Consider the following 45,101-nt stretch of genomic DNA (forward strand, 5'->3'; position numbering starts at 1 on the left):
AGATGAAATTAACTTAAATATTTTTAATAACTTATTATCTTTCGACCACCGGGAAAATTTCTTGAATATGGAGTTTGGCTTTCCGAAGGCAGCAGGTAAATCCCGCCACGGGCAGCCTGTACGGATTTTATAAAGAATAGCTTCAATAAAATTTCGAAGATTTTGTTTGAGATAAATACGAAAATTACGGAAAATGTTTTCTAACTTAGACCAGTGTTGATCAGTCAATATTGTACGAGGCATAGCGAGGAGTAGATTTGGTTTGGCGATTAAATTCTACTTTTTCGCTATTTTTTTTGCACAGTAAATGTCAACAGACCCTAAAATATCAGCACTAATGATTGATTTTAATTTGTAAAAAATTGCTAAAAAGCCGATCAAGCATTGATCGAAGGTCGAATTTAAAGCTATTATCAAATAATACAAAATATAGTTTCACTATACAAAATAAAAGAACGCAAGCGATAGGAGAGAGCTTCAATGAGCACACAGCCATGGATTGCTGAATATCAAAAATGGAATGTAAATCCTGAATTTACTCAGCCAGATCCCACCCAGACCTTGAGTCAGACCATCGCTGAAAATCTAGAGAAATTTCAGGATAAAACAGCCTTTATCTATTTAGATAAAAAGTTCAGTTATCATGATATTGATGTGTATAGCCAGAAAATGGCGACCTTTTTACAGAATTTGGGGCTAGAGGCGGGTAGCCGTATTGCGGTGATGCTGCCAAATATTATTCAGTATCCAATTGCAACCTTTGCCATTATTCGTGCCGGTTATATTCTGGTGAATGTCAATCCGATGTATACCCAGCGTGAGCTGTATCATCAGTTGCAGGATTCTGGTGCAGAAGCTTTATTTATCCTGAATCAGACTTTAGATCAGCTCAAGGATCTGGATGAATGCCAGACGCTTAAATATGTGATTTCGACCCATCCACTGGATCTGGTGAAAGCGCAAGATACCGTAGTGCATCCACAGGCAGCGCAATATCCGGCCAAGACATTCTTTGATTTTAAGCAGGCACTTGATCAGGTCGACACGATTGATTTTAAAACACCACCCCAACAGCAAAATGACACAGTCATTCTGCAATATACCGGTGGCACAACAGGTTTATCTAAAGGCGCTGAACTGAGTCACCGCAATATTTTATTTAATATTGCCCAGAACAGTACCGTGTTTATTAGCCATTTTGGCGACCGGATGGCAGAAGAACATGAATATGTATTTTGTGCCTTGCCGCTCTACCATATTTATGGGTTTACCATCTGTTTGTTCAGTTATGGCCTGAGCCGTGGTTTTGCCAATGTGCTGATTCCGAATCCGAGAGATTTAGACGCTTTAATTGACCAGTATGCCAAGCATCCTCCGACGGTTTTTCCGGGGGTAAACACCATGTTTAATGCCTTGGCACATCATCCACGTTTTAGAAGTCTGGATCATCGTCAGCTGAAGACCACCACCGGTGGGGGTGCGCCGGTACTGAAAGCCACAGCTGACCTGTGGTATGAAGTCACAGGCCGTTATATTTATGAAGGCTATGGTTTATCCGAAACTTCACCGACTGCAACTTTTAACCCGCCTTTAAGCCAGCGTTTTAGTGGCACCATCGGTTTACCTTTGGCAGGTACCGATATTCTGATTCTGGATGATGCAGGCCAACCGGTAGCGATTAACCAAGCTGGAGAAATTGCCATTCGCGGTCCACAGGTGATGAAAGGCTATTGGCAGCAACCGGAAGCCACGGCGCAGGTATTTACCAAAGATGGCTTTTTCCTGACTGGCGATATTGGCTGTATGAATGAACAGGGCTATATCAGTATCCTTGACCGTAAAAAAGACATGATTCTGGTGTCTGGCTTTAATGTGTATCCGAATGAACTGGAATATGTGCTGTCTCAACATGTCAAAGTGTTAGAAAGTGCTGTGATTGGAATTGATGATGAAAAGTCTGGTCAGGTCCCGAAAGCATTTATTGTTAAACAGGATGCTAGCCTGAGCGAAGATGAAGTCATGGCTTATTTAAGACAGCATTTAACCAGTTATAAACTGCCTAAATATATTGAGTTTGTGGCGGAGCTGCCAAAATCTGCAGTCGGAAAAATCTTGCGTCGGGAATTGCCGAAAACCCATCAGGCGGATGCTACAGCCTGCTAGTTCAGATTTAAGAGAGACGTAGGAGAGGAAACTCTCCAATAAAAAAGGAATCCGAGGATTCCTTTTTTATTGTCGGTGGGATGCCGCCTTAGCGCTGCTGGATAATCTTTTTGGCTTTATATGCCTGCATTTCTTCTGCGCTTAAAAACTGGCTTAAGATATTGTCGGTATCTTCACCTAAGCACGGTGGGGCTTTTTTATATTCAACCGGGGTTTTGGACAGTTTAATTGGCGAGCCAATTGAGGTGTAATCTTCGCGCAGGGTATGCGGCATCTGAATTACCATTTCACGTGCCAGCACCTGTTCTTCTTCCAGAGTCTGTTGCAGGTTATTGATCATGCCCACAGGGACCTTGACGGCGTGAATTAAATCGACCCAGGTTTTGGCCGGTTGGGTATAAAAATGTTGCTGTAAAATTTGGGTGACTTCTTCACGATGCATCACTCGGCCAGAGTTGCGACTAAAACGCGGATCTTTCGGTACTTCAGGTAGGCCTATGGCATCACACAGCGCCAAGAACTGCTGATCATTGCCGCAGGCAATAATAAATTCGCCTTCCTGCGCCTTAAATACCTGATAAGGCACAATATTGGCATGTGCATTACCAAAACGGCCCGGCACTTTGCCTGAGGTCAAATAATTCATGGCCAGCACCGATAAAGAGGCCACCTGAGTATCTAACAAGGCCATATCAATATGTTGGCCTTCACCGGTTTTTTCACGCGACAGTAAGGCGGCCTGAATGGCAATTGCAGAATATAAACCGGTGGTCAGATCGGCAAAAGCCAATCCAGCTTTTTGCGGGCCGCCACCGGGTAAATCATCGCGTTCACCGGTAACGCTCATCATGCCGCCCATGCCTTGAATAATAAAGTCATAACCCGGTTCATGAGCACGTGGACCATGCTGGCCAAAACCGGTAATCGAACAATACACCAGACGCGGGTTTATATGGCTCAGGCTTTCATAGTCCAGACCATATTTTTTCAAAGAACCGGCTTTATAGTTTTCAATGACCACATCACTGGTTTCAGCAATTTTTTTAATAATCTGCTGGCCTTCCGGGGTTGATAGATCAACAGCTACGGAATGTTTGCCACGATTGGCCGAAAGATAATAGGCAGATTCATGGGTATCTTGTTGCTGGTTGTTTTTAAGCCAGGGCGGTCCCCAGATGCGCGTATCATCGCCATGATCAGGCTTTTCAATTTTAATTACTTCTGCACCCAGATCGGCCAGAATTTGACTACACCAAGGTCCAGCCAAAATACGGCTGAGATCCAATACCCGAAAGCCTGTTAAAGCACCCATCTATTCTCACACTCCTTGTTCCGTTTTTATTTCATGTCTACATATTTTAATAATCACAGTAAACCTATATTAAAACGATCCAACACTCAACTATGCGACCGTTAATTTCGTATAACAAAATAATATATCAAAATTTGTTTAAAATTACTTTTATCTTGTCTACCCTGAGTGAGCTAAAAAGAACGACCAAAAAACAAACAGAGGCTGAGAAGTCTTCATGACAGCAACAAAAAGATCAGGAGTAGCACAGCTATGGATTGAAAAACGCAGCACAACAATAGGCTCACATCAGGAACTTCGTGAGCGATAAGCAACTGAAAAATAAACAAGGAATAGAAAGAACAAGGATATTTAATTCATGACGGATTTGGTAACTGAGCTAAAAAAGATTCAACCCACCACCAAAAGAACCCAGCAAATTGCATTTGTATTTGCCTTTCTGGCGCTGCTGGTCGATGGGGCAGACATGCTCTTGCTCTCCTTTAGCTTAAACAGTCTGAAAGCAGAATTTGGCTTAAGCAATTTACAGACTGGTGCCCTGGGAAGTGCGACGCTGGCCGGCATGGCCGTAGGTGGTTTTCTTGGTGGCTGGGCCTGCGACCGGTTGGGTCGGGTTCGGACGGTAGTGATTTCAATCTTAATCTTTTCAATTTTAACAGCCGCACTGGGCTTTACCCAAAATTTTAAACAGTTCGCCATTCTGCGCTTTTTGTCTGCCTTTGGTATTGGTTCACTGTATATTGCAGCGAATACACTCATGGCAGAGTATGTACCGACCGAATATCGCACCACAGTATTGGGAACCCTACAAGCCGGCTGGATTATTCCGGAATATGGCTGGCGTATGCTGTTCTTTATTGCCATTATTCCATCGGTGCTGGCGATTTTTATTCAGAAACTGGTGCCAGAACCAGAATCTTGGCAACGTGCAAGATTACAGCGCTTGTATGGGCCTGCTGAAACTCAAGTCAAACAGCCTGAGAAAAAGAGTACAGTTAAAGAGATTTTTGCAGACCCGCGTAACCGTAGAATGTTTATTTTATGGATTCTCACTGCCGGCTTTTTACAGTTTGGCTATTACGGAGTAAACAACTGGATGCCAGCTTATTTAGAATCCGAGTTACATATGGATTTTAAATCAATGGCGGGCTATATGATTGGGACCTATGTCGCCATGATTTTCGGTAAAGTTCTGGCCGGTTTTGCTGCAGACCGTTTAGGCCGTCGTTTTGTATTTTCCTTTGGTGCAATTGGGACCGCGATCTTCCTGCCAGTGATTGTGCTGTTTAATAGCCCGGACAATATTGCCTATCTGCTCATTTTCTTTGGTTTCCTGTACGGTATTCCGTATGCCATTAATGCGACGTATATGACTGAAAGTTTTGCAACTTCCATTCGTGGTACCGCGGTTGGCGGTGCCTATAATGCCGGGCGTATTGGTGCCATGTTTGCACCTGCAATTATTGGTGCAGCGGCGAGTGGAGGATCAATTGGTTTAGGCTTCCTGATTATGGGCGGCGCCTATTTCTTATGTGGTGCAGTATCGGGAATCTTTATTAAAGATCGTCAATACGACCCGCAAAAGGCTTAGAGTTTTTAAATCAGCTGATCAAGTAATAAAAAAATGAGCCTTGAAAGGCTCATTTTTTTGATTCCAGAAGTCTTATCTTCAATGTTTAATCAAACGTCCGAAGCAGTATTCTTCTGGGCAATTTGAATGCTCTTTAGCCCATCATTCACTTTGTTTAACAGGTGAATCAGAGTCACCACATCATCAAAGGCCAATGTATTTAAAGCCTGGCCATAAAAATTAAAGAAGTCATCTTGCAGGCTGTCCCAGGTTTTAAGACCTGCATCGGTCAGCGCAACATTTTTTGCACGGCGGTCCTGTTCATTAATCACGCGCTGTACCAGACCTTCGCGTTCCAGCCGTTTTAATACGGCATCCAGGTTTTGACGGCTCACACCCAGATAGTCGGTTAAATCGGAAAATGACATTCCGGATAGAACCCGTGGGCGAGACAAAGCCCCTAAAACTGCCCAGTGCACCGGAGAAATCCCCAATTCGTTGGAGCATTTGCGGTCCAGTGTATTTCCCACCTGAAACAGTCTAAAAAAAAGTCTATTGTGGGCGGAATATAAGGATTGATCATATTTTTTTGTTAGAGCATCAGTCATTCTAAAAGACCACCCTGATCAAATTCATTCAATAAGCTGCATTATACTCAAAAGGTATCTTGTATAAATCAGACTCTGTTTTCTATCTGGCTGTAATTCAAAGGGGATCAGCAATTTTTCTTTGCTGGTCGTGCCCACATTTTTGCGCCTCCGTTCAGTACTGTATAGATGAACCATCCTCTTTCTTGGTTCTGTCACATCTGCTTGCTTTACGCATAAAACTTAAGGTTAAAGCCAATTTATGTCAATGTGTTTATTTTTAATAAATTATAAATAATTGATATATTTAATTTAAATTAATTTTAAATTTTATTTTATGTAAATGTATTGACATAAAATTATTCTACTCCTATTGTAAAGAACATGGGTATTGAATAAAAAACGGCCAGGCAAATTGGCATAAGAACAGCGCAGGGAGACATAAATGAAAGGCTTAAAGGATAAAGTGGTTATTGTGACAGGCGGTGCAGGTGGAATTGGTTCAGCAACCTGTCGCCGGCTGGCAGAAGAGGGCGCTAAAGTCGCAATCTTTGATATGAATATGACCGCAGCAGAGCAGTTGGCGCAGGAGATTAACCAGCAGAACGGTCAGGCATTGGCAGTACAGTGTGATATTACCAATCACAATACAGTTGAGCAGGCTGTACAGCAGGTCGAAAGCCAGCTGGGGCCGGTAGATGGCCTAGTCAATAATGCCGGTTGGGATATTTTTAAGCCTTTTGTTAAAACCAATCCACAGGAATGGGACAAGCTGATCCAGATTAATCTGGTTGGTATGCTGAATATGCATTTTGCTGTCCTGAAGGGCATGGTTGAGCGTAATACGGGCAGTATCGTCAATATTGCATCAGATGCTGCGCGCGTCGGTTCTTCAGGTGAAGCGGTTTATGCGGCCTGTAAAGGTGGACTGCTGTCATTTTCGAAAACGCTGGCACGTGAGCATTCGCGTCATAACATCAAGATTAATGTGATTTGCCCGGGTCCAACCGATACAGCACTCTTGGCTGGCGTGACCGAAGGTGCATCGAATCCGGAAAAATTACGGGAAGCCTTTATCCGCTCAATTCCACTGGGCCGTTTGGGGCAACCTGAAGATTTGGCCTCTGCAATTGCCTTCTTTTTAAGTGAAGATGCCAGCTTTATTACCGGACAGGTGCTGAGTGTTTCAGGTGGTTTAACCATGAGTGGCTAAGTCGAAACCCGCATTAAAGGTCAAAAATAAAATCAGATGAGTACAGATAGGATTAATACAGGAAGTATAACCATGAATTTTGAAGATATTTTATATGAAGTGAAAAACGGCGTGGCCTGGATCACCATTAACCGCCCCGAAAAAATGAATGCCTTTCGCGGGACCACGTGTGATGAGCTAATCAAGGCTTTAAATAAGGCAGGCTATGACCGGGATGTGGGTGCCATTGTCCTGGCAGGAGCAGGTGAAAAAGCTTTCTGTACTGGCGGTGACCAGTCTGCACATGATGGTAATTATGATGGACGCGGCACCATTGGCCTACCGATGGAAGAATTACATACCGCCATCCGTGATGTGCCCAAACCGGTGATTGCCCGTGTACAAGGTTATGCAATTGGTGGCGGGAATGTGCTGGCGACCATTTGTGACCTGACCATCTGTTCTGAAAAAGCGATTTTTGGCCAGGTCGGTCCCAAAATGGGCTCTGTCGATCCGGGCTATGGCACAGCATATCTGGCGCGTGTCGTCGGCGAGAAAAAAGCCCGTGAAATCTGGTACTTGTGCCGCCGTTATAGCGGTCAGGAAGCGGTTGAAATCGGGCTGGCCAATAAGTGCGTACCGGCTGATCAGCTGGATGCCGAAGTACAGGCATGGGCAGAAGAAATCTGTCAGCGTAGTCCGACAGCAATTGCCATTGCCAAACGCAGTTTCAATATGGATACCGCACATCAGGCCGGAATTGCCGGGATGGGCATGTATGCCCTGAAACTGTATTACGACACAGAAGAATCGCGCGAAGGCGTTAATGCACTTAAAGAAAAACGCCAGCCTGAATTTCGTAAATTTTATAAATAATAAGGAAAATACGTATGACTCAAAATCCTTATATCACGGAAGAACTGGCATTTTTAGCAGAAACGGTTGAAAAATTTGCACAAAAATATATTGCACCCGGTTTTTTAGCGCGCGATCAAAGTCGTGTCTTTGATCGTGACCTGGTGAAAAAAATGGGCGAGATGGGTTTTATTGCACCAGAACTTCCAGAACAATACGGCGGCCAGGGCATGGGCCGGCTGGCTGCGGGTATTATTCATGAAGCGGTGGCCAAGGCCGATTTAAGTTTCTCCTATATTAACTTGCTGGCTTCCTTAAATGGACAGATTCTGGCGGAACATGGTCAACCTGAGGTGGTGGAACCGTGGCTGAGAAAGCTGACCGCAGGTGAAGCCATTTTCTCAATTGCACTCACCGAGCCACGTGGGGGTTCAGATGCCGCCAACTTGCGTTTAAAAATTGAACGTGAGGGAGATGAATATGTCATTAACGGTGAAAAAACCTCGATTTCTGCAGCTGATCAGGCTGATGCATCGGTGGTGTTTGGACGTACCGGTTCGGTTGAAGATGGTGCACATGGCGTAACGGCATTGCTGGTGCCGATGGACTTGCCGGGTATTAGCACCACACGTTTTGATTGTCATGGCCAGCGTGCCATTGGTCGCGGTTCCATTTTCTTTGATAACGTTCGGGTTCCGGTCAATCATCGCCTGGGAGATGAAAACAAAGGGTTTGTCCAGGTTATGCAAGGATTTGACTTTTCCCGTGCCTTGATTGGTTTACAGGTGCTGGCTGTAGCACGGGTGAGCCTGGATGAAGCCTGGGAATATGCAGCGCAGCGCGAAGCTTTTGGCCAGCCACTCACGGCATTTCAGGGCATTTCACATCCTCTGGCTGAATATGAAACCCAGGTCGAAGCCGCACGGTTATTGTGTTTGCAAACGTTATGGCTAAAAGACAACCATTTACCGCACACCTCTGAAGCCGGGATGTGTAAATGGTGGGGGCCGAAACTGGCCTATGATGTGATTCATCAATGCTTACTGACCTTTGGTCATGCAGGCTATGACCGCGGAGTGATGGAGCAGCGTATGCGCGATGTACTGGGCTTCCAGATTGGTGATGGCACTGCGCAAATTATGAAAACTATTATTGCGCGTAAAAAAGCCGGACGCAAAGCTGTCCCGGCCTGATGGAAACAGGTCAGCATCATCGTTTATCAAAAGTACTGATCACAATCGCATACCACGTGTTGCTGTGCGATTGGTCAAGCAGATCTATCTACAAATAGTGCCTCACGCTTAAGCACTTTAACAAAGTGAACAGGCGGATCATGATAAAAATGGAGTTATGGAATGGATTTCGATGCGGTTCTTCTACCCCCACGCCGGGAAAAAATGGTGCAACAAGGCTACTGGCTAAATAAAACCATCCTGCAATCATTAGATGAAGCAGTACAGCAAGATCCAGATAAAATAGCCTTGGTCAGCTATAAAACTGAAAGTCAGTCAGAGCAAAGTTTTACTTACCGGCAAATGCTGGAGACAGCCAATAAAATTTCGTTGGGATTAAAACAGTTAGGTGTACAGAAACAGGATATTGTGTCTTGCCAACTTCCCAACTGGTGGGAGTTCACTTTATTGTATATCGCCTGTCGTCGGATTGGGGCCGTACTCAATCCGCTGATGCCGATTTTTAGAGAGCGTGAACTGTCATTTATGCTGAAACATACGGAAAGTAAGGTTTTTATTGTACCGAAAGTCTTCCGTAAATTTGACCATGAAAAACTGGCCTATCAGTTACAACGTCATATTGAAAGTTTGCAACAGGTGATTGTGGTCGGTGGAGAGGGTGAGAATAGTTTTGAAAAATTATTACTTAACCACGGTCTGGAGAATGATCCGCAAATCCTGAATAGCCTGAATGAAGTCACCATCACCGCTGATGATATTGCACAGCTGGTCTTTACCTCCGGCACTACCGGTGAACCCAAAGGGGTGATGCATAGTGCAAATACCTTATTTGCCAATATTGTTCCCTATGCTGAACGTTTACATTTGAACCACAACGATGTGATTTTTATGGGATCACCAATGGCGCATCAAACCGGTTTTATGTATGGGCTGATCATGCCGGTTTTATTAAAAGCCAAAGCCGTCTTGCAGGATGTCTGGGATGTCAATCTCGCCATTGAGCTGATGCATCAGCATCAGGTGACTTTTACCATGGCGTCGACCCCATTTTTAAATGATTTATCTGAAGCCGTCTTACACAACCATCAGACTTTAGACAGTTTAAAAATATTCCTGTGTGCGGGCGCACCGATTCCAAGCACCTTGGTACAAAAAGCACGTCAGAATATAGGCGTTAAAGTCATTTCAGCTTGGGGTATGACCGAATGCGGCGCAGTAACCACCACCCGCCCTGAAGATGAGGATGAGCGTTCCTTTAATACCGACGGCTTGCCACTTCCTGGCGTTGAAGTGAAAGTGGTTGGCGATGATGGTGAAGAATTAGCACCACATCAATCGGGCACCCTGATGATTCGCAGTTGTTCCAATTTTGGTGGCTATATGAAGCGCCCACATTTAAACGAAACCAGTGCAGATGACTGGTTCGATACTGGTGATATTGCCTATCTGGACGAGCAAGGTTATATCCGGATTGCTGGACGTAAAAAAGATGTGATTATTCGCGGTGGCGAAAATATTCCTGTGGCCGAAGTTGAATCTTTAATTTATTTACATCCAGATGTGGCAACGGTGGCGTTAATTCCGTATGCAGATGAGCGACTGGGCGAGAAAGCCTGCGCCATCGTGAAGCTCAAAGAAGGCACGCAAACCATGCAGTTAAAGGATTTGGTCGAGTTCCTGAAAGCACACAATCTGGCAATTCAGTATATTCCAGAGCGTTTAGAAATCTGGGATGAAATTCCAATGACCCCATCAGGGAAAATCCAGAAATTTAAACTTCGGGAAATGCTGGCCCAGCATATTGCATCTGCCAGTTAATTCCTTTCATTAAAAGCAAAACTCCTGATAATTAATTCAGGAGTTTTCTATTAAGCACAAAAAGCGATGACGTCGATGTCTATGCTTATTTCGAGAATTTCAATAACGCTTCTGCGGTCGCCTCTGAGGAGGCCGGATTCTGTCCGGTAATCAGCAAACCATCTTGCTGTACATGCACCTGCCAGTCCTCGGCTTTTGAATATTGCCCGCCGTATTCTTTCAGCATATCTTCAACTAAAAAGGGCACAATATTGGTTAGCCCAACTGCATCTTCTTCTGTATTGCTAAAACCGGTTACAGTCTTGCCTTTGACCAGCGGTTGGCCATCCTGTGCTTTGACATGACGTAATACTCCCAGCGCATGACAGACCAACGCCACCGGTTTATTGGCTTGCAATGTTTGTTCAATCAAAGAGATGGAGTCCGGGTCTTCGGCCAAATCCCATAAGGGTCCATGACCGCCCGGATAAAACACGGCATCAAAATCGGCAATCGACACCTCACTGAGTTTGCGTGTCTGCGCCAGATCTTGCATGGCGGCGGTATCCGCCTTAAAACGCTCGGTGGCTTTGGTCTGAGCATCGGGTTCATTACTTTTCGGATCAAGAGGCGGTTGACCACCTTTAGGAGAGGCCAAGGTCACCTCGGCGCCAGCATCAACAAAAGCATAATAAGGGGCGGCCAGTTCTTCCAGCCAGAAACCGGTCTGTTTGCCTGTATCACCCAGACGGTCATGAGAGGTCAGCACGATGAGAATCTTCATATCATTTTCCTGAATGGTTCATATTATTCGGTTCATCGACTGTTAATTTAGCAAGCGTAATGGGCGCTAAGTGTTGTGATACGTTCAGTTGCTGTATCGGCATGTGTCAATCTCCAGATACTGCAAAGGATTTTAAGTGCCCATTAACAGGGCCTGCTGCACATCGGCCTGTTTGCGCAGGAAATCCCAGACCAGTTTGATTTTCGGCTCATGCTGTAAATCAACTAGGGTCAACATCCAGAAGGTATGGGTAAAACTGACCTGATCGCCCAGAACTTCTTGCAGATCGGGTTTATCATGCACCAGAAATCGCGGCAAAATTGCCAGTCCGGCGCCGGTACTGACCGCAATCTGCTGGGCCAGAATACTGTTACTGCGAAAACAAGCTGTCACTTGCAGCGGCAAACGTTCCAGCGAATACAGCGCCGAGCTATACACCAGATCATCAATATAATCGACAAATCGGTGCTGTTTCAGATCTTCCAGCTGTCTAATTGGTGGATTTTGCTGTAAATAGCTTTGACTGCCGTACAGTTTTAAACAGTAATTTGAGAGTCGGGTAATGATATAAGGCCCGGATTTGGGCCGGTCAATTGAAATGACAATATCGGCCTCACGATGTGAAAGTTTGATGGTTTTTGGCACCGGAATCAGGTCAATAGTCAGCGAAGGATAATGCTGTGAAAACTCCGCCAGCAGCCGGGCCAGAAACGCCGTCCCGAAACCTTCCGGCGCACCAATGCGTACCCGGCCTTGTAAAGGGTCATGGCGTTTATCAATCTGGATAAAAGACTGTTCCATCTGTTCGACGCGGGGCACCAGTGCCAGACCTTCCGCAGTCAGCTCATAGCCTTTGGCTTCACGTTTAAACAGCTGGGTACCCAAGGTATTTTCCAGCGCCTGAATGCGCCGTGCCACGGTGCTGTGTTCCACTTCCATCAGGCGCGCAGCATTGGTGAGGGTTTTGGCCCGGGCCAAGACCAGAAAAAAGCGTAAGTGATCCCAATCAACTTTCATTTTATGTTTAACATCCTGTTAAATCTCTGTGCAAATTTGCACAATCGTCGTGCGCCAATCTCTATTGGTGCCAAAAGTGTTCTTTGTTAGTCTGCTGAAACAGCGTAAAAATAATACGTTAAAAACAGCCAGTAAAGGCAGATAAAACGACAATAACAAACCAGCACGGAGCGACCATGAACGCGATTCATCATCCCCATTCGAATACCGGCCTCACCACGGCAAAACTGCTGATTAATGGTGAATTTATCGACTCCAGAACCAGTCATTGGCAAGATATTGTCAATCCTGCTACCCAGGAGGTTCTGGGTCAGGTGCCGTTTGCCACTGCAGAAGAAGTCAATGCCGCCATTGCCGCAGCCCAACAGGCTTTTGCCAGCTGGCGTGAAACACCTATTCAGGCCCGTATGCGGATTATGCTGAAACTGCAGGAGCTGATCCGTCAAAACTTAAAAAGTATTGCACAAGTCCTGACCGCTGAACAGGGCAAAACATTAGCAGATGCCGAAGGTGATATTCAGCGTGGCCTGGAAGTGGTGGAACATGCCTGCTCGGTCGGTTCGCTGCAAATGGGTGAGTATATTGAAGGCGTGGCGCGCGGGGTGGATACCTATACCATGCAGCAACCCTTAGGTGTCTGTGCCGGAATTACCCCGTTTAATTTCCCTGCGATGATTCCGTTGTGGATGTTCCCAATGGCCATTGTCTGCGGCAATACTTTTGTCTTAAAGCCGTCGGAGCAGGATCCGCTATCAACCATGATGCTGGTCGAACTGGCGATGCAGGCTGGTGTTCCTGCCGGGGTACTGAATGTGGTGCATGGTGGTAAAGAAGTGGTCGATCTGCTGTGTACGCATTCTGATATCAAGGCCATTTCCTTTGTCGGTTCTACGGCGGTGGGTACCCATGTCTATAACCTGGCAGGCCAGCATGGCAAACGGGTACAGTCAATGATGGGCGCCAAAAACCATGTGGTGGTAATGCCGGATGCCGATAAAGAACAGACCTTAAATGCCTTGGTTGGTGCAGCCTTTGGCGCCGCCGGTCAGCGCTGTATGGCCCTGTCTGTGGCGGTGATGGTCGGTGAAAGCAAGCATTGGGTCGATGAGCTGGTCAATAAAGCCAAAACCTTAAAGGTCAATGCTGGCCATGAACCGAATACCGATGTCGGACCGGTCATCTCAACCCGTGCCAAAGCCCGTGTGATTGACCTGATTAACAGTGGTGTCGAGCAGGGTGCAGAACTGCTGCTAGATGGCCGCGAGGTGCAGGTTGCCGGCTATGAGCAAGGCAATTTTGTTGGTCCGACCATTTTTAATCAGGTCACGACCGAGATGCGCATTTATAAGGAAGAAATCTTTGGTCCGGTCTTGGCCATCATTCATGTCGATACGTTAGAACAGGCTATTCAGCTGATTAATACCAATCCGTTTGGTAATGGCGTGGGCTTATTTACCCAAAGCGGCAGTACCGCACGTACTTTCCAGAACCAGATTGATATTGGTCAGGTCGGTATTAATATTCCAATTCCGGTGCCGGTACCATTTTTCAGTTTTACCGGTTCCCGTGGCTCCAAACTCGGTGATTTAGGCCCGTATGGCAAACAGGCCGTGCAGTTCTATACCCAGACCAAAACTATCACCAGCCGCTGGTTTGAAGATGATCAGGAAAGTGCTGGTGTGAATACCACCATCAGTCTGCGTTAAGGAGAATGACCATGAAAATTGCATTTATTGGTTTAGGCAACATGGGCGGCTCCATGGCACAGAACTTACTCAAAGCCGGCCATCAAGTGTTTGGCTATGACTTGAGCGAGATCGCTTTAGAACATTTTGCCCAGGCCGGTGGCGTGGTTTGCCAGAGTCCGCGAGATGCAGCCCAACAGGCCAATGTGGTGGTGACCATGCTACCTGCGGCCCAGCATGTACGCACGGTGTATCTGGGTGAACAGGGTATTTTAAACGTGCTGCCGGCTGGCAGTTTATGTATCGACAGCAGCACCATTGACCCGAAAACCATTCAGGTCGTGGACGCAGCCGCACAGGCTCGACAGATTCAGGTCTGTGATGCACCGGTGTCTGGTGGAACCTTAGGCGCCAAAGAGGGCACCTTGACCTTTATGGTTGGGGGCGATGCCGCCACATTTGAAGCAGTGAAGCCGGTACTGAGTGCGATGGGGAAAAATCTGGTGCATTGTGGTGCTATTGGCACCGGGCAGGTGGCAAAAATCTGTAATAACCTGATTCTGGGTATTTCCATGACGGCGGTCGCCGAAGGCATGGCACTGGGAGTAAAACTCGGGATTGATCCGCAAGCGCTGGCCGGAGTCATTAACAGCTCATCTGGGCGCTGCTGGAGTTCTGAAGTCTATAATCCGTGGCCAGATATCTGTGCCAATGCGCCAGCATCTCGTGGTTATACCGATGGTTTTGCCGCACAACTGATGCTGAAAGATTTAGGGCTGGCGGTTGATGCTGCACATCAGGCCGAGCATCCGATTGTTCTGGGCAGTCTGGTGCAACAGCTGTATCAGCAGTTGTGTCAGGAAGGTCATGCACATCTGGATTTCTCCAGCATCATGCATCATTATACCGCGCCAACAGCGTAAAAAAATAGCAACATGATGGAGCAGGGACAGGCTACATCCATACACCTTGTCAGTAATAACGATAAATTCAGGCTGAGGTACATATGTTAAATTATCAAAAAACGGTTCAGGAATTTGATCTCAATACGGTTGCACGCCAGTATCTGTCTGGCACCATGCAGGCACTTAATGCCTGTTTTGAATGCTGCGACCGCCACGCCGGTTCAGATGCGATTGCCTTGTACTGGCATGGTAAAGATGGCCGCAAAGAGCAGTACAGCTTTGCCGAGCTAAAAAAATATGCCAGCCAGTTTGCCAGCTTTTTAAAAGCGCAGGGTGTGCAAAAAGGTGACCGCGTTTCTGGCTTATTGCCACGCACTCCGGAACTGATCATTACTATTTTGGCCACCTGGCGAATTGGCGCGGTGTATCAGCCGCTGTTTACCGCCTTTGGACCCAAAGCCATTGAACACCGTATTCAGCTGGCTCAAAGCAAGCTGGTGGTCACCGATTTGGCCAACCGCGATAAATTGGTGGATATTGCGAACTGTCCAGACATTGTGACCGTGCATGCAGAGCGCCAGGCCGATGCCTATCCGCAAGATTTCAGTTTCTGGAGCGTATTGAAGGGTCAGGCCGAGCACTGTGAACTGGAAATGCTGACGATTGATGATCCATTTTTATTGATGTTTACTTCGGGCACCACCGGGCCGGCCAAACCGCTGAAAGTGCCACTAAAAGCCCTGATTGCATTTGGCGGCTATATGCAAAATGCCATTGGCCTGCAACCGGAAGATGCGTTCTGGAATATTGCAGATCCGGGCTGGGCGTATGGTCTGTACTATGCCATTACCGGGCCATTGCTACTGGGGCATTCGACCCTGTTTTATGAAGGTGGTTTTAATGCCGAAAGTGTCTGCGAAATTGTTCAGCAATATGGCATCACCAATCTGGCCGGTGCCCCGACGGCGTACCGGATGATGATGGCTGCCGATCAGGCACAGATGGCACAGCTACGTGGCAAATTACGCGTGGTCAGCAGTGCCGGCGAACCATTAAATCCAGAAGTAATCCGCTGGTTTGAACAGGTACTGGATGTGCCCATTTACGACCATTATGGCCAGACCGAAGTGGGGATGGTGGTGTGTAATCATCATGCCTTGGAACATCCGGTACGTTCAGGTTCAGCCGGCTTTGCCAGCCCGGGCTATACCATTGCCGTGGTTGATGAGCAGGGTCAGGCCTTAGCAGCAGATACTGCGGGCATTCTGGCGATTGATATCCGTCAATCACCAATGATGTGGTTTGGCGGTTATGAAGAAAGCCGTAAGTCACCATTTGTTGGAGATTATTACTTAACTGGCGATACCGCCGAAATTCACGCCGATGGCAGCATGAGCTTTGTCGGACGTAGTGATGATGTCATTACAACGTCAGGCTATCGGGTTGGCCCATTTGATGTGGAAAGCGCCTTGCTGGAACATGATGCGGTGATTGAAGCCGCCGTGATTGGTGTACCGGATCCGGAGCGTACCGAAGTAATTAAAGCCTTTGTGGTGCTGGCCCAGCAGGTACAAGCCACGCAACAACTTGAAGAAGAACTGGGACAGTTTGTCAAAAAACGTCTGTCTGCACATGCCTATCCACGCCTGATTGAATTTGTGACTGAACTGCCAAAAACCCCAAGTGGCAAAATCCAGCGCTTTTTACTGCGTAATCAGGAAATCAGCAAATTACAGCAGGCCAAAACTGCATAAAACGCTAAAAAACGAAAACGCCAACAGATCAAGAAAGACATCTCAATAAGAAGATTAAGGGAAGCAGGTATGCAATTTACGGAAGAACAACAGCTGATTCAGGACATGGCCAAAAGTTTTGCCCAGGAGCAGATTAAACCGAATGCTGGCGAATGGGATGAAAAAGGCATTTTCCCGAAAGAGGCTTTGGCCCAAATGGGTGAACTGGGCTTTATGGGAATGCTGATTCCGGAAGAATGGGGCGGTTCAGGCACGGGAACGCTGGCCTATGTGCTAGCCCTAGAAGAAGTTGCCGCAGCCGATGGTGCGACATCGGCCATTATGAGCGTGCATAACTCAGTTGGCTGTGTGCCCATTCTCAAATTCGGCACCGAGCAGCAAAAGCAGCAATATTTAAAGCCACTGGCTCAAGGTCAAATGATTGGCGCTTTTGCCTTAACCGAACCACATACCGGCTCGGATGCTGCCGCCATTAAAACCCGCGCAGTTAAAGATGGCGATCATTATATTATTAATGGTGCCAAACAGTTTATTACCTCGGGCAACAACGCCGGCATGATTATCGTGTTTGCCGTAACCGACCCGAATGCCGGCAAAAAAGGCATGAGCGCCTTTTTAGTGCCACGCGATACACCCGGTTATGAGGTCATCCGGGTGGAAAATAAACTGGGCTTACATGCTTCCGATACCTGTCAGATTGCCTTAACCGATGTGCGCATTCATGAAAGTTTAAGGCTGGGCGCCGAAGGTGAAGGCCTAAAAATTGCCCTGGCCAATCTGGAAGGCGGGCGCATCGGGATTGCCGCGCAGGCGGTAGGTCTGGCGCGCGCCGCTTTAGAAGAAGCCAGCCGCTATGCGCATGAGCGTGTGGCCTTTGGCAAACCGATTTTTGAACAGCAGGCCATTTCTTTCCGGCTGGCCAGCATGGCCACCGAAATTGAAGCAGCACGGCAGCTGGTGCATTTCGCGGCCCGTAAAAAAGAAGCTGGTGAAAGCTGTTTAACTGAAGCCTCCATGGCCAAACTGTTTGCCTCAGAAATGGCAGAACGGGTTTGTTCCAAAGCCTTACAGATTTTTGGCGGCTATGGCTATTTAAAAGATTTTCCAATCGAGCGTATTTATCGGGATGCGCGTATTTGCCAGATTTATGAAGGCACCAGCGACATTCAGCGTCTGGTGATTGCACGTAGTTTATAATTGAACAGGGAGATTGATCATGCAATGGGAAACAATTTTACTTGAACAGCGTAACGGGGTTGGACTGATAACCTTAAACCGCCCGAAAGCCTTAAATGCCCTGAACCATCAGCTGATTGCCGAAGTCAATCAGGCGCTGGACCGGCTGGAAAAAGACCCGGATATTGGCTGTATCGTGATTACCGGTTCAGAAAAAGCCTTTGCTGCCGGCGCCGATATTAAAGAAATGGCAGATCTCACATTTCCACAAATTTATCTGGATGATTTTTTCAGTCTGGCCGACCGCATCGCCCAGCGCCGTAAACCGTTAATTGCCGCAGTCAGTGGCTATGCCTTGGGCGGTGGCTGCGAACTGGCGCTCATGTGTGACTTTATTTACTGTGCTGATAATGCCAAATTTGGCCTGCCTGAAGTGACTTTGGGTGTATTGCCGGGCATTGGCGGTACCCAGCGTTTAACCCTGGCAATTGGTAAGGCCAAAGCCATGGAAATGTGTCTGACGGCCCGCCAGATGGGCGCGCAGGAAGCTGAACAAAGTGGACTGGTGGCACGGGTGTTTGCCAAAGAGGAATTGTTAGAGCAAACTCTGCAAGCCGCAGAAAAAATTGCCGAAAAATCCCTGCCAGCAGTGATGATGATTAAAGAATCCATCAACCGTGCTTTTGAAGTCAGTCTGGCCGAAGGCTTGCGTTTTGAGCGACGTATTTTCCATTCCATTTTTGCCGGTCAGGACCAGAAAGAAGGTATGCAGGCCTTTGTCGAAAAACGCCCGGCCCAATTTAGCCATCAATAAAAATCATAATAGGAAAAATAAATGAGTACGGACAATAATTTAGCCATTCATGTGCAGGGTGGTCTAGGCATGATTAGCCTGGACCGGACCAGCCACTTAAATGCCTTAACCTTGCCGATGATTCAGGGTATTCAGGCACAACTGGAGCAATGGCGTGAGGATGCTGCGGTACAGGCCATCCTGATCAATTCCAACAGCCCGAAGGCCTTTTGCGCGGGCGGTGACATCCGTTATCTGTATGACAGTTATCAGGCCGGCAATACCCAATATCAGGATTTTTTTGCCACTGAATATCGTATGTTGAGCAACATCCGGAATTTTCCAAAAACCGTTATGGTGATGCTGGATGGCTATGTGCTGGGCGGCGGTTTTGGTCTGGCGCAAGCCTGTCATATCAAGATCAGCAGTGAAAAATCCCGTTTTGCCATGCCGGAAACTGCAATCGGCTTTTTCCCCGATGTCGGTGCCACCCATTTCCTGTCACGGCTAGATGATGTTGGTGTATATATGGCGCTGACCGGTGAACAGATCAGCAGCAGCGATGCCTTGTATTTAGATTTAATTGACTATCATGTGCCGAGTGCGCGCTTTGCTGAATTAGAAGCAGCGTTAATTGCAGCGCCGCTACTCAACCCGATTGAAATCCGCAAAATCATCAGCAGCTTTATTACCCATCCGGCAGAAAGTGAATTGCAAAAGCGTATCGAGCAGATCAATAGCCATTTCTCTTATGCAACGCTGGATGATATTGAACACAGTCTGGCTCAGGCAGGTACCGGTCCAGATCAGGAATGGGCGCAGAAAATGCTGGCTATTTTGCAGCAGCGTCCAGTAATGGCCAAACAGGTCAGCTTAAAGCTGCAACAGGTCGGGCAAAACTTGTCGCTGGAAAAGTCAATGCAGCTGGAACGCAATTTACAGGATGTCTGGATGCAGCAAGGTGATTTTATTGAAGGTGTACGCGCTTTAATTGTCGATAAAGATAAAAATCCGCAATGGCAAACTGACAATAGTGCTTTTGAAAAAGTACTGGAAACTTTGTGGCCGGTCTGGAATACCCAGCCGCTGGAACAGATTTCTTAAACAGTTAAATATCCAAACCTTAATAAAAACCCTCTTTCAGATTGAAAGAGGGTTTTTGTTTAGAGCATCTAAACTGGACGTTTAGCTCTGCATAATTCCGCTGACACCGGTCACAATCATATCAATGGCGATGGTCCCAATCAGCAAGGCGGCCAGACGCCCGACAATATCGACATACAAATCAATATAATTGGAATGTTTATGCTGCAAATGATCATGTGCATATTTCATTAAAATAAGCAGGCTACAGGTCAGAAATAGCGTCACAAAAATCACCAGCACCAGTTGCCACAGGCTTAGCTGAATTCCGGTAATGACCGCGGCGCTGATGGTTCCCGGGCCAATCATAAACGGCATGGCAATGGTGCCGGCCAAATGATGTGGCGCACCGCGCATCACCCCAATGGTATCGGCGCCTTCAAACACATAGCGATAACCAATCACCAGAAAAATAATCCCGCCAAAAATCTGGAAAGATTCAAAACGGACATGCAGGACATCATGAAAAAAGGCTTCACCGGTTTTGGCGAAAATAATAAACACCACAAAGCTGATTAAACTGCCCTGAATCAGGGCGCGATTAAACACTCGGGCCTCGGAATTACGGATAATGCCGAGCATATAAATACTCATTAAAAACGGGTTTAATAATGAGAAAAACAGTGCAAAGGCGTGAAGCGATTCAGACATCCTACAGATTCCTTATTGATCCGGGTCTGGAAAGAGCGGGCGCTTGCCTGGACTAATCCGGTTGATGTGCAAGAACATCAAATGGCGCTCGTATTTATCCAGAATGTCGTTAATGACCTGTTCCTTGCTATAACCCACCAGATCATTGCCTTGCGAGCCTTCAAACAGATAGGTTTCCAGACGGTAATAGTATTTCTTGGTGCGTTTGCCGCGTGAACTGAAGTTGGGTGTGTCATAACGGATTGGCCAGATCTGGTAAACGAAGTTTTCTTCTTCATCCAGCTGAATGGTTAAATCCAGATGTGACAGTTCCGGTTCATCATCCAGGGCTTTTTCCGCCAGATCGACCTGAATGCCTTTGTTGATGAATTCTGTGGCCACCGCCTGCATTGCCGGTTTACAGACCTCTTCCAGCATTTGCTGGGTCTGCGATAAATTGGCATGCAGCATTACCCGGCTGAGGCGTTTTTTCCAGTTAAAGATGTCGACATTGCCGACCACGGGCGCCGCATTCATGCTGGTACTGGCCTGACGGAAATCTTCCAGACGCAAGGACTTATACAGTCCGGCCATCACAAAGAAAATCACAAAGCTAAAAGGCAGACCCATAATAATCGTGGTGTTCTGTAATGCTGTCACGCCATTCGCCATGAGCATTGCCAAAGTTAGCAAACCGATAGCAATGGCCCAGAACACACTGAGCCAGCGCGGTGAATCATGCTCAATATTAGTGAATTTAGTGGTGAAGTTCCCCAATACCAATGCCCCTGAATCCGCTGAAGTCACATAGAACAGCAAACCTGTAATGGTGGCGACACCTGCGAGAAATGTGAAACCTGGATACTGTGCTAGCAGATCATAAAAACCATGTGCCGGATTTTCTAAAACTGTCGTAGCAAGTTGAGTATTACCATCAAAAATCACGCTGTATAAAGCACTGTTACCGAAAATAGACAACCAGGTCAGGGTAAATAACAGAGGAATAACCAAAGTCCCGGTGACAAATTCGCGAATGGTACGACCACGGGAAATACGGGCCAGGAACAGACCAACAAAAGGTGACCAGGCGATCCACCATGCCCAGAAGAACAGCGTCCAGCTATTCATCCATTCTTTAGGCTGCTCAAAAGGAAAACTGCTTAAAGAGAGTTTCGGGAACTGGCTGAGATAATCACCAAAATTCTGAATTAGAGCCGCTAATAAAAACTCTGTATTTCCCATAAAGAGAATAAAGAGCAGCAACCCGATTGATACATAGATATTAATTTCAGACAGAACCCGAATACCTTTATTGACACCCGCAGTCACGGAAATAATAGTAATAATGACTGCAACACCAATTAATGCAGTTTGAATCCAGATATTTTCCGGCAAGCCAAACAGGACATGCAGACCGTAATTTAGCTGAACCACACCGATACCGCAGGTGGTGGCAATACCAAAAATCGTACCAAGTACTGCAGCTGTATCTACCGTATGGCCAATCGGGCCATTAATTCTTTTTCCAAAAATAGGATAAAGCGCAGAGCGAATTGTCAGTGGTAAATTATAGCGATAACTGAAATATCCCAACGCAACCCCAATCAGCGCATACATGCTCCAGCCGGTCAGACCATAGTGAAACAGGGTCCAGACCATAGACTGGCGTGCAGCTTCAAAGGTTTCAGCTTCACCGACTGGAGGACTCATATAATGAGACAGGGGTTCAGCGACCGAGAAGAACATCAAGTCAATCCCGATCCCGGCTGAGAACAACATGGCCGACCAGCTCAGCAGGCTGAATTCGGGTTTAGAATGTTTGGGACCAAGCTTGATTTCGCCATAACGCGACAGGGCAATAAACAGTACAAAGACCAGATATAAGGTGGCCGCCAGCAGGTAATACCAGCTAAAGGTCCGACTGACCCAGTTCAAGATTTGGGTAATGAGCTGATTCGCCTGGTCATTAAATAAAATCGTAACCAGCGAAAACAGCAGGATGAGTGTTGCCGAAAGAAAAAAGACAACTTTGTTCAGACTATCGGTCGTCTGTTCAGTTTTCTTTTGCATAAATCTGTGACCATATTTTTTTAATTCGGATCTACAGCGCAGTGTGTTTTGGCTTAACCAGACTATAGGCATGGCTCTCATTACAAACATTTGCAAATGAAAAACAAACTGAGCTGTACATCAGGAAGCAGACGGGACTATAATTTATTTTAATTGAACGTTCAATTAAAATAACGTTTTTATATGTTACCTTGCCTTGTGTATGATTTTTATTAGTCAGGTCGATCTTATGCCTAAAGTTGGTATGCAACCGATTCGTCGTCAACAGCTGATTGATGCCACCTTATCTGCCATTAATGAACTGGGTTTTGCTGAAGCGTCTATCAGCCAGATTGCCCAGCGGGCAGGTGTGTCTACAGGCATCATCAGTCATTATTTTCAGGGCAAGCATGGCCTGATTGAAGCGACCATGCGTTATTTGCTGCAACAGCTGGGCGATGCCATTTCGGCCAGTTTAAACGCCGCAGAAAATACCCCGGAGCAGCGCCTGATTGCGATTGTGCGTGCCAATTTCTCGGCCGAACAGACTGACAAAGCGGCCATGAAAACCTGGCTGGCATTCTGGGCCAACAGTATGCATCAACCTGACTTGCATCGTTTGCAGCAGGTTAACCATTACCGCCTGCATTCCAATATCAAGCATGAGTTTGCCAAACAGCTGGACCGCGATCAGGCCGAACGCGCCGCACAGGGTCTGGCCGCACTGATTGACGGTTTCTGGTTACGCGGTTCCTTAATGACCACTGAACTGGATGCCGATTTACCTATTCAGATTTGTGCCGACTATATCCGTCAGCAACTCAATATTCACTAAATTACGAGGAGAACCAATTGATGCAATTCAATACACAACGACCTTATATTCACGGTCAGTTTGTCGATGCTTCATCCTCTGAAACATTCCAAAGTATTAATCCGGCCAATGCTGAGGTGTTGGCCACCATTCAGGCATGTAACCAGGCCGATGTTGATCGGGCAGTACAGTCTGCCAAACAGGGACAAAAAGTCTGGGCAGCCATGACCACCATGCAGCGTTCACGCATTTTAAATCAGGCCGTAGCCATTTTACGGGCACGCAATGATGAGCTGGCAGAAATTGAAAGCCTGGACAGTGGCAAGCCTTTAAGTGAAACCCGGAGCGTCGATATTGTGACCGGGGCAGATGTGCTGGAATATTATGCCAGCATTTTACCAGCGCTCGAAGGCCAGCAAATTCCATTAAGAGAAAGTTCTTTTATTTATACCCGCCGTGAACCGCTGGGTGTGGTGGCCGGTATTGGCGCTTGGAATTATCCAATCCAGATTGCGTTATGGAAATCTGCACCGGCCTTGGCCGCAGGCAACGCCATGGTATTTAAAGCCAGTGAAATTACCCCACTGACCGCGTTAAAACTGGCCGAAATTTATAGTGAAGCCGGAGTACCGGACGGCGTCTTTAATGTGGTGACCGGTGGTGGCGATGTGGGTAGCTATTTAACTGAGCATCCAGAGATTGCCAAAGTATCCTTTACCGGCGGTGTGAGTACCGGTAAAAAAGTAATGGCACAGGCAGCGGCGTCCAGCTTAAAAGAAATCACCATGGAACTCGGTGGAAAATCACCGTTAATTATCTGTGAAGATGCCAATCTGGATCTGGCTGCCGATATCGCCATGATGGCCAATTTCTACAGCTCTGGACAGGTGTGTACCAATGGAACCCGGGTGTTTATTCCTGCTGCTTTAAAAACTGCTTTTGAAGAAAAGATTCTGCAGCGCATTCCCTATGTGCGCATGGGTCAGCCTTTAGACCCGAACACTAATTTCGGGCCACTATCCAGCTTTGCCCATATGGAAAAAGTATTGCATTACATTGAGCTGGGCAAACAGCAGGGCGCTCGTCTGTTAACAGGCGGGCAGCGCGCAGCGGCAGCTGAATTTGCGCACGGGGCTTTTGTCGAACCCACGGTATTTACCGACTGTCATGATGAAATGCGCATTGTCCAGGAAGAAATTTTTGGCCCGGTTATGAGCATCTTAAGCTATGACAGTGAAGATGAAGTAATCCGCAGAGCCAATGCCACCACCTATGGTCTGGCTGCTGGTGTGGTCAGTCCGGATTTAAGCCGTGCCCATCGCATTATTCATCAGATTGAAGCTGGGATTTGCTGGCTGAATACCTGGGGTGAATCACCTGCAGAAATGCCGGTCGGTGGTTATAAACATTCCGGTGTTGGACGTGAAAATGGGCTTGTGACCTTGCAGCATTACACCCAGACCAAATCGGTTCAGGTCGAACTCAGTCCTTTCCAATCTGTATTTAGCGCATAAGGGGGATTTGATGAATTACGACTATATTATTATCGGTGCGGGCTCTGCGGGTAATGTTCTGGCAGCGCGTTTAACTGAAGATCCAGATACTAAGGTGCTATTACTTGAGGCAGGTGGCCCGGACTATCGTCTGGATTTTAGAACCCAGATGCCGGCTGCTTTAGCTTATCCATTACAAGGCCGCCGTTATAACTGGGCCTACCTGACTGATCCTGAACCCCACATGAACAATCGCCGTATGGAATGCGGCCGTGGTAAAGGTCTGGGCGGTTCTTCACTGATTAATGGCATGTGCTATATCCGTGGTAATGCTATGGATCTGGAACAGTGGGCCAGCTTTAAAGGTCTGGAACACTGGAACTATGCGCAGTGTCTACCATATTATAAAAAAGCTGAAACTCGCGATATTGGCGGCAATGACTATCACGGTGATTCAGGCCCGGTTTCAGTCGCAACGCCTAAGAATGGTAATAATGAGCTGTTTCATGCCATGGTCGAAGCTGGGGTTCAAGCCGGTTATCCACGTACCGATGACCTGAATGGCTATCAGCAGGAAGGATTTGGCCCGATGGACCGTACCGTAACCCCACAGGGACGCCGTTCCAGCACGGCGCGTGGTTATCTGGATATGGCCAGACAGCGCCCGAATTTAACCATTCGCACCCATGCCATGACCAATAAAATTCTATTTCATGGCAAGCAGGCGGTGGGAGTTGAATATTTTCAGGGACAAAGTACCGCGCAGCCACTCCAAGTCTTTGCTGAAAAAGAAGTGTTGCTCTGTGGGGGTGCCATTGCTTCCCCGCAAATTCTGCAGCGTTCCGGTGTCGGTAATGCCCAGCATCTAAAAAGCCTGGAGATTCCGGTGGTTCATGATTTACCGGGCGTGGGCGAAAACCTGCAAGATCATCTGGAAATGTATTTACAGTATCAGTGCAAAAAACCGGTCAGCTTATATCCAGCCTTAAAATGGTATAACCAGCCAAAAATTGGCGCAGAATGGCTGTTTTTAGGTCAGGGTGTGGGTGCCAGTAACCAGTTTGAAGCCGGTGGCTTTATCCGCACCTCCGATGAGTTTGCCTGGCCGAATATCCAGTATCACTTTTTACCGGTCGCCATTAACTACAATGGCAGTAATGCCATTCAGCAGCATGGTTTTCAGGCGCATGTCGGTTCTATGCGCTCTCCATCTCGTGGGCGGGTCAAACTGCGCTCCAAAGATCCGTTTCAGCATCCAAGTATCCTGTTCAATTATATGAGTACCGAACAGGACTGGCGCGAGTTCCGTGATGCCATCCGCATTACCCGGGACATCATGCATCAACCGGCTTTAGATGCCTATCGCGGCGAAGAAATCAGCCCGGGCAAACAGGTACAAAGCGATGCCGAGCTGGACGAATTTATCCGTAACCACGCTGAAACTGCGTTCCATCCATCTTGCAGCTGCAAAATGGGTGAAGATGATATGGCGGTGGTCGATGGCTACGGGCGAGTACATGGGCTGCAAAACCTGCGAGTGATTGATGCTTCCATCATGCCGCTGATTATTACCGGCAACCTGAATGCCACCACCATTATGATGGCCGAAAAACTGGCCGATCATATTCGTGCCAAACCGGCGCTGGCCAAATCTACGGCGCCATTTTACCGGGCCAATACGCCAGTCCGGTCAATCTAGCCGCAACAGAACGCTTTGATCTCTTAGATCATTTTGATGTGCATTTTTATACACATCCTTTTTTCTTAGTTAAAACCACATATCCAACCATCCGCACAGCTCACGGTCGGATGGTTGGCTGGGATTTTTACATTCAATCAGGTTAAATTTTAAAACAATGATTCCATTTACAAGAACGGTGGTCGCCGCCGGGTGTCTGTCATGTATCAGCATGTCCAGCTGGGCCAATGATGCATCCTCTTCCTCTATTGATGTGTCTGGTCAGCTGACCGCAGTATCTAAATATGTGTCGCGCGGTCTGACCAATGCACCAGAAAATGAAGACTTGGCTTTGCAGGCCTCTTTAACCCTGGGTTACGGAAATTTTTATGCCGGTTATTGGGGCAGTACACTGGGTTATTCATACCGCGATTTACAACAAGGCCGGCAATACAGCACCGATAAAATGGAACATGATTTTATTGTCGGGCATGTGTCAGATTTTAAAGGCCTGACTTGGGATCTGTGGAATGCGACCTATTATTATCCGGGTGGGGACAGTACCACCTCCAATGAACTGGGCCTGCGTGTCAGCAAGAATGTGAATGATCAGGCTACTCTGACCTTCGGCGTGTCGACCTATTTATATGATGTGGTGTATATGAATCAGGGCGATACCTATGTCAGCCTGAACTATGCCCATCAGCTCAGCGACAAATTAACTGGAAATCTGGCCGTTGCAGGTTCCTATTTTAATGACTCCGGCAAATATGAAGGTCAGGAATTTTTAGATACCCAGACCGATACCGCTTTTCGTTTTGCCTCGGTCGGGCTGGATTATGCAGTTGCGCCGAATGTGAATGTCTTTTCCGACTTCATTCTGGGTGGCTATGACCGCAGTAAAATCAAACAGAAAAATCAGGCGGTTTGGGGCTTAAGATATAGCTTCTAATCTAGTCCCCAAGCATCAACCCTTTAATTGAGCGTGGAAGAGGGCTGCTCCGGCCGAATGCGAATGCTTAAACCCTGAGGCGGGTTCAGGCTTAAATCTATCTGGTAGTGATGATGCTGGAGCAATGCTTTCACCAAAGCAAGACCTAAACCATGACCCTGTTGCTGAGCAGATTTACGCCAGAAGCGCCGGGTCATCTGGGTCAGTTCAGCGGCAGTCAGCCCCTGACCATCATCTTGTACCAGCAGTTGCTGATCATGCATGGTAATTGCAATTCGGCTTAAGCCTTGGGCATGTAGCAGGGCATTTTCCAGCAGATTTTTCAGGATGGTCTGCAAGCTCAGCGGTGGTAGTTGCAGGGTCTGCAGACTTTCCCAATCGACCTGCAAGATAGTGTTTAAATGTGGATAAACCGGACTTAATTCTTCCATCACTTGCCTCAAAACTGGTGCGACTTCGGTGGTTTCCGAATCTGGGGCGGCTTGCGCAGCGTCATGATCGGTCTGGCTCAGTAATAACAACTGTTCCAGCAACTGCTGATAGCGCCAGATACTGTTTTCGGCCTGTTTCAGGTTTTCAATCAGCTTGCTGGCCTGCGCCGGATTCTGTTCAACCATCATCCGGCTGAGTTGTACATGAGTTTTAATTGCGGTTAAAGGGCTGCGCAGTTCATGCGCGGCATAGGCGGTAAACAGTTTTTCATTTTCCAGACTATGGTACAGGTTCTGAATCAGCTGATTGGAATTATCGACAAAGGGCTGGACTTCTTTGGGAATTTTACGCGCATCCAGATGTTGCAGATAATGCGCCGCATCTGACAGCGAATGCTGTTTATCTGCCAGTTGCTGGGCCATATCATCCAGAGGGCGGAATTCTTTACGCAGAATATGAATCACCAGCGCCATACAGATCAGCAGCGATAACACCAGCGGAATCAGCACCGATTGCAGAATCTGTTGCAATAAAGAGGCTCTAAGCACCAGCCGTTCTGCGGCCACCACCTGAATATCGCCTTTACGCAGCACATAACTGCGCCATTCCACACCATTTTCCTGCCAGGTACTAAAACCCGGTTGCTGTCCGGTCAGTTGTTCCGGTGCGCCGCGGGTCCGAGCCACTACATACGGTCCCAGCGTAATATCCGAGCTAAACACCGACACCTCACAGGCAATCAGGTTTTGCGCATGATACTGTTCGGCCACCTGTTTTAAGGAATCGGGATTAATTTCCTGGAGCGGCAAATGCTGAATCAGCCGCGCCACCATTTGTGCAGAGGCAAACAGGCGCTGATCCAGCGTATCTTGCAGCCGCTGCTGCAAATCATAATACAGCCAGCAAAACACCAGACTCCACAGGCTAAGAAACACCACCATAAACATGCTGACCAGCCGCCATTTTAAACTGTAGTTCTGCATATTCAGCTCTCGGTTTCCGGCACTTTAAACATATAGCCCACACCACGAATGGTCTGAATCAGCTGCGGCTCTAGTTTCTGGCGTAAATGATAAATATGCACATTCAGCGCGTTGCTCTCGATACTGTCCTGATAGCCATACAGTTTATCGAGCAGCTGTTCATTTTTTAAAATCTGGTTGGGATGGCTCATCAGGGTTTCCAGCAGGCTGTATTCACGCCGTGACAGAGTCACCGGCTGCTGCTGGAACGTCACTTCCTGGGTATCGCGGTTTAACAGCAAATCACCCAGTTGCAACAGGTTGGAAGAAAAACCACGATTACGCCGTGCCAGCGCATGTATACGGGCAATCAGCTCGTCCAGTTCAAAGGGTTTGGTCAGGTAGTCATCGGCCCCCAGATTTAAGGCTTCTACACATTGCCGGGTTTGATGCCGGGCGGTTAAAACCAGTACCGGCAGATGAATTTCATCCTGGCGCCACTGCTGCAGCAGTTCCAGACCGTCCTGATCGGGCAGGCCCAAATCCAGCAGGCACAAATCGACCGCACTTTGCCGGATAAAATAATCAGCAGCGCGTGCAGTGGCCACATGCTCGACTGAAATATTTAAATAGTCCAGCGCTGAACAGATACTTTGGGCAATATAAGGATCATCTTCGACCAGAACCACAAACATAGTTACTCTCCACCTGAAATCCTATTTTATAAATAATGAGCTATGTTAATGTTCTCTTAATTTAATCTTTTTAATAATGAATCGGGTTTTCTACAGAAAAATGGACGTCATGATTACGCGTGTAAGTGCTTTGCTTGTGGTTCTTTGTGCATTCTGGCCAGTCTGGTCACAGGCGCAGGAGTTCTTGCCATCCGATCAGGCGTTTCAGTTTCAGGCGCGTTCTATTAGCGATGATCAGGCGGAACTGCGCTGGACCATCGCCGAAGATTATTATTTATATCATGATCAGCTACAGGTGCGTAGCGATGCTGGTGCGCTAAAATTACAGCTGCCGGTGCCGGAAGATAAGAACGATCCGACCTTTGGCCAGACCAAGGTGCATTATCATCAGGTCAAGACCACGATTACGGTCGCGCCAAACCAGCAATTTAAAATTCAGTGGCAGGGCTGTGCCGAAAGCGGTTTATGTTATCCGGTGCAACGCGCCACCATTCAGACCGATGCGCAAGGCTTGTTGCCCCAGTCAGATGCGCCTTCAAGCGAACGGCGTTTATTAAGTGCCGCCAAACCGGTCGCGCTGGATGCACCGGCTAAAATTGAAGCGGCACCAAGTAAACCTGAAAAAACAGTACTGACAACTACATCTGCTGCCGCCGAAGAAGCAGTCATTGAAAATGAGTCGATTGCCGCAGTAGAGAATACAGAGCCGACAAAACTCACTGATGCTGTCGCGGCTTCAGAAATTTCAGTCGTAGCGTCTAATCCGGTGCCGGCCAGTGAAATCGCAGGCGAGACACAAACGGCAGCCGCTGCGTCATTGCAATCTGAATGGAACAATGACCAGTATTTTTTCAATTTACTCTCGGAACATCATTTATTTTTTAATCTGCTGATTTTTTTAGGTTTTGGTATTTTACTGGCCTTTTTACCTTGTTCTTTGCCACTGATTCCAATTTTGTCTGGCATTCTGGTACAACGTCATCGCGGTTATCGTGCTGCGTTGATTGCGCTGGCTTTTGTACTGGGTATGGCCGCAGTGTATGCGGTGATGGGACTGGTGGTTGCACAACTGGGCTATAGTTTCCAGCGCTGGTTCCAAAGCCCGATCTTTATTGGCATCTTTGCAGTGCTGTTTATTTTATTTGCCTTGAACCTGTTTGGGGTGTATCAGCTGTCCTTACCACAGGGTTTATTACGACGACTGGACCGATGGCAGCAAAAACAGCAGGGCGGTACGCTGGTCGGTGCTGCGTTAATGGGGATGATTTCCGCGCTGATTGTAGGTCCGTGTATGAGCGCGCCTTTGGCCGGTGCTTTGCTGTTCGTATCGCAGTTGGATCAGCCGGTACTCGGCGCGACCTATCTGTTTGTACTGGGTCTGGGCCTCGGGATTCCTTTATTTATTGCCGCTGTATTTGGCGCCAAATATTTACCGAAACCGGGTTTGTGGATGGACCGGTTGAAATTCAGTTTCGGCTTTTTAATGCTGGCGCTGGCGGTTTATTTCGCCCGCCCATTGCTGCCGACTGTGGCCTATTTCCTGTTGATGGGTATTATTTTTCTGGCGCTGGCAATTTACTGCTTCGATTTAATCCGCAGACATCTGCAAGGGAAAATTTCGCGTGTTGGCGTTATTGTGCTGGCGCTGGCCATGACCGCTATTGGTATTTGGCATATTCAACATGGCCTTCAGCAGATGGGTGCGGTCCATACCCAGCAAACACTCAGCTGGCAAAAGGTGCATACCCAGCAGGAACTGGCACAGCTGCTACAGCAGAACAGTGGACGCAGTATCGTGATTGATGTCTATGCCGACTGGTGTGTGGCCTGTCAGCCGGTAGAAAATGAAGTCCTGCCACGTACCGATGTACAGGCAGCCTTGCAGGATGTGGTGCGGATTAAACTGGATTTAACCGAGTATCATCCATCTCAAGATGCATTACTGCGTGACTGGCAGATTCTTGGTCCACCGACCATGATTTTCCTGGACAGTCAGCAGCAGGAACAGCGTACTTTACGTTTAACTGGTACCTTTAGCGCGACCCAACTTATTCAGCGCTTACAGCAACTTCAGCAGGCAAAAACACCATGATGGTTTCTGCAACGGCGCTGCATATAGGCCCACTGATGTTGCCGTGGCAGATTGTGCTGCTGCTCACCGGATTAGTGCTGGTGTATGGGGCAGGGCGATATTTCGGACACAAACAGCAATGGCCTGAACCTAGCTGGTGCATCTTTAGTGACAGCTTGTGGACATCATTGTGGGTGGGATTAATTGCCGCACGACTGGTTTTTGTGCTGATGCATGCCGATCTTTATCTGGCGACACCACTGGATATAATCAAGATTCAGGACAAAGGCTTTCATTTTTATGGTGGATTGATTGCCGGCATTGGGTGGTTTTTATGGAAAAACCGGGCATTGGCCAATCTGCCTAAAGCGATATTGATCGCGCTATTTGTTGCGATCCAGCTTTGTCTGAATTGGGGTATTCAAACGGTCTTGCCACAGCAGAATCAGTATCCTGATCTGCAATTTCAAAATTTACAGCAGCAACAGGTGCCACTACAGCACTGGGTCAGCAAACCGACCGTCATTAACCTGTGGGCCAGCTGGTGTCCGCCGTGTCACCGGGAAATGCCGGTTTTACATCAGGCCCAGCAGGATTATCCGGACATTCATTTTGTAATGCTGAATCAGGGCGAAACGACTGACACCGTACAGGATTATTTGCGTCAGCATGGTTTTAATTTCCAGCATGTCCTGTTTGATCCTCAAGGTGACATGGCCACCCAGATGAATATGTATGGCTTGCCAAGCACCTTGTTCTTTAATGCACAAGGACAGCTCGTGCATCGGCATATGGGCGAACTGACCCAGCCGATGCTGCGTCGCTATATCAACGATCTTTCTGCTCCATCTTCAAAATAACAGGAAACTCTTATAAAAATGATCTATCCCGCTGTGTTGTTCCTGCTGCTGTTAAATACGACAGCATTTGCCCAGACTGATCTGAAAAAACAGATTGAGCAGGAAGGCTTTAAATTTATCAAGCAGATTGAAGCGCCAGAGCAAATGACCGGATGGGCCGGGCATATGCAGCAAAGTCCGGCGACCGTGTTTATTTCCAATGACCAGAAATATTACATTATAGGCGATTTGCACAATGCCAAGGGTGAGAACCTGACCATCAAAGCGCTTGAAACCCATGTTAAAGACGCCGTGCTGGATGATGTCTGGAAAAGTCTGGAGAACTCCACCTGGATTCAGGATGGACAAAAAGATGCGCCGCGGATTGTATATGTATTTTCAGACCCGAATTGTCCGTATTGCCATACCTTCTGGCAAAAGGCACGTCCGTGGGTGAAGGCGGGAAAGGTACAGCTTAGACATATTCAGGTGGCAGTCATTCGTGATGAAAGTCGCGGGCAAGTGGCGACCATGCTGATGGCTAAAAATCCGCAGCAGGTATTTACCAGTTACAATACCAATAAAGGGCAAAACAAGTTAAAAATTACCAAGAATATCCCTGCTGATATTGCTGCAAAAATAGATGCCAATCAGGAACTGATGGCTAAATATGGTTTCTTTGCCACGCCGTCAATGGTGTGGAAAAACCAGCAAGGCGAGTTTAAGTCCGCCCAAGGGATGACGGAGGATTTAAGAGAGATTTTTGAGAAGTAAAAGGTTCATGAACAATGGCAGATGTTGTTTAGGTTATCACCTGTGGCTTAAAAATTCTCCCCTTGTGGAATGCTGTTCCTCACCTCTTTAATAAAGAGGGGTTAGGGGAGATTAGATATAAAAAAGACCGTCGCTAAGAGCGGTTTTTGATCATAACTTGCTAATAATGACAATTGCCGCTATTATGTACTTAATACAGCCGCCACGCTTAGTTCTTCTTTTGAAGTCCGCGCAACCTTGGCGGTTTTTTATGCCTCGATTTTAGTGAATTATGTTAAAACCTTATAAATAAAAAGCCTTTATCATATGCTGAGCAAGTGCATCATCTACAGTCTAAAGGATTGAGTATTCATAATGTTGCTTGGGCTGAAGGAATATTGGCAAAATATGGTTATTATCGCTTAAGTGCATATTGGTATCCTTACCGAATAAGGTCAGGAAATAATGTCTTAGATCGATTCAAGCCGGGCACTTCGTTTGAAAAAATTGTGCAATTATATGAATTTGATACTGAATTACGATTACAAATATTCGGTGCTATCGAAATTATAGAAACGTTTTTACGAACGAAATTAACGTATTATCTCGGTCATCAATATGGTGCATTTGGTATATACAACGCACAAAATTTTTATCCCAAATTTAACCATAGAAAATTTTTAGAAACATGCAACAAAGAAGTTGAACGCTCTAAAGATACGTTCATCCAGCATTTTCAACAAAATTATGATGGTTTTCCTCAAATCCCAATTTGGATGCTGACAGAAGTTTTAAGTTTTGGTTCATTGTCATTTTTATATAGTGGTTTAATAAATAATAAGGCTAACAATAAAGAAGATAAGAAAGCAATCGCACAGCATTTTTCTTTGCATCATGAAAAATTAGCTGAATGGTTGCATATATTGACCTATGTAAGAAATATTTGTGCCCATCATGGACGGTTATGGAATAAAGAATTAGCTATTAAATCTAAAGCCGACAAAGATCCAAATTGGCAATCACCGATTACACCGACGAATAAACGTATCTTCTATGTACTCTTAATCTTAAAAACCTTGCTAAGACCGACAGGATTTGATTCAGAGTGGTGCTATCAATTGAATAAACTCTTAAAACCTATTGTGAAAGATGAAAATTGGCGTGTTGCGATGGGTTTTCCTGATAATTGGGAAGAACATCCTATTTGGAGCTTATGAAATATGGTAAAAAAAATACCAGAATTTTTAGAAGGTCGTAGCCCTGATCGTCAAAATCGCATTTTGGAAAATACAAAAATAATCTTAAAAGATTGTGTTATGGATGAGGTTTATTTATTACAACTAGCAGAAAAAGCGAAAAGTGAAGAAACTATCAGGATAACTTTAGATGACTTAAGAGTTCGAGTTCACAAAAACCGCACTTAAAAGTTTGATAAGCTGAAACCGCGTATCGCTTAGTCTATCAAGTCATTGACGCCAAAATTGTGGTGCTTGTCTTAGACGTTGACCGCCGTGACACCATTTATAAAAAGATGTAAAAAAGACCGCTATATTGCGGTCTTTTTAGTATTTAGACTTTTATAATTTCACCAACTCCACCCGACGGTTTTTCGCCTTACCATCTTCAGTCGCATTATCTGCAACAGGCTGAGTATCCCCAAAACCTTTGGCTGTCAGACGATTTGTATCAATGCCTGCTTTGGTTAGAGCAGTCACCACAGCTTGCGCACGTTGCTCAGACAATTTTAAATTATGCGCCGCATCGCCTGTATTATCAGTATGTCCGTAAATGCCAAGTTTTAAATCATCGTTATCTTTCAGTAAAGCAATAATCTGATCTATTTGTTCTTGTGAGTCTGGCAAAATATCGGCTTGATCTGTGGCAAAGTTAATTTGCACACTCACTTTACTGTCCTGATCCAGACTTTGTTTCAGTGCACTCGACGTCAGTGCTTTGGCAGTGATATTTAAGGGCTGACTTTCCGCTACCATTAAACCCATATAGTGACCAGATTGCGCCAAATGGAACCAAATATTTTTATCCGCTTGTCGAATCACATACGTTTGCGCAGGGTAATTATAAATATCAGCCAAACCTGAACCATGTTGCACCCGAATGGCATCAGGCAGACTGTTGGCAAGCTCTTTGGGGATTTGACTATTGGCAACTTCTACACCGCCAAGCTGTTTAATTACCGCATCAAGATTACGCTGTATTTCTAAATAACTGCCTTCTTTATAATCTGATTCAGCGCTAATACCCGAACTAAACAGTTTTCCTTCAACCCAGTGAAAGTCATGTCCTGTCCAAAACGGCACACGTTCAAACTTTCGATTTTCATCATTCTGATAGCGATAACCCTGTGGTAACTCAATATAAGGAAACTCGCCAAGCACTGCGGTCGAAATGGGGATGTTATTCAGATCAAAATCTGAGCTGGCTTTGGCAGTTTCATTTGAATCTGATGTGATTTCAGAAGTACTGACTTCAGTTTCAGACTGATCAGAAGTGGGTTTGGCACAGCCATACATAAGTGTCAGTACACAACCTAAACTTAGGCCTAAGATTGTTTTTTGAAAAGTCATTGGATATTTCCTTATTTTACTGATCTTAATATTCTGCTTGTATTTTAAGCAGTATAGCTGGGCCGGCTTAAATTTTCATTTCTTATAGAAGCTGAAAGTCGCAAAGTCGTTTCTCAAGGAAATTGGGCTACAGAAGAACACTGCATCTATTCGTTTAATAGGAAGGTAAATCACTGATCATTTACAAGCTAAACCCCTTGATTTTTCCTCATCTTCAACTGAGCCAAATTCATGTTGATGCTTTTATAGACATTTTTATATAAGCGCCGTTTGACCTAAACAGACCAGATCCAAATATTTAGGCGAGCCAATTTTTTATTCCATCAAGAAGCTCATTTTCTTCAACAAAATGTGAAGATGTTTAGCTACAATAAAAATTATAAATAATTGTTTTTATTAAAATTAAAAAAATATATTTTGATTCTAAATCTAGCTTTTTGGCCTTTTTCCAGCAAGAAAAATTGGACTCGATTGATGACTCATAGGGCAGTCTATTTTTCTATATTTTCGCCTTAAATAACGCTATTCAAATCAAAACATGAATTTAATTCACTATTAACTTAGATTAAATCATTTTTATTCATCTTAGGGTTCACGTATAACTAAAACCAGAAAGACATTCAGATTTTTATTTTTAGATATTTAAAGCGGTGGAACAGATGAGTCAACAGTTTGCATGTTCAATTAAACGTATTCGTTTTGATGAAAACTATCAACCAGCGGACAGTACCCGTTTAACAACCAACTTTGCCAATCTGGCGCGTGGCGAAAGCCGTGAACAGAACCTGCGTAACACGCTGCGCATGATCAATAACCGTTTTAATGCCTTGGCACATTGGGATAATCCGAAGGGTGACCGTTATTCACTGGAAATTGATATTGTGTCTGCAGATCTTGATGTCGAAGGCAATGGTAACGCCTTTCCAGCCATTGAAATGCTGAAATCGACGATTGTTGATCATCGTACCAATCAGCGTATTGAAGGCATGATCGGAAACAGTTTTTCATCGTATGTACGTGATTATGACTTTAGCGTGCTTTTATTGTCCCAAGGCCATAAAGCCGGGGAAATGCCTGACAACTTTGGTGATCTGCACGGCAAGCTGTATCAGTACGTGGTGAATTCCGAGGCGTTCCAGTCACAGTTTAATAAACAGCCGGTGATCTGCCTGAGCGTATCGACCACCAAAACCTATTATCGTACCGCCAATATTCATCCGGTGTTAGGGGTTGAATATCAGCAAAATGAATACTCAAGAACAGATCATTATTTCGCAAAAATGGGTTTAACTGTTCGCTATTTTAAACCGGAAAATAGTGCTGCACCTTTGGCGTTCTATTTTAGCGGTGATTTATTGGCGGATTATACCGATCTTGAATTAATCAGCGCGATTAGCACCATGGAAAGCTTCCAGAAGATTTATCGTCCTGAAATTTATAATGCCAACTCGACTGCAGGTCAGGTCTATCAACCTAGTCTTGAGTACCCGGATTATTCCTTAACGCAAATTGTCTATGACCGTGTCGAGCGTAGCCAGCTGGCCGTAAAACAGGGCAAATGGACAGAAGAACACTTTATTAAACCGTATCAGCACATTCTGGAACAGTGGGCTGCCAGCTACGCCGTAGCAACCAACGCTGCTTAATTCAACGTATAGAGATAGAAGATTAAAGATGAGCATTTTACTCCCAACCTCAACCGCAGGCAGCTTACCGAAACCATCCTGGCTGGCAGAACCGGAAAAACTCTGGTCGCCATGGAAACTTGAAGGCGATGCACTGCGTGAAGCCAAACAGGATGCCTTGAGCCTGTCACTGCATGAACAGTTACTGGCCGGAATTGATATTGTCAGCGATGGTGAGCAGACCCGTCAGCATTTTGTCACCACCTTTATTGAACATCTCGAAGGTGTGGATTTTGAAAAACGGGAAACGGTGCGTATTCGTAACCGTTATGATGCCAGCGTACCTTCGGTGATCGGTGAGGTGGCCCGGAAACAGCCGGTGTTTGTGGAAGATGCCAAGTTTTTACGCAGCCAGACCACTCAGCCAATTAAATGGGCTTTGCCGGGTCCAATGACCATGATTGATACCCTGTACGATGGTCATTACAAAAGCCGTGAAAAACTGGCCTGGGAATTTGCCAAAATCCTGAATCAGGAGGCAAGGGAACTCGAAGCCGCTGGGGTCGATATTATCCAGTTTGATGAACCTGCTTTTAACGTGTTCTTTGATGAAGTCAATGACTGGGGTGTGGCCACGCTGGAACGCGCACTGGAAGGTCTGAAATGCGAAACCGCCGTGCATATCTGCTATGGCTATGGCATTAAAGCCAATACTGACTGGAAAAAAACCTTAGGCTCTAAATGGCGTCAATATGAAGCCGTGTTCCCGAAACTGCAACAATCCAAAATTGATATTGTTTCGCTGGAATGTCAGAACTCACGCGTACCGATGGACCTGATTGAGCTGATCCGCGGCAAAAAAGTTATGGTTGGCGCTATTGATGTGGCCACCAACCAGATTGAAACCGCAGAAGAAGTGGCCAATACCTTGCGTAAAGCTTTGCAGTTTGTTGATGCCGACAAGCTTTATCCATCGACCAACTGTGGTATGACGCCGTTATCGCGTCAGGTGGCGCAAGGTAAACTTCGTGCTTTAAGCGCTGGCGCCGATATTGTGCGTCAAGAATTGAGTGCTTAACGCGCAGGCACATCATGTGGCAGAGCTGATGGGAATGGATGGAAAACATCTGGCCCATCCGCTTAACAACCATTTCAAGCATAACCCAAGAACATGAAGGAATCCGGTGATGATTGAAGCAGCAGACTTTAGAAATGCCATGTCTTTGCTCAGCAGCGCGGTCAATGTGGTGACCACGGCAGGGGCGTCTGGTGTGCATGGATTTACCGCATCTGCCGTGTGTAGTGTAACCGATACACCACCGACCTTATTGGTTTGCATGAATCAGGCTTCACGCTCACACGCCCATTTTATTGAAAATAAAATCTTGAGCGTGAATGTGCTAGGCGCGCAGCATCAACAAATCTCCAATGTCTTTGCCTCCAAAATGAAGTCTGAAGAGCGCTTTCAATATGGAACCTGGACTGAGCTGGAAACCGGCGCGCCGGTGTTAACAGATGCCTTGACCAGCTTTGATTGCGAGATTGAGCAGATTCAGCAGGTGGGTACGCATAGCATTTTTATGTGCCGTGTGCTGGCCATTCAGCACAGTCAGCAAGAACATGGTCTGGTGTATTTTAATCGTGCCTATCATCAGGTTGGTGAGCTGGAACTTGCTTAAGGCGCCTTGTCTTTAATTTCAAATTATTCAGTCAGTATTTCGTGGAAATTATCATTTTTTTAATTATCGGGGCATGCGCAGGTTTTGCCGCTGGGCTGTTTGGGGTCGGTGGCGGAACAATCATTGTACCACTGTTATATATCGTGTTTATGCAGATAGGTTATAGTCCGGATGTGATTATGCATTTGGCTTTAGGTACATCGCTAGCAACTATTGTGATCACCTCTATCAGTTCATTGATGGTGCACCATAAGAACGAGGCAGTGCTGTGGCCAGTCTTTAGACATCTAGCTCCGCCTATGGCCATTGGATGTTTTTTCGGTGCAGGGATTGCCGGTTTAATTTCGGGCTTACATTTGCAGATTGTGGTAGGAATCTTTCTGATCTGGGTGGCGTATACCATGTTTACAGGTAGCAAAAAGCCGGCAGAGCAGGGGCGAACCTTGCCCTCAACCGGTCAACAAATCGCTGCAGGTTCGGGAATTGGTTTTGCTTCAGCCATCTTTGGGATTGGCGGTGGCAGCTTGACCGTACCGTATCTCAACCGTTATGGCGTGGTCATGCAACAGGCAGTAGGCACATCTGCAGCCTGTGGTTTCCCCATTGCAGTTGCCGGTGCTTTGGGATTTATGATTTTTGGGATGCAGGCGCAGGTGAATGTGCCCAATACTATTGGCTTTGTTCATATTTATGCTTTTCTTGGTATTAGCATTATGAGTTTCTTTACTGCCAAACTTGGGGCGAAAACAGCACATGCATTATCGCCACAAATCCTGAAAAAATGTTTCGCCGTGTTATTGGTGATTGTGGGCTGTTTCTTTCTGGTTAAGGGTTTGGGTTAAGCTGAAGGCAATTGGAAGATAACGAATACGCTCATAATAGTGGTTTGATTATAGAGCGTATGCTTCTTAGCAGATTCATGATCTAAATAATTATCTTTAGAAGGAGCTTCCTGTTCAATTTGGATTACTTGATTTACTTAGAAGAAGTCGGTTACCTCAATTAAAAATAGATCAATAAATATTAATTTTTTTCATTTCAAAGCAGTGTTCATTGTCTGTTTTATGAAATTTTTCCTGTGAAGTTTCAAGCCAGGAAAGTACTCAATAAAATTTTTAAATAATAATTCTACATCATTAATAATAATGATTATCATTTGCCGCAAAATTAACAATTGCAATCTAGGGAATGAAAATGCGGCGATCTCAATTTAATCTTTGTCTTCTCACAATCGCTATTTCTATGCATCTTTATGCAAAAGAGAGTAGCCCAGCAGCTGCACCAGAAAAACCGGATATCACTCAACTTTCAACAATGGTGATGACCGCCACACGTACACCTAAAACAATCGCCGAGATCGCAGGGACAGTACAAACCATTCATGGCGAAGCAATTGTTCAACAAGCTGGCGCAGGTCGAAAAGTCGCGGATATTTTAGCGCAGCTTGTACCATCTTTAGCACCTAGTAGTGGAACTACAAGTAATTATGGTCAGACCATGCGTGGACGTAATGTACTGGTCATGATTGATGGAGTTTCACAGACAGGTTCACGGGATATTGCACGTCAACTGAATAGTATTAGTCCAAATATGATTGACCATATTGAGGTGGTTTCCGGCGCATCCAGTATTTATGGTTCAGGTGCAACTGGCGGTATTATTAATATTATTACCAAACGCACAGATAAATCTGAACCCGTAAGTTTTCAAACCAAGCTGGGCATCACATCAGCCGATAATTTCCGCCGTGACGGTTTAACTTACCAAGTGGGTCAAACTGCCTCATTTAGTAATGATCAAGTGGATGGATTTTTAGGCCTAGATTATACCCGCCGAGGTTCTCAATTTGATGGTCGAGGAGAGCGTATTTCATTAAGTCCTTGGCAGGGTAGCACAATGGATACCGATACCCTTGACATCAATGGCCGTTTAAACTTTGACTTAACAGATACGCAAACTTTCAGTGTAGGGGCGCAATATTATAAAGATAAACAGGATACAGAATATGGACCAGACTATTCCTACTTACAAACTGGTACTGAGCCTTCCCATAAAGCAATAAAAGGATGGAGCCTCGATAATCAGCCCTTTACAGAGCGCTATGCCGTTAATACCCAATATCAAAATCAAGATGTCCTTGGACAGACTTTGAATGTGGAGGCATATTATCGTAATGAAAAAGTACGCTTTGTACCTTACGGCTATTCGAAAGATGGGAGTAAGGGGCTTTGTTGCATAAATATGTAAGCATCTGATTTAAATAAATTTAATTTTGGATCAAAAAATAATCAAAACCTTTAAAATCATATAGTTATGAAATCTTTGTGCAACAAAGCCGGAGTAAGGTAAAGCAAAGCCAATCCAATATTGACTATGCCGGTATTCGTTCTACCATTCAATCTAATATACAGGTCGCAGATCGAGATTTAAAACTGACTTATGGCCTCGACTATGACTGGGAAAAAGACCATCAATGGGCAGATTACTATACACCTAGTCATAATGGTCTGGTTTATACCGCTACAGGGGAAAAACAGGGTTCCGGTCCTGATACAGAAATTCAGAATATTGGCACATTTGTCCAAGGAGATTATGCCTTAACAGATCGTCTAAATATTCAGGCCGGTGTGCGTTATCAATATGTTCAGGCAGACACTGACAGTTATTTAACCGCACGTAAACCGATTACTTTAATGGCGGCTGACTCCACCCATTCGGACAAATTTCTATTCAATTTGGGTGCAGTCTATGAGTTAACAGACGCGCAGCAAGTTTATGCTAACTTCTCACAGGGTTATAGTTATCCAGATGTACAACGGGTGCTGCGTGATGTGGCTGCTTATACCTTAACGACTTCTGGTATTGCACCGATTACAGTAAACAGCTATGAATTAGGCTGGCGTTTAAATCAGGACACGGGCTTAAATCTTGGCTTAACCGGTTTTTATAATACCTCGGATCAGGTGGTACAGTTTAATGCTGACCGTTCTGTAAACGTAGTAGATGCTGATCAAAGAGTATATGGTGCAGAAGCGACTGTCAGCTATCCATTTATGCAAAACTATAAGGTCGGAGGTACTCTAGGTTATACACGTGGGCAGTATAAAGATGTTGCCGACAATTGGCATGAATTAAATGCTTTTGCCATTTCTCCAACCAAAGGAACTTTATTCGCTGAATGGAATAACGACGCTGGCTATAGTGTCCGTGCACAAATACAGGCCATTAAAGGTACCAATAAAGCCTATAAGGATGACCAGCAATTAAAGACAGCCGGTTTGACTGACAGCAATAGTGCTGCAGATATTAAAGGCTACAGTACTATGGATGTATTGGCCCATTTTCCAATGGCAAAAGGGCGCGTAGATTTTGGTATTTATAATCTTTGGGATAGCCAATACAAAACTGTATTTGCTCAACAGGCTGCGGTAACAAATGCCAATTCTTTATTAGCAATTCCTGCCGAAGGCCGAACTTTTGCCTTAAGTTATACTATCAACTATTAATTTTAATGATGGTAGTTCTTGAACAAGTACTTAAGAATCGGATTATGAGTTCGCAACTCTATATACCTTTAGCAAATATCTCCAGTGAAGTTGTGCCAGCATACAGTTTGTATAGGGCACAATCCCCGACATTCTATTTAACTTATGTTCACCAAAAGTCTAGTTCATAAATAAAACACAAGATATATCTATAAAATTTAATAATTTATAAAACATTTTAATTTTCATTGAAAAATAGGTTCATGAACCTATTGGAAAATTTCAATTTTTGCAAAATAACGAGTAGAAGTGCTTCCTCAAAATTCACATAGTTCGATTAGACTTTGTAGAAAGCCAGCGAATGGGTATCAGCACTAAATCGTGATATTTCTTCGATTGATCAGGGCTAGATGTGAGGATAATAAATAGTTGTTCTATAAATTTTAGGGATGGACTTAATCATTTTGATAATTGTAGTACTAATAAGCTCTTATAAATTGTCTTGATTTCATTCTCACTAACCATATGAGCAATATAAGAACAAGTATTTAAGTAACCCGAATCCTGCTTAAGCCGATGATTCCTTAATTTGAATTGTTGGCTTATTTCGATGGGTTAATTGATATGCACATAGTGAGGCGTAAATTCCACTCAGAAATCCATGAAGACTACGTGCTTTACTCGTCACTAAATTGTATTGCCCCTTCAATAAGCTGAATAATGTTTCTATTTTATTGCGTTGTCTTAGGTGATATTCATCTGATGCACAGAGTTGAATAGCCTGCATATTCTTCCGATGATAAGTGGCTTTGTTGTATAAACATTCTTCAAGATACTGATTTTTAAGGATTTGTTTAAATTTTAATCCAAAAATAAATTAAACAAAATCATAGTCTTAGATATTTATGCAACAAAGCCCCATTAGAGCTAAACTCCATTTACTAATGTCATATTTAAATCTAATGGTATGAAAGTACTATCAAATATACTGTTTAAATTACAGCGATTTCATTCTTGCTTCCATTATTTCGAATTTGAAGTCTTGGAACCATTGAATTATTTAAGTAATCATAAATAACCATTTCAGGATGATGCAGATCAAATGCTTGTCCAAACCATATACAAGCAGCATTGGATGCACATGGTAAGACATGAATTTTGGTAATTCCTTTATCTGTTAGACTATGAAATAACGCATGAATATCTTGCATGAAACTTAGTCCTCGTTCAGGATTTCTTATTGCTCCATTCCCCATATATTCTGGTTTAGCAGTAATATTAATTACCGGATGTCCTAATTCAACAGCCTTATTTTTAGAGGTTTCTGGATCAGCAGTGAGATTCAATCTAATAGTAATTTCAGTACAATCTTCTATTTCACTGAAATTATTAATTTCATACGCTTTGGTTGTACATATAAGATCAGGCCACATCCAACAACTTCCATCCCTATACATAAGCATAGGTATAAATTTCCCTTTATTTCCTAATTTACTTCCTAATGCTATTAGGCATGGCATAGGGCCGAAGCCAAAAATAGCTACTCTCTTATCATCAAATTTAGTTTCCCTAAGTAATTGTTCTGTTTGAACTTCAAATTCTTCTAAAAAATACTTTTTATAGAACTCATCAGCTGAAGCTCTTAAATGAGCTGGTAATGGTTCATGAATTAGTGTCTTATCTTTATGCAAAATAGATTTTAATGGGAGAAGGCAGCTTGCAATATCACGTCGTGAAAGAGACTGAGGAATATTGCGATTCACGGGCCAGAAAAATAAATACACTGGCATAGGAGTAAAGCTTAAAGAATCTAATAAATCTTCGCATTGTGCTATGAAATTACTTCTCATTTGCGAGAGTCTTGAAGCTGTATATTCTGCGCCAGCAACTTTATCAATTAACCTATGATGTTTTTCACATAATAATAAAATATTCGTTGGATCATCTGATAGTTGATATGAGAAGAAGGGGATACCGCGAGTAGAATTTTCTGATGCTGCAACATTATGAGCTAAAACGCCATATGTACCTTCAAATCCAGTTATTTCATCTATGTTTAATTTTGCACCACATCCTTTAAACATACATCGGCCATGACTTGAGAGATAAATCTGGTTTTTATCTTTTTCAGATAAATCGTTACCCCTACCTGTAAGATGCTCAAAATCAAAAATTCTTTTTATGAAATATTCTAATTGGTTTACAGGGTTTGGTTTTTGTTTAGGAATCTTTCTAGGAACAAAATCTACATCTTTAACTTCGCTCTCTTGAGGGCACTGTTGCAAATAACCACGAATGGTAAGCTGAAGGGCACTGTTGCAAATAACCACGAATGGTAAGCTGAAGACTGTTTTAGCTAAAGGTGCAGCATATGAATCCTTTCCATGGTCGGCATTTTCAGGGCGAAATCATTCTTTGGGCTGTGCGCTGGTA

At 45.3% G+C, this 45,101-nt stretch carries 36 protein-coding genes and 2 pseudogenes; 26 read left to right on the top strand and 12 right to left on the bottom strand.

Annotation, left to right across the window (positions count from 1 at the left end; translation table 11 throughout):
• Nucleotides 1-243 (bottom strand): transposase (locus FTT68_RS11960; RefSeq protein WP_180057229.1); only part of this gene is annotated, 243 nt, incomplete at its 3' end.
• Nucleotides 244-480: 237 nt separating this feature from the next.
• Here FTT68_RS11960 and FTT68_RS11965 point away from each other — a divergent pair.
• Nucleotides 481-2,163, top strand: coding sequence for an AMP-binding protein (locus FTT68_RS11965; RefSeq protein WP_180006497.1), 1,683 nt, complete (start codon nucleotides 481-483; stop codon nucleotides 2,161-2,163).
• A gap of 88 nt (nucleotides 2,164-2,251) precedes the next feature.
• Here the strand turns inward: FTT68_RS11965 and FTT68_RS11970 are convergent, their stop codons facing one another.
• The gene (locus FTT68_RS11970) at nucleotides 2,252-3,475 is read right to left on the bottom strand and encodes a CaiB/BaiF CoA-transferase family protein (protein ID WP_005177978.1); all 1,224 of its coding nucleotides are present in this window, start codon (nucleotides 3,473-3,475) and stop codon (nucleotides 2,252-2,254) included.
• Between the two features lie 358 nt (nucleotides 3,476-3,833).
• Here FTT68_RS11970 and FTT68_RS11975 point away from each other — a divergent pair, with 358 nt between their 5' ends.
• Nucleotides 3,834-5,066 (top strand): MFS transporter, encoded by a 1,233-nt coding sequence (locus FTT68_RS11975; protein WP_180006498.1) that lies wholly within the window; start codon nucleotides 3,834-3,836, stop codon nucleotides 5,064-5,066.
• Between the two features lie 89 nt (nucleotides 5,067-5,155).
• Here FTT68_RS11975 and FTT68_RS11980 read toward each other — a convergent pair whose 3' ends face one another.
• Nucleotides 5,156-5,653 (bottom strand): MarR family winged helix-turn-helix transcriptional regulator, encoded by a 498-nt coding sequence (locus FTT68_RS11980; protein WP_005177946.1) that lies wholly within the window; start codon nucleotides 5,651-5,653, stop codon nucleotides 5,156-5,158.
• Nucleotides 5,654-6,077: 424 nt separating this feature from the next.
• Between FTT68_RS11980 and FTT68_RS11985 the strand changes: the two genes are divergently transcribed.
• From FTT68_RS11985 to aliA, 4 genes are all read left to right on the top strand, one after another.
• Nucleotides 6,078-6,845 carry a glucose 1-dehydrogenase gene (locus tag FTT68_RS11985; RefSeq protein ID WP_005177943.1) on the top strand — a complete coding sequence of 256 codons (768 nt, stop codon included), beginning with the start codon at nucleotides 6,078-6,080 and terminating at the stop codon, nucleotides 6,843-6,845.
• A gap of 72 nt (nucleotides 6,846-6,917) precedes the next feature.
• The gene (gene badI / locus FTT68_RS11990; RefSeq protein ID WP_005177941.1) at nucleotides 6,918-7,700 is read left to right on the top strand and encodes a 2-ketocyclohexanecarboxyl-CoA hydrolase; all 783 of its coding nucleotides are present in this window, start codon (nucleotides 6,918-6,920) and stop codon (nucleotides 7,698-7,700) included.
• A gap of 14 nt (nucleotides 7,701-7,714) precedes the next feature.
• The gene (aliB, locus tag FTT68_RS11995) at nucleotides 7,715-8,872 is read left to right on the top strand and encodes a cyclohexanecarboxyl-CoA dehydrogenase (protein ID WP_005177939.1); all 1,158 of its coding nucleotides are present in this window, start codon (nucleotides 7,715-7,717) and stop codon (nucleotides 8,870-8,872) included.
• 162 nt (nucleotides 8,873-9,034) lie between these two features.
• A complete protein-coding gene (gene aliA, locus FTT68_RS12000; protein ID WP_180006499.1) occupies nucleotides 9,035-10,690 on the top strand; it encodes a cyclohexanecarboxylate-CoA ligase in 1,656 nt (551 codons plus the stop codon).
• A gap of 85 nt (nucleotides 10,691-10,775) precedes the next feature.
• Here aliA and FTT68_RS12005 read toward each other — a convergent pair whose 3' ends face one another.
• Together FTT68_RS12005 and FTT68_RS12010 are read right to left on the bottom strand one after the other, a co-directional pair.
• A complete protein-coding gene (locus tag FTT68_RS12005; protein ID WP_180036346.1) occupies nucleotides 10,776-11,453 on the bottom strand; it encodes a type 1 glutamine amidotransferase domain-containing protein in 678 nt (225 codons plus the stop codon).
• A gap of 132 nt (nucleotides 11,454-11,585) precedes the next feature.
• Complete coding sequence (locus FTT68_RS12010; protein WP_104471333.1) at nucleotides 11,586-12,470, bottom strand: LysR family transcriptional regulator; 885 nt, start codon at nucleotides 12,468-12,470, stop codon at nucleotides 11,586-11,588.
• A gap of 176 nt (nucleotides 12,471-12,646) precedes the next feature.
• Here FTT68_RS12010 and FTT68_RS12015 point away from each other — a divergent pair, with 176 nt between their 5' ends.
• The 6 genes from FTT68_RS12015 (at nucleotide 12,647) to FTT68_RS12040 (ending at nucleotide 19,887) form a co-directional block, all read left to right on the top strand.
• On the top strand, nucleotides 12,647-14,176 hold the full coding sequence (locus FTT68_RS12015) for a CoA-acylating methylmalonate-semialdehyde dehydrogenase (RefSeq protein ID WP_168418666.1): 1,530 nt from the start codon (nucleotides 12,647-12,649) through the stop codon (nucleotides 14,174-14,176).
• 11 nt (nucleotides 14,177-14,187) lie between these two features.
• Entirely contained in the window at nucleotides 14,188-15,078 is an 891-nt protein-coding gene (gene mmsB / locus FTT68_RS12020; protein WP_180036345.1) for a 3-hydroxyisobutyrate dehydrogenase, read from the top strand.
• 83 nt (nucleotides 15,079-15,161) lie between these two features.
• Nucleotides 15,162-16,814 carry an AMP-binding protein gene (locus FTT68_RS12025; RefSeq protein WP_180175387.1) on the top strand — a complete coding sequence of 551 codons (1,653 nt, stop codon included), beginning with the start codon at nucleotides 15,162-15,164 and terminating at the stop codon, nucleotides 16,812-16,814.
• A 69-nt stretch (nucleotides 16,815-16,883) separates the two neighbouring features.
• On the top strand, nucleotides 16,884-18,011 hold the full coding sequence (locus tag FTT68_RS12030; RefSeq protein WP_104470213.1) for an acyl-CoA dehydrogenase family protein: 1,128 nt from the start codon (nucleotides 16,884-16,886) through the stop codon (nucleotides 18,009-18,011).
• Nucleotides 18,012-18,030: 19 nt separating this feature from the next.
• On the top strand, nucleotides 18,031-18,804 hold the full coding sequence (locus FTT68_RS12035; protein ID WP_168389937.1) for an enoyl-CoA hydratase: 774 nt from the start codon (nucleotides 18,031-18,033) through the stop codon (nucleotides 18,802-18,804).
• Nucleotides 18,805-18,825: 21 nt separating this feature from the next.
• On the top strand, nucleotides 18,826-19,887 hold the full coding sequence (locus FTT68_RS12040) for an enoyl-CoA hydratase/isomerase family protein (protein ID WP_180175388.1): 1,062 nt from the start codon (nucleotides 18,826-18,828) through the stop codon (nucleotides 19,885-19,887).
• 81 nt (nucleotides 19,888-19,968) lie between these two features.
• On the opposite strand, the gene FTT68_RS12045 is transcribed toward FTT68_RS12040, so the two are convergent.
• On the bottom strand, nucleotides 19,969-20,577 hold the full coding sequence (locus FTT68_RS12045; protein WP_005177911.1) for a MarC family protein: 609 nt from the start codon (nucleotides 20,575-20,577) through the stop codon (nucleotides 19,969-19,971).
• 12 nt (nucleotides 20,578-20,589) lie between these two features.
• Nucleotides 20,590-22,626, bottom strand: coding sequence for a choline transporter (locus FTT68_RS12050; protein WP_180036342.1), 2,037 nt, complete (start codon nucleotides 22,624-22,626; stop codon nucleotides 20,590-20,592).
• Nucleotides 22,627-22,855: 229 nt separating this feature from the next.
• On the opposite strand from FTT68_RS12050, the gene betI reads away from it, so the two are divergent.
• From betI to FTT68_RS12070, 4 genes are all read left to right on the top strand, one after another.
• Nucleotides 22,856-23,440: a transcriptional regulator BetI gene (betI, locus tag FTT68_RS12055; RefSeq protein WP_168400231.1), complete on the top strand. Its 585-nt coding sequence runs from the start codon at nucleotides 22,856-22,858 to the stop codon at nucleotides 23,438-23,440.
• 20 nt (nucleotides 23,441-23,460) lie between these two features.
• A complete protein-coding gene (betB, locus tag FTT68_RS12060; RefSeq protein ID WP_180175389.1) occupies nucleotides 23,461-24,933 on the top strand; it encodes a betaine-aldehyde dehydrogenase in 1,473 nt (490 codons plus the stop codon).
• 10 nt (nucleotides 24,934-24,943) lie between these two features.
• Nucleotides 24,944-26,611 (top strand): choline dehydrogenase, encoded by a 1,668-nt coding sequence (gene betA, locus FTT68_RS12065; protein ID WP_180175390.1) that lies wholly within the window; start codon nucleotides 24,944-24,946, stop codon nucleotides 26,609-26,611.
• 157 nt (nucleotides 26,612-26,768) lie between these two features.
• Nucleotides 26,769-27,542 carry a TorF family putative porin gene (locus FTT68_RS12070; RefSeq protein ID WP_075166629.1) on the top strand — a complete coding sequence of 258 codons (774 nt, stop codon included), beginning with the start codon at nucleotides 26,769-26,771 and terminating at the stop codon, nucleotides 27,540-27,542.
• A 23-nt stretch (nucleotides 27,543-27,565) separates the two neighbouring features.
• Here FTT68_RS12070 and FTT68_RS12075 read toward each other — a convergent pair whose 3' ends face one another.
• Together FTT68_RS12075 and FTT68_RS12080 are read right to left on the bottom strand one after the other, a co-directional pair.
• Nucleotides 27,566-28,957 carry an ATP-binding protein gene (locus FTT68_RS12075; RefSeq protein WP_180175391.1) on the bottom strand — a complete coding sequence of 464 codons (1,392 nt, stop codon included), beginning with the start codon at nucleotides 28,955-28,957 and terminating at the stop codon, nucleotides 27,566-27,568.
• A 2-nt stretch (nucleotides 28,958-28,959) separates the two neighbouring features.
• Nucleotides 28,960-29,631 (bottom strand): response regulator transcription factor, encoded by a 672-nt coding sequence (locus FTT68_RS12080; RefSeq protein ID WP_104470221.1) that lies wholly within the window; start codon nucleotides 29,629-29,631, stop codon nucleotides 28,960-28,962.
• 109 nt (nucleotides 29,632-29,740) lie between these two features.
• On the opposite strand from FTT68_RS12080, the gene dsbD reads away from it, so the two are divergent.
• The 5 genes from dsbD to FTT68_RS12105 all read left to right on the top strand — a co-directional run bounded on the left by dsbD (nucleotide 29,741) and on the right by FTT68_RS12105 (nucleotide 34,718).
• A complete protein-coding gene (dsbD, locus tag FTT68_RS12085; RefSeq protein WP_180175392.1) occupies nucleotides 29,741-31,723 on the top strand; it encodes a protein-disulfide reductase DsbD in 1,983 nt (660 codons plus the stop codon).
• A complete protein-coding gene (locus FTT68_RS12090; protein WP_180175393.1) occupies nucleotides 31,720-32,562 on the top strand; it encodes a TlpA disulfide reductase family protein in 843 nt (280 codons plus the stop codon). Before dsbD ends, FTT68_RS12090 begins: the two co-directional genes overlap by 4 nt.
• Before the next feature lie 12 nt (nucleotides 32,563-32,574).
• Entirely contained in the window at nucleotides 32,575-33,315 is a 741-nt protein-coding gene (gene dsbG, locus FTT68_RS12095; protein ID WP_373685561.1) for a thiol:disulfide interchange protein DsbG, read from the top strand.
• A gap of 341 nt (nucleotides 33,316-33,656) precedes the next feature.
• Nucleotides 33,657-34,511 carry an Abi family protein gene (locus tag FTT68_RS12100; RefSeq protein WP_218952656.1) on the top strand — a complete coding sequence of 285 codons (855 nt, stop codon included), beginning with the start codon at nucleotides 33,657-33,659 and terminating at the stop codon, nucleotides 34,509-34,511.
• Between the two features lie 3 nt (nucleotides 34,512-34,514).
• Nucleotides 34,515-34,718 carry a hypothetical protein gene (locus FTT68_RS12105; protein WP_016658146.1) on the top strand — a complete coding sequence of 68 codons (204 nt, stop codon included), beginning with the start codon at nucleotides 34,515-34,517 and terminating at the stop codon, nucleotides 34,716-34,718.
• 153 nt (nucleotides 34,719-34,871) lie between these two features.
• On the opposite strand, the gene FTT68_RS12110 is transcribed toward FTT68_RS12105, so the two are convergent.
• Nucleotides 34,872-35,879 carry an OmpA family protein gene (locus tag FTT68_RS12110; RefSeq protein WP_180175396.1) on the bottom strand — a complete coding sequence of 336 codons (1,008 nt, stop codon included), beginning with the start codon at nucleotides 35,877-35,879 and terminating at the stop codon, nucleotides 34,872-34,874.
• A gap of 659 nt (nucleotides 35,880-36,538) precedes the next feature.
• On the opposite strand from FTT68_RS12110, the gene FTT68_RS12115 reads away from it, so the two are divergent.
• The 5 genes and pseudogenes from FTT68_RS12115 to FTT68_RS14155 all read left to right on the top strand — a co-directional run bounded on the left by FTT68_RS12115 (nucleotide 36,539) and on the right by FTT68_RS14155 (nucleotide 42,689).
• On the top strand, nucleotides 36,539-37,525 hold the full coding sequence (locus tag FTT68_RS12115; RefSeq protein ID WP_016658148.1) for a DUF1852 domain-containing protein: 987 nt from the start codon (nucleotides 36,539-36,541) through the stop codon (nucleotides 37,523-37,525).
• Between the two features lie 28 nt (nucleotides 37,526-37,553).
• Nucleotides 37,554-38,582 carry a methionine synthase gene (locus tag FTT68_RS12120; RefSeq protein WP_180175397.1) on the top strand — a complete coding sequence of 343 codons (1,029 nt, stop codon included), beginning with the start codon at nucleotides 37,554-37,556 and terminating at the stop codon, nucleotides 38,580-38,582.
• Nucleotides 38,583-38,691: 109 nt separating this feature from the next.
• Nucleotides 38,692-39,183: a flavin reductase gene (locus FTT68_RS12125; RefSeq protein WP_005177877.1), complete on the top strand. Its 492-nt coding sequence runs from the start codon at nucleotides 38,692-38,694 to the stop codon at nucleotides 39,181-39,183.
• 41 nt (nucleotides 39,184-39,224) lie between these two features.
• Nucleotides 39,225-40,025, top strand: a complete 801-nt coding sequence (locus FTT68_RS12130; protein ID WP_180175398.1) for a sulfite exporter TauE/SafE family protein — start codon at nucleotides 39,225-39,227, stop codon at nucleotides 40,023-40,025.
• Between the two features lie 346 nt (nucleotides 40,026-40,371).
• Nucleotides 40,372-42,689, top strand: a pseudogene (locus tag FTT68_RS14155) (TonB-dependent receptor).
• A 547-nt stretch (nucleotides 42,690-43,236) separates the two neighbouring features.
• Here the strand turns inward: FTT68_RS14155 and FTT68_RS12145 are convergent.
• Together FTT68_RS12145 and FTT68_RS12150 are read right to left on the bottom strand one after the other, a co-directional pair.
• A pseudogene (locus FTT68_RS12145) lies at nucleotides 43,237-43,473 on the bottom strand (IS982 family transposase); the annotation flags it as partial.
• Between the two features lie 187 nt (nucleotides 43,474-43,660).
• The gene (locus FTT68_RS12150; RefSeq protein WP_253586876.1) at nucleotides 43,661-44,998 is read right to left on the bottom strand and encodes an SAVED domain-containing protein; all 1,338 of its coding nucleotides are present in this window, start codon (nucleotides 44,996-44,998) and stop codon (nucleotides 43,661-43,663) included.
• Between the last annotated feature and the right edge of the window lie 103 nt (nucleotides 44,999-45,101).

Source organism: Acinetobacter sp. Q85-2, from assembly GCF_013420555.1.
Lineage (GTDB): Bacteria > Pseudomonadota > Gammaproteobacteria > Pseudomonadales > Moraxellaceae > Acinetobacter > Acinetobacter indicus.

Excerpts from the sequence above, each read along its gene's own strand:
- aliB (WP_005177939.1), top strand. The coding sequence starts at position 7,715 with ATGACTCAAAATCCTTATATCACGGAAGAACTGGCATTTTTAGCAGAA.
- FTT68_RS12105 (WP_016658146.1), top strand. The coding sequence starts at position 34,515 with ATGGTAAAAAAAATACCAGAATTTTTAGAAGGTCGTAGCCCTGATCGT.
- betB (WP_180175389.1), top strand. The coding sequence starts at position 23,461 with ATGCAATTCAATACACAACGACCTTATATTCACGGTCAGTTTGTCGAT.
- FTT68_RS12035 (WP_168389937.1), top strand. The coding sequence starts at position 18,031 with ATGCAATGGGAAACAATTTTACTTGAACAGCGTAACGGGGTTGGACTG.
- FTT68_RS12070 (WP_075166629.1), top strand. The coding sequence starts at position 26,769 with ATGATTCCATTTACAAGAACGGTGGTCGCCGCCGGGTGTCTGTCATGT.
- FTT68_RS12015 (WP_168418666.1), top strand. The coding sequence starts at position 12,647 with ATGAACGCGATTCATCATCCCCATTCGAATACCGGCCTCACCACGGCA.
- FTT68_RS12010 (WP_104471333.1), bottom strand. The coding sequence starts at position 12,470 with ATGAAAGTTGATTGGGATCACTTACGCTTTTTTCTGGTCTTGGCCCGG.
- FTT68_RS12090 (WP_180175393.1), top strand. The coding sequence starts at position 31,720 with ATGATGGTTTCTGCAACGGCGCTGCATATAGGCCCACTGATGTTGCCG.
- FTT68_RS11985 (WP_005177943.1), top strand. The coding sequence starts at position 6,078 with ATGAAAGGCTTAAAGGATAAAGTGGTTATTGTGACAGGCGGTGCAGGT.
- FTT68_RS12075 (WP_180175391.1), bottom strand. The coding sequence starts at position 28,957 with ATGCAGAACTACAGTTTAAAATGGCGGCTGGTCAGCATGTTTATGGTG.
- badI (WP_005177941.1), top strand. The coding sequence starts at position 6,918 with ATGAATTTTGAAGATATTTTATATGAAGTGAAAAACGGCGTGGCCTGG.
- FTT68_RS12005 (WP_180036346.1), bottom strand. The coding sequence starts at position 11,453 with ATGAAGATTCTCATCGTGCTGACCTCTCATGACCGTCTGGGTGATACA.
- betI (WP_168400231.1), top strand. The coding sequence starts at position 22,856 with ATGCCTAAAGTTGGTATGCAACCGATTCGTCGTCAACAGCTGATTGAT.
- FTT68_RS12080 (WP_104470221.1), bottom strand. The coding sequence starts at position 29,631 with ATGTTTGTGGTTCTGGTCGAAGATGATCCTTATATTGCCCAAAGTATC.
- betA (WP_180175390.1), top strand. The coding sequence starts at position 24,944 with ATGAATTACGACTATATTATTATCGGTGCGGGCTCTGCGGGTAATGTT.
- FTT68_RS12110 (WP_180175396.1), bottom strand. The coding sequence starts at position 35,879 with ATGACTTTTCAAAAAACAATCTTAGGCCTAAGTTTAGGTTGTGTACTG.
- FTT68_RS11980 (WP_005177946.1), bottom strand. The coding sequence starts at position 5,653 with ATGACTGATGCTCTAACAAAAAAATATGATCAATCCTTATATTCCGCC.
- dsbD (WP_180175392.1), top strand. The coding sequence starts at position 29,741 with ATGATTACGCGTGTAAGTGCTTTGCTTGTGGTTCTTTGTGCATTCTGG.
- FTT68_RS12115 (WP_016658148.1), top strand. The coding sequence starts at position 36,539 with ATGAGTCAACAGTTTGCATGTTCAATTAAACGTATTCGTTTTGATGAA.
- FTT68_RS12050 (WP_180036342.1), bottom strand. The coding sequence starts at position 22,626 with ATGCAAAAGAAAACTGAACAGACGACCGATAGTCTGAACAAAGTTGTC.
- FTT68_RS12040 (WP_180175388.1), top strand. The coding sequence starts at position 18,826 with ATGAGTACGGACAATAATTTAGCCATTCATGTGCAGGGTGGTCTAGGC.
- FTT68_RS11970 (WP_005177978.1), bottom strand. The coding sequence starts at position 3,475 with ATGGGTGCTTTAACAGGCTTTCGGGTATTGGATCTCAGCCGTATTTTG.
- FTT68_RS12120 (WP_180175397.1), top strand. The coding sequence starts at position 37,554 with ATGAGCATTTTACTCCCAACCTCAACCGCAGGCAGCTTACCGAAACCA.
- FTT68_RS12045 (WP_005177911.1), bottom strand. The coding sequence starts at position 20,577 with ATGTCTGAATCGCTTCACGCCTTTGCACTGTTTTTCTCATTATTAAAC.
- mmsB (WP_180036345.1), top strand. The coding sequence starts at position 14,188 with ATGAAAATTGCATTTATTGGTTTAGGCAACATGGGCGGCTCCATGGCA.
- aliA (WP_180006499.1), top strand. The coding sequence starts at position 9,035 with ATGGATTTCGATGCGGTTCTTCTACCCCCACGCCGGGAAAAAATGGTG.
- FTT68_RS12025 (WP_180175387.1), top strand. The coding sequence starts at position 15,162 with ATGTTAAATTATCAAAAAACGGTTCAGGAATTTGATCTCAATACGGTT.
- FTT68_RS12125 (WP_005177877.1), top strand. The coding sequence starts at position 38,692 with ATGATTGAAGCAGCAGACTTTAGAAATGCCATGTCTTTGCTCAGCAGC.
- FTT68_RS11965 (WP_180006497.1), top strand. The coding sequence starts at position 481 with ATGAGCACACAGCCATGGATTGCTGAATATCAAAAATGGAATGTAAAT.
- FTT68_RS12030 (WP_104470213.1), top strand. The coding sequence starts at position 16,884 with ATGCAATTTACGGAAGAACAACAGCTGATTCAGGACATGGCCAAAAGT.
- FTT68_RS11975 (WP_180006498.1), top strand. The coding sequence starts at position 3,834 with ATGACGGATTTGGTAACTGAGCTAAAAAAGATTCAACCCACCACCAAA.